Source organism: Bacteroides fluxus YIT 12057, from assembly GCF_000195635.1.
In the GTDB taxonomy this organism is placed as follows: Bacteria; Bacteroidota; Bacteroidia; order Bacteroidales; family Bacteroidaceae; genus Bacteroides; species Bacteroides fluxus.
This window is the reverse complement of sequence record NZ_GL882633.1, coordinates 115343-156123: the sequence shown is the minus strand read 5'-3', so window position 1 is coordinate 156123 and position 40781 is coordinate 115343. Positions and strand designations below refer to the sequence as shown.

Annotated in this window: 28 protein-coding genes (1 of these 28 cut by a window edge); 12 read left to right on the top strand and 16 right to left on the bottom strand. The window is 47.8% G+C overall.

The window, feature by feature from the left end; translation table 11 throughout:
* Nucleotides 1-60: 60 nt before the first annotated feature.
* The 6 genes from HMPREF9446_RS09280 to HMPREF9446_RS09255 all read left to right on the top strand — a co-directional run bounded on the left by HMPREF9446_RS09280 (nt 61) and on the right by HMPREF9446_RS09255 (nt 11612).
* Nucleotides 61-5970, top strand: coding sequence for an alpha-2-macroglobulin family protein (locus HMPREF9446_RS09280; RefSeq protein WP_009125354.1), 5910 nt, complete (start codon nt 61-63; stop codon nt 5968-5970).
* A gap of 285 nt (nt 5971-6255) precedes the next feature.
* A complete protein-coding gene (locus HMPREF9446_RS09275) occupies nt 6256-7329 on the top strand; it encodes a DUF1573 domain-containing protein (protein WP_009125353.1) in 1074 nt (357 codons plus the stop codon).
* Nucleotides 7330-7355: 26 nt separating this feature from the next.
* Complete coding sequence (gene meaB / locus HMPREF9446_RS09270; protein WP_009125352.1) at nt 7356-8453, top strand: methylmalonyl Co-A mutase-associated GTPase MeaB; 1098 nt, start codon at nt 7356-7358, stop codon at nt 8451-8453.
* 22 nt (nt 8454-8475) lie between these two features.
* Nucleotides 8476-9321, top strand: a complete 846-nt coding sequence (locus HMPREF9446_RS09265) for an AAA family ATPase (RefSeq protein ID WP_009125351.1) — start codon at nt 8476-8478, stop codon at nt 9319-9321.
* Between the two features lie 10 nt (nt 9322-9331).
* Nucleotides 9332-10339: a DUF4435 domain-containing protein gene (locus HMPREF9446_RS09260; protein ID WP_009125350.1), complete on the top strand. Its 1008-nt coding sequence runs from the start codon at nt 9332-9334 to the stop codon at nt 10337-10339.
* A gap of 19 nt (nt 10340-10358) precedes the next feature.
* Nucleotides 10359-11612 (top strand): mechanosensitive ion channel family protein, encoded by a 1254-nt coding sequence (locus tag HMPREF9446_RS09255; protein WP_039968928.1) that lies wholly within the window; start codon nt 10359-10361, stop codon nt 11610-11612.
* A 198-nt stretch (nt 11613-11810) separates the two neighbouring features.
* On the opposite strand, the gene HMPREF9446_RS09250 is transcribed toward HMPREF9446_RS09255, so the two are convergent.
* Together HMPREF9446_RS09250 and HMPREF9446_RS09245 are read right to left on the bottom strand one after the other, a co-directional pair.
* On the bottom strand, nt 11811-12977 hold the full coding sequence (locus tag HMPREF9446_RS09250; RefSeq protein ID WP_009125348.1) for a hypothetical protein: 1167 nt from the start codon (nt 12975-12977) through the stop codon (nt 11811-11813).
* Nucleotides 12978-13069: 92 nt separating this feature from the next.
* Entirely contained in the window at nt 13070-15775 is a 2706-nt protein-coding gene (locus HMPREF9446_RS09245; RefSeq protein ID WP_009125347.1) for a TonB-dependent receptor, read from the bottom strand.
* 215 nt (nt 15776-15990) lie between these two features.
* On the opposite strand from HMPREF9446_RS09245, the gene HMPREF9446_RS09240 reads away from it, so the two are divergent.
* Nucleotides 15991-18774, top strand: a complete 2784-nt coding sequence (locus HMPREF9446_RS09240; protein ID WP_039968891.1) for a sensor histidine kinase — start codon at nt 15991-15993, stop codon at nt 18772-18774.
* A gap of 186 nt (nt 18775-18960) precedes the next feature.
* On the opposite strand, the gene HMPREF9446_RS09235 is transcribed toward HMPREF9446_RS09240, so the two are convergent.
* The 14 genes from HMPREF9446_RS09235 to dxs form a co-directional block, all read right to left on the bottom strand.
* The gene (locus HMPREF9446_RS09235) at nt 18961-20400 is read right to left on the bottom strand and encodes an NADH-quinone oxidoreductase subunit N (RefSeq protein ID WP_009125343.1); all 1440 of its coding nucleotides are present in this window, start codon (nt 20398-20400) and stop codon (nt 18961-18963) included.
* Between the two features lie 108 nt (nt 20401-20508).
* Nucleotides 20509-21981 carry a complex I subunit 4 family protein gene (locus tag HMPREF9446_RS09230; RefSeq protein WP_009125342.1) on the bottom strand — a complete coding sequence of 491 codons (1473 nt, stop codon included), beginning with the start codon at nt 21979-21981 and terminating at the stop codon, nt 20509-20511.
* 51 nt (nt 21982-22032) lie between these two features.
* On the bottom strand, nt 22033-23931 hold the full coding sequence (gene nuoL, locus HMPREF9446_RS09225) for an NADH-quinone oxidoreductase subunit L (protein ID WP_009125341.1): 1899 nt from the start codon (nt 23929-23931) through the stop codon (nt 22033-22035).
* A gap of 19 nt (nt 23932-23950) precedes the next feature.
* Nucleotides 23951-24259: an NADH-quinone oxidoreductase subunit NuoK gene (gene nuoK, locus HMPREF9446_RS09220; protein ID WP_004289123.1), complete on the bottom strand. Its 309-nt coding sequence runs from the start codon at nt 24257-24259 to the stop codon at nt 23951-23953.
* A 124-nt stretch (nt 24260-24383) separates the two neighbouring features.
* Nucleotides 24384-24896 (bottom strand): NADH-quinone oxidoreductase subunit J family protein, encoded by a 513-nt coding sequence (locus tag HMPREF9446_RS09215; protein WP_009125340.1) that lies wholly within the window; start codon nt 24894-24896, stop codon nt 24384-24386.
* Nucleotides 24897-24926: 30 nt separating this feature from the next.
* A complete protein-coding gene (locus HMPREF9446_RS09210) occupies nt 24927-25367 on the bottom strand; it encodes a 4Fe-4S dicluster domain-containing protein (protein WP_245532263.1) in 441 nt (146 codons plus the stop codon).
* A 205-nt stretch (nt 25368-25572) separates the two neighbouring features.
* Nucleotides 25573-26649: an NADH-quinone oxidoreductase subunit NuoH gene (gene nuoH, locus HMPREF9446_RS09205; protein ID WP_039968889.1), complete on the bottom strand. Its 1077-nt coding sequence runs from the start codon at nt 26647-26649 to the stop codon at nt 25573-25575.
* Between the two features lie 46 nt (nt 26650-26695).
* Nucleotides 26696-28285 carry an NADH-quinone oxidoreductase subunit D gene (locus HMPREF9446_RS09200; protein ID WP_039968923.1) on the bottom strand — a complete coding sequence of 530 codons (1590 nt, stop codon included), beginning with the start codon at nt 28283-28285 and terminating at the stop codon, nt 26696-26698.
* A 22-nt stretch (nt 28286-28307) separates the two neighbouring features.
* Nucleotides 28308-28898 (bottom strand): NADH-quinone oxidoreductase subunit B, encoded by a 591-nt coding sequence (locus tag HMPREF9446_RS09195; RefSeq protein ID WP_009125336.1) that lies wholly within the window; start codon nt 28896-28898, stop codon nt 28308-28310.
* Nucleotides 28889-29239: an NADH-quinone oxidoreductase subunit A gene (locus tag HMPREF9446_RS09190; RefSeq protein ID WP_009125335.1), complete on the bottom strand. Its 351-nt coding sequence runs from the start codon at nt 29237-29239 to the stop codon at nt 28889-28891. Before HMPREF9446_RS09190 ends, HMPREF9446_RS09195 begins: the two co-directional genes overlap by 10 nt.
* A 113-nt stretch (nt 29240-29352) precedes the next feature.
* Nucleotides 29353-29724, bottom strand: a complete 372-nt coding sequence (locus tag HMPREF9446_RS09185) for a hypothetical protein (RefSeq protein WP_009125334.1) — start codon at nt 29722-29724, stop codon at nt 29353-29355.
* A 102-nt stretch (nt 29725-29826) separates the two neighbouring features.
* On the bottom strand, nt 29827-31278 hold the full coding sequence (locus tag HMPREF9446_RS09180; RefSeq protein ID WP_009125333.1) for a TrkH family potassium uptake protein: 1452 nt from the start codon (nt 31276-31278) through the stop codon (nt 29827-29829).
* Nucleotides 31279-31283: 5 nt separating this feature from the next.
* Nucleotides 31284-32624, bottom strand: coding sequence for a Trk system potassium transporter TrkA (trkA, locus tag HMPREF9446_RS09175; protein ID WP_039968921.1), 1341 nt, complete (start codon nt 32622-32624; stop codon nt 31284-31286).
* Nucleotides 32625-32634: 10 nt separating this feature from the next.
* Nucleotides 32635-34542, bottom strand: a complete 1908-nt coding sequence (gene dxs, locus HMPREF9446_RS09170; RefSeq protein WP_009125331.1) for a 1-deoxy-D-xylulose-5-phosphate synthase — start codon at nt 34540-34542, stop codon at nt 32635-32637.
* 52 nt (nt 34543-34594) lie between these two features.
* On the opposite strand from dxs, the gene HMPREF9446_RS18695 reads away from it, so the two are divergent.
* The 5 genes from HMPREF9446_RS18695 to HMPREF9446_RS09150 form a co-directional block, all read left to right on the top strand.
* Entirely contained in the window at nt 34595-34882 is a 288-nt protein-coding gene (locus HMPREF9446_RS18695) for a hypothetical protein (protein ID WP_009125330.1), read from the top strand.
* A 915-nt stretch (nt 34883-35797) separates the two neighbouring features.
* Complete coding sequence (locus HMPREF9446_RS18690) at nt 35798-36004, top strand: hypothetical protein (RefSeq protein WP_009125326.1); 207 nt, start codon at nt 35798-35800, stop codon at nt 36002-36004.
* Nucleotides 36005-36043: 39 nt separating this feature from the next.
* Complete coding sequence (locus HMPREF9446_RS09160; protein ID WP_216593944.1) at nt 36044-37300, top strand: radical SAM/SPASM domain-containing protein; 1257 nt, start codon at nt 36044-36046, stop codon at nt 37298-37300.
* 38 nt (nt 37301-37338) lie between these two features.
* Nucleotides 37339-40218, top strand: coding sequence for a conserved domain protein (locus tag HMPREF9446_RS09155; protein WP_009125324.1), 2880 nt, complete (start codon nt 37339-37341; stop codon nt 40216-40218).
* 22 nt (nt 40219-40240) lie between these two features.
* Nucleotides 40241-40781: the 5' portion of a glycosyltransferase family protein gene (locus HMPREF9446_RS09150; protein ID WP_009125323.1), read on the top strand. It continues 803 nt past the right edge of the window; the window shows 541 of its 1344 coding nt (coding positions 1-541); its start codon is at nt 40241-40243; the stop codon falls past the right edge of the window.

Sequence of the window (40781 nt, the reverse complement as noted above, 5' to 3'; positions counted from 1 at the left end):
ATCAACTTAAATTAATTCCGCCAACGGGTTATTAATACAAAGACTAACAAGCGAATAATTATGAAGAAAGTTCGAAGATTTTGTGGTATGCTGTTGCTGCTGGTTGTTTTTGGACTGCCGGTATTGCATGCGCAAACGTATGACAGATTATGGAAACAGGTAGAGCAGGCTCAGAAAAAAAGCTTGCCACAGACGGTGATAAAGCTGGCCGATGAAATTTATCGGAAAGGTGAAAGGGAACAGAATGCTCCTCAAATGTTGAAGGCTTATCTGTGCCGGGAAACTTATCAGCAAAAGTTGGCTCCGGACAGTCTCTATTCCAATCTGGCAAATATGGAACGTTGGGTTTTGGCAGAGAAGGATCCTGTGAACAAGGCTATTCTGCACTCTTTACTGGCACGTGAGTATGCCGATTTGATGCAGGCTAACCGGCGCGCTTTGTCTTCACGTACCTTACTGGATGTTGATGAGGCTCCCGGAGATATTCGGGAGTGGAGTATCGGCCAGTTTGTAGATAGGATTGACGAACATGCCCGTGCCTCTTTGCAGGACTCGGTTCGTTTGCTTGAAATCTCTTCTGAAAAGTATATACCTTTTGTGGTGTTGGAAGAAGGGAGCCGTTTTTATCGGCACGATCTGTATCATCTGCTGGCAAGCCGTGCCGTATCGACTTATGGGCTTTTGGCGAATTTTGACGTGGATTCTCTGATACATAATCGTATAAACAGTATCTACGGGAACATGATCAATGCTTACCGGCATCGGGCAGGTTCGGAAGACGCTGTTTTGCTCTGTTCTTTGGACTTTTGGGACTGGAAGATTTCCGGTGGTCTCGGCAGTGAACCTTATCAGACTTTAAGAATGAGGAGAGACTTGATAAATAAAGAGTATCTCCGGGCATTGGACAATTTGATTGATGAGTTTGGTGAGCGTGATGTTTGTGCGGAAGCTTATATAAAGAAAGCTTCTTATTTACGTACAGGAATAGAGGGACGTAGCATTGCCGAGGCATTGAAGGTATGCGATGAGGGATTGAAACGTTATCCTTCCTATAGACGTGTCAATGAACTGAAGAATATACGTGAACAGATTTTGCAGCCCGAACTCGTCGTGACTACCCGTGGAGGCGGATATCCCGGTGACTCGGTCAATCTGAATGTACACTTCGGCAATCTGTCCGGGTTTACTCTGAACCTGTATGCCACTAATTTGAGTGAAGTGCCCTGGATGGATCATGGCATCAACAAGGACACCTATAAAAAATATGCCCGGAAGAAGCTGTCTTCCAGTCATTTTGACTTGAAGCCGTTGCCCGGCAGGGGGAAATTGCCGGAGGACGTGCCCTATCTTTCTACAGATACGGTCTTTAAATTTAAAATGCCCCAAGAAACGGGAGTCTATATTCTTCAGGTTGTGTCTGACGGAGGCACGGTCCGTACGGAAGACAAGTTTTTGGTATCTACCCGTTTCAAGGTACTGACACTGAATCTGGGAGACGGACGTATGGAAGTAACCGCATTGGATGCCCATGACGGACAGCCGGTTGCCGACGCACAGGTCAGTTTCTATTCCTCCTATAATGAACAGGGCCGGAAGTTGGTGGAAAAGGTGGTGACTGATGCCGGTGGAAAGGCTGTCTTGACTTGGAAGGATGGAATCCGCAGCTATGTGGCTCGCAAGGGAGATGATACAGCGATGATGCCGCAGACTGTTTATATGAATCGCCCCTACAACGATAATATGGATACCGGCTGGAAGCAAGTGGCTCTATTGACGGACCGTTCGCTTTATCGTCCCGGCCAGACTGTTTATGTAAAAGGAATTGCCTATAAGCAAAATAAGGATAGTGCCTGTGTGCTGGAAGGGGTTGACTATGAACTGGTCCTTTGGGATGTAAATCGTAAGAAACTTGCTTCCCAAAAGGTGAGAACCAATGATTTCGGCTCTTTTAGTACTGAGTTTGTACTTCCGTCCGCTTGTCTGAACGGAATGTTCAGCATACAGACCGGAGACCCTCAATCTACCGTGTCTTTCAGGGTGGAAGAGTATAAACGTCCTACTTTTGAAATAAACTTTACCCCGGTTGCGGAGGCTTACCGGCTGGGCGATAAAGTAATGTTGAAAGGAAACGTCAAGGCATTTAACGGTATGACAGTGCAAGAGGTGCCGTTGGCTTATACCGTGACTCGCCGGAGTCCGAGAATGGGTTATTGGGGGGATGCTGACAAACCGTTGCTGGCAGATACCTTGCAGCTGGATGCCGACGGTGATTTTGCCATTCCGCTGACTTTGGATGCACCCGCCGGAGAGAATGCAGGCCGGTTGGGCAATGTCTATACTTATCATGTGGAAGCTGTGGTGACGGATGAGGCCGGTGAAACACAGACTGCTTCTTATAATTTGTTGGCAGGGCCTAAAGCCTATTCATTGGATGTACGTCTGCCTCAATATATTTGCAAGGAAGACAGCCTGTCCTTTGTGTGGGGGGTAAATAATATAATGGGCGTTCCCCAGGATATAAAAGGTTCTTACCGTATTTATCCGGCTGAAAACAGATCTGGATTCAGAAATGTAAAAGCAGGCAAAAAAGCGGAACAGGCTGTTCTGACGGGAGATTTTATCGCGAATCAACGTCAGGATTTCCCGGTTTGGAGCAAGCTGCCTTCGGGAAGCTATAGCCTGGAACTTTCCGTTCGTGACAGTTTAGGGCACGAAGAGGATAATGGGGAATATGGCGGTGACCGTTTCATGCTGTTCTCAAAAAATGATGTACGTCCGGCTGCATTTACGGAGCTGTTCTATTATAAGGAGAACGAAGAGTTTGATGCCCGTCATCCTGCCGCTTTCCTGCTGGGTACCTCTTATCAGGAAGCGTATGTGCTTATGGATGTATTTTGTGACAGAAAACGTATTGAGAGCCGTGTCTTGCACTTGAACGATACAATTGTCCGCATGGAATTTCCTTATAAGGAGATGTATGGAGAAGGAATCACTGTTCTTTTCAATTTTGTGAAAGGCGGGGAAATGTACAGCCATCAGGTGTATCTGAAGAAGCGGCAGCCCGAGCGCACCCTTGACATGAAGTGGGAGGTATTCCGTGACCGTTTGCGTCCCGGACAGAAAGAGGAGTGGAAGCTTGTCATAAAGACGCCCCAGGGCTTGCCTGCCACTGCCGAGATGTTGGCAACTATGTATGACGCTTCTTTGGATAAAATCTATAGTCGCGACCAGTTGCTGAAGGTCTTTTATCCGAGTTATTTATATGGGGCTTTCCGTAATGCAAGCCATTACGACACCAATTTTTTCTCAGTCTATTTTCCGTTGAAGGCTTGGAAAGTACCTGCTTGGCAGTTTGACCATTTCTGTTCTCCTTACATGGATGATGTGTTGCGGATAGTGATGGTTGAAGATAACGCTTCTTTGGAGGAGACTGTAGTAGTAGGGTATGGAAATGTGCGGACAAAGTCTGCGACCGGAAGATTGAATGCGCATAGCCTGAATAGTGCTGCGGCGAAAGTGGAGATGAAATTTGTTCCTGCTGCCGAATCCGGGGAGCGGCTTGCAACGGCTGAGGATATCGGAGTCAGTGATGTTGTTTTTGAAGAAGAATTCATCCCTGTGGGTGCACAGACTTTGCAACCTGCGGTAGATCTTCGCACCAATTTTGCAGAAACGGCTTTCTTCTATCCGCAGCTCCGTACCAATGAACAGGGAGAAATCGCTTTCTCCTTTGTGATGCCGCAAAGCTTGACCCGTTGGAACTTCCGGGGATACTCACATACCAAGAATATGATGACGGGAATGCTCGATGCGTCTGCCGTTACCGCCAAGGAGTTTATGCTTACGCCGAATATGCCTCGTTTTGTCCGTGTAGGCGACAAGACACAGATAGCCGCTTCTGTAGCCAATCTGACCGGTAAGGCGGTAAAGGGAACAGTGACATTTACTCTTTTCGACCCGATGACGGAAAAGGTTGTTGCTACCCAACGCCGGAAATTCTCGGTGGAAGAGGGAAAAACATCTGCTGTTGACTTCCATTTTGAGGTGACAGGCCGTTATGATTTACTAGGGGTTCGTATGGTTGCCGATGGTGGGGCGTTCAGTGATGGCGAACAACATCTGTTGCCTGTATTGAGCAATAAAGAGTATATAACAGAAACGCTTGCGATGCCTGTTCGTGGAGAAGAAACACGTACATTCTCATTGGATAGCCTGTTCAATCATAATGCCCGTACGGCGACCGAACGTCGTTTGACGGTAGAGTTTACCGGAAATCCTGCCTGGTATGCCGTGCAAGCTTTACCGGTGCTGAGCTTGCCATCCACAGAGAATGCTATATCCTGGGCTACTGCTTATTATGCCAATAGTCTGGCCGGATTTATAGCCAACAGCCAGCCGCGTATCAAGGCAGTGTTCGATCGTTGGAAACTGGCAGGTGGAACTAAAAATACTTTCCTCAGCCGGTTGGAGAAGAACCAGGACGTGAAGAATATCTTGCTCGCCGAATCACCTTGGCTGCTTGAAGCTACTACCGAGGCGGAACAACAGGCACGTATCGCCACTTTATTTGATGTTAACCAAATGAATGGCCGTAATCTCTCAGCCTTCACCAAGTTGAAAGAATTGCAGGGTGAAGATGGTGGATGGAGTTGGTACAAAGGCATGTCCGGCAGTCAATATATCACCGGTTATGTCACCGGATTATTAGTACGTCTTCCTTTAATGACGAAAGAACCACTTCCTTCAGAAGTAGTTGAAATGAAACAGAAAGCTTTTGCTTTTCTGCATAAGCAGGCTTTGGAGGAATACCGTATGATTCGTAAGGCGGAAAAGAACGGTGCTAAGATCACTACTATTTCCGATGCTACCATGAATTACCTTTATCTGGTAGCCCTCGGTAACGAAAAGGTACCTGCTGCAAACGAAGCTGCTTACCGCTACTTCCTTTCTATGGTGAATCGTAATCTTGAAAACGGAACAATGGTACGCAAGGCACAGTCTGCTGTCATCTTGTTGAAAGCCGGACGTACCGGCCAAGCGAACGAGTTCTTGGCGTCCATCAAGGAACACTTGGTGCGGACGGATGAAATGGGAGCTTATTTTGCTTTCCATGCCAATCCGTATGCTTGGGGAATGTTGCCCATACCTGCTCATGTAGAAGTGATGGAAGCCCTGCTTATGGCAGGTGGTAATGAAGCTTTGGTAGAAGAGATGAAACTTTGGCTGTTGAAACAAAAGCAGACTGTCGGCTGGAATTCTCCGGTGGCTACCGCTGATGCCGTTTATGCTTTGCTTTGCCAGGGCGGCAACTTGTTGGAGAACGGTGGAGATGTACGTATTGTTTTGGGCGGTAAAGTTCTGGAGACGTTTTCTCCGGCAAAAACCACTGTTCCCGGATTGGGATACGTAAAGGAGACCTTTACGCAAGGCAGCCCCGAGTTGGAAGCCAACTCCGTTACTGTTGAGAAACGGGATGCGGGCATTGCCTGGGGAGCTGTTTACGCTCAGTATCTTTCCCCGATATCTGATGTGAAACAACAGGGGGGCGAATTGAATGTTAAAAAAGAGTTATATGTAGAACATATTGCAGCCGATGGCAAGAAGTCCTTGCGACCAATTACTGATGTTGCTCAATTATCCGTTGGTGATAAAGTTGTTTCACGCCTGACCATCAGCTTGGACCGGGCTATGGACTTCATCCAATTGAAAGACCAGCGTGGTGCTTGTTTCGAACCGGTAGGAGCACTTTCCGGTTATCGATGGAATAATGGTTTCGGCTATTATGTGGAAGTAGAAGATGCTGCCACCAACTTTTTCTTCGATCATTTGGGTAAGGGGGTCTATGTGCTGGAACATAGTTACCGCATAGCGCGTGGTGGAACCTACGAAACCGGCCTGGCTACCATCCAGTGTGCCTATGCTCCGGAATATGCTTCACACTCAACTGGTGGAACTGTAGTTATAAAATAACAGGGAAACTTTAAAATAGTGATCAGTGTTTAGTGATAAGTGATTTGATAGGAATAAGCAAATCACTTATCACTATTTATTTTAGGTACTCTCAACGAAAACTCCTATTTTTGTGCAGCTAATTAAAGACAGCGTATAAAGGAAAGAAGCTCCTCACTGCCTAAAAATAGAAATGATGAAGACTGAAGAAATAAAAGACTTGTTCAAAAAGTTTGAGGGCATGTGCTTCTAACGAGATATGCTTGTAAGTCGTGGTATTAAGAAAAAACTTTGATAATAAGATAGATGAAGCGAATACTTATAACATTATTTTCAATAACCGCGTTAGTGGGTACAGCCGTGGCTCAGCCCCGTTTTACCTCCAATACCGAAATGCATAGTTTCGGTCAGATAGAATGGAAGCATCCGGTGACGGCGCAATATACCGTTACGAATACGGGTGACCAGCCTTTGGTGCTCACTGAGGTAGATCCGGATTGTGCCTGTTCTGTGGCTCAATGGACCAAGACTCCCATTGCTCCGGGGGCTAAAGGCACTGTCAGTGTGACGTTCGATGCAGAGGCTTTGGGGCATTTCCAGAAATCCGTTGCGATATATACCAATGCGCAGCCCCATTTGGTGTATCTGAAATTCAATGGAGAGGTTGTGCGGGAAATCAAGGATTTTACCAAGACCCATCCGTACCTCATCGGGCAGATCCGTATTGACAGGAACAGTCTTGACTTTCCCGATGTGCAGCATGGGGAGAAACCGGTGCTTCACATGGGGGTAGTAAATCTCTCCGAACGCCCGTACGAACCTGTCTTGATGCATTTGCCCCCTTATCTCCGGATGGAAGCGAAGCCCCATGTATTGCAGAAAGGAGAAAAAGGCATGATTACCTTGACGTTGGATTCTGAGAAACTGGCTGACCTTGGACTGACGCAAACTTCTGTCTATCTGGCACGTTTTGCCGGTGACAAGGTAGGAGATGAAAATGAGATCCCGGTTTCCGCTATCCTTTTACCGGACTTCTCCGGCATGACTGATACGGAAAAGGCAAATGCGCCGGCAATCAGCCTTTCTGCCAAGGATATTGACATGAGTCCTGTTTTGGCCAAGAAGTCAAAGGCCCGCCAGGATATCATTTTAACCAATACCGGGCGTGCGCCGTTACAGATAAGCAAACTGCAGGTATTCCATCCGGCGGTAGGTGTCAGTCTGAAGAAGAGTCTGTTGCAACCGGGTGAAAGCACCCGCCTGCGTGTGACGGTGGTGAAAAGGAATATCGGTAAGAAACGCCGTCATTTGCGTCTGCTGATGATAACGAACGATCCGATGCAACCGAAGGTAGAAATCAATATTAAGGCGAAACAATAAGAAATCCATCAATCAGAAATCTTATCATGGAACATCCCGAGAATAGTGAAGCATACAAGGGCTTGGTTGTCAATGCAGGTGTTGAGCAACCGTCATCTGTCAATCCTTATTTGAAGCGGAAACCAAAGAAACGTCAACTTTCCGTTGCAGAATATGTGGAAGGTATTGTGAAGGGCGATGTTACGATACTGAGCCAGGCCGTAACATTGGTGGAAAGCGTGAAACAGGAACATCAGGCGATAGCGCAGGAGGTGATAGAGAAGTGTTTGCCTTATTCGGGAAATTCTGTCCGTATAGGCATCAGCGGTGTGCCCGGTGCCGGTAAGAGTACTTCTATCGATGTATTCGGGCTGCACATCCTTGAAAAATATGCCGGAAAATTGGCGGTCCTTGCCATCGACCCCAGCAGCGAACGGAGCAAAGGTAGCATTTTGGGTGACAAGACACGTATGGAACAGTTGTCCGTGCATCCCAAATCATTTATCCGTCCCAGTCCGTCGGCGGGTTCATTGGGCGGTGTAGCCCGTAAGACCCGGGAAACGATTGTACTTTGTGAAGCCGCCGGTTTTGACAAGATATTCGTGGAAACGGTCGGGGTGGGACAGAGTGAAACAGCCGTGCATTCTATGGTGGATTTCTTCCTGTTGATCCAGCTGGCTGGTACGGGGGATGAGCTGCAAGGCATCAAACGCGGCATCATGGAGATGGCGGACGGTATTGTTATCAATAAGGCGGACGGGGATAATCTGGAGCGTGCCAAGCTGGCGGCAGCGCAATTCCGCAATGCCCTGCACCTTTTCCCTGCTCCGGAAAGCGGCTGGACGCCTCAGGTGCTTACTTACTCCGGATTTTATAATTTAGGGGTGAAGGAAGTCTGGGACATGGTATATCAATATATTGATTTTGTTAAAGACAACGGTTATTTTGAATACCGTCGTAATGAGCAAAGCAAATATTGGATGTATGAGACCATCAACGAACAGCTTCGCGACAGTTTTTATCATAACCCCAAGATTGAAGCGATGCTGGCGGACAAGGAAAAACAGGTGTTGCAGGGGAATCTGACTTCTTTCGTGGCGGCCAAGAATCTGCTTGATGCCTATTTTTCCGAACTGAAGAAATAAACTCCATTAAACGTAAGAAATCATGGAAGTACAGGCCAACTATATCAAACGTATCGTCATACACGGACTGTGGCACCGATACGATATCGCATGGGATTTGCGTCCCGACGTCAACATTCTTTCCGGAATCAACGGAGTGGGAAAGACCACTATCCTGAACCGTTCGGTCAACTATCTGGAACAGACTTCCGGAGAAGTGAAAAGTGATGAAAAGAACGGGGTGCATGTCTTTTTTGATAATCCGGAGGCTACTTTCATACCGTACGATGTCATTCGTAGCTATGACCGTCCGCTCATTATGGGGGATTTTACGGCCCGTATGGCCGATCCGGAAGTGAAGTCGGAACTGGACTGGCAGATTTATCTGCTGCAGCGCCGTTATCTGGACTATCAGGTCAATGTAGGCAACAAGATGATTGACTTGCTGGGCGGTGATGAAGAACAGCGTGGCTTGGCTCCTGCCCTGTCTATACCCAAACGGAAATTCCAGGATATGATGGACGACCTGTTCAGCTATACCCGCAAGAAGATTGACCGCAAGAGCAATGACATCATCTTTTATCAAGACGGTGAACGCCTTTCTCCTTATAAACTTTCATCCGGTGAGAAGCAGATGCTTGTAATCCTGCTGACTGTCCTGGTGCGGGACGGGGACCATTGCGTGCTCTTCATGGACGAACCCGAGGCGTCGTTGCACATAGAATGGCAGCAGAAGCTTATCGGCATGATACGCAATCTGAACCCTAATGTACAGCTGATTCTTACAACGCATTCTCCGGCGGTCATTATGGAAGGCTGGCTGGATGCCGTGACGGAAGTTAGCGATATTTCAACCGGTATAGACGATAGTGGCAAGACGGTAAAGTGACAAGGTGAACATGGCGACTTCTTTAAGACATAATTTGACCTCGGCCTATCTGGACGCTGCCCGCAAGCTTTCGCCGAAGAAAACTCGCAGGCGTATTGTGGCGTATGTGGAAAGTTATGACGATATAGCTTTCTGGCGGACATTGCTGTCGGAGTTTGAAAATGACGAACGTTATTTTCAAGTGATGCTTCCTTCGGCCACTTCGTTGGCAAAAGGAAAGAAGATGGTGCTGATGAACACCTTGAATACGGCTGAACTGGGGCGCAGCCTGATTGCCTGTGTAGATAGTGATTATGATTTCCTGTTGCAGGGGGCCACCAATGTGTCGCGCAAGATCAACCGGAATCCTTATATTTTCCAGACTTACGGATACGCCATAGAGAACTTCCATTGTTTTGCGGACAGCCTGCGTGAGGTCTGTGTGCAGGCTACGCTGAACGACCGGTTTATACTGGACTTTCCGGCATTCTTGAAACGCTATTCGCAGATAGCTTACCCGTTGTTCTTATGGAATGTCTGGTTTTATCGCCAACATGACACACATACTTTCCCCATGTACGATTTTAATGCTTGCGTACGTCTGCAGGAAGTCAATATCCGTCATCCTTATAGCAGCCTGGATGCAATGCAGCGCACGGTATCGGCGAAACTTTCTGAACTGGAAACCCGTTTCCCGAAGTACATAGAGCATGTCGACCGTTTGGGAGAAGAACTGCAACGCCTGGGATTGACTCCCGATACCGCTTATCTTTACATCCAAGGACACCATATCATGGATTGTGTGGTCTTGAAGCTACTCATACCGGTGTGTACCGTCCTGCGCCGCGAACGGGAACAGGAAATCAAACGGTTGGCGGAGCATAACGAACAGTTCCGTAATGAACTGACCGGTTATGAGAACAGCCAGGCCAATGTGGAGTTGATGCTGAAGAAAAACAGCGGCTATAAAAACCTTTATCTTTATCAGTGGTTGAAAGAAGATATCCGGGAATTCCTGGAACGGGAGAAACTTGAATGAAGAAAAAAATATCGGTTTTATGGATATACTGAAGAATATAGATGAACTTTTGATCTCTTTGGGAGTGGCTCCCTCTCTGGCGGATGTGCTGGACCAGTTTATTGCCTTTGCCTTGGTACTCGTCATTGCTTTTGTGGCCGATGCGGTATGCAGGCACATCCTGATGAAGGCGGTGGCTCATCTTGTCAGGAAGACAAAGGCGACTTGGGACGACATTGTTTTCGACCACAAGGTAATGGTGCATCTCAGCCGTATGGTGGCTCCGGTCATTATTTATATTTTTGTTCCGGTGGCATTTGCAGAGACAAGCTCATCTACTTTGGGATTTATCCAGCGTGTTTGTCTGATATATATACTTATTGTATTTCTAAGCTTCATCAACTCTTTTCTGAAAGCGGTCTATGTTGTCTATAGCGAGAAAGAGCAGCTTCGTGACCGTCCGTTGAAAGGCATGCTGCAAACCGTGCAGGTTATCCTGTGGTTTGTCGGGGCCATTGTTGTCGTCAGTATTCTCATCGACAAGTCGCCCCTCTCCTTGTTGGCGGGGTTGGGAGCTTCGGCGGCCATTCTGATGCTGGTATTCAAGGACAGTATTATGGGGTTCGTATCGGGCGTGCAGCTTTCTGCCAACGATATGCTGAAAGTGGGCGACTGGATTGCGATGCCCAAATATGGCGCGGACGGTACAGTCATCGAAGTCACCTTGAATACCGTTAAAGTGCGTAATTGGGATCATACAATCACAACGATTCCTCCTTACCTGCTTGTCAGCGATTCTTTCCAGAACTGGCGCGGCATGCGTGAGAGCGGGGGACGGCGTGTAAAGCGTTCCATCAATATCGATATGACGAGCGTCAAGTTCTGCACTCCGGAAATGTTGGCAAAATACCGTAAGATTCGTCTTTTGAAGGAGTATGTGGAACATACGGAGCAGGTCATTGAGGAATATAATGCCGAGAACCATATTGACAACTCCATTCTTGTCAATGGCCGTCGCCAGACGAATTTAGGCGTTTTCCGTGCCTACCTCACGGCTTATCTGAAGAGCCTTCCCGATGTGAACCAGGAACTTACCTGCATGGTACGCCAGTTGCAGCCCACCGACCATGGTATTCCTATGGAGCTTTATTTCTTCTGTGCCCTTAAAGACTGGGTGCCGTATGAAGGGGTACAAGCCGATGTCTTCGACCACGTACTGGCCATTATTCCGGAATTTGACTTGCAGGTATTCCAGTCTCCGTCAGGCAGGGATTTCCAAAGGGCTTTCTCTTGACGTTCAATGCTCATGTTACATATAGAGAACTTTCAAGGAAGCTACTGGAAAAGCTTTCTGAGGTAGGACTAAAAGCTTGCAGAGTTAGGAGAAAACTCTGTTCGCAGCTTGCGAACGGATATTCACAGGCTGCGAACATGTATTCAAAGCTTGCGAACGGATATCCGCAAGCTTTGAATAAAGTTTTTCCACTCAGTTTTATTTTACCCAATTACCGCTCATCCAGTCACATTCTGCCTTGATGGCTTCGAAAGAATCGTATGCCAGACTGGTGTCAACGGTATTTCCTGCGGCTACGAATGCCTCGTGGGTGTAGATACCCTTTTCACTCTTCAGCTTGGAGTCAACAGTCATGTTCTTCAACTTGGATGTACCTGCCAGCAGGGCATTCTCGGTCTCTTCACTTTCCAGAGTAACCGCATTTCCCTTGCCGCAAACCTTGGCACCGTCAATGGTTACCTGGGTACCGCGGCGCAGGCGGATTCCCCGTTTGTTTTCTGTGGAACCGTTGCCTACGAAGATGAGGTTTTTCAAGGTAGGATGGGCTATAGGCGTGGCGGTGAAGTCGTTTTCATAGTTGTCCGCTTCGATGAGGCAGTCGCAGTCATAGCCTAGCGTGGCCTTCGGTTCTTGGTAAGCCACCAGGTTGGTGCCTGTTCCTCTCCAGCCTTCGGTCCAGTCGTAAGAGTCGTCGCTGCAACTTACCACTACCATGTTGCTGATATTGACCGTACCGCCGAAGAACTCGAAACCGTCGTCTGAACCTTTATATGCTTCGCAGTGGTCAACTGTAGTACCGTTACCCACCCCGTAGAAAGTGATGCCGTTGGCCTCTTTCTCCGGATTGAATGCGTAGCCGCTGTATTCGACGCGGACATAACGTAATGTTCCGGAATTGTCGGCATCATCGTTGCCGCCGTATGCGGCGTCACCAATCTCGGAGACTCCCGATCCTACGTTGGTCTGTGCCTTGCCGCAGATATGGATACCGCCCCATGCACCCGGCTCTTTCAGGTCGCTGGTCATGACGATGGGTTTGTCTGCCGTACCTACTGCATTGATTTTACCGCCTTGTTTCACAAGGATATAATCTACGATGTCGTCATCACCGATGGCAGTGATGGTTACACCCTCTTCGATGATCAGCGTTGCACCGTTCTCTACGATGTACTCGCCGCTCAGTTTATAGGAATTGCCGGCTTTCAAGGTTACATCCGAGGTGATGGTGCCTTTCAGTGTAGCGCCGTTTTCAATTCCGTTGCCATTCTCTCCTCCGGTTCCGTTGTTGTCGTCGCTGCATGAAGTGAAGAAAGACATTCCGGCTGCCAGAGCCAGTGAACACAATTTCCAGTTTAAAGATTTCATAATTCAATTTGTTTATTGGTTAGTGATTATAGCTTCACTCCGGTTCCTTTCCCAAAGGGGGGAGAGGAGTAAAGTTTTGTTTGTTTATTTTTTTAGAAGTTGTAGCTTGCGCCTATTTCAAAGTTCGCGCCTTTCTTGTAGCGTTCCACTTCGACGGTCTGCCCTGTCTTCGGCACTTCTTGCTTGAAGACGACCGCGCGGTTCAGCAGGTCGTTCACCTGAAACTTCATGCTGAAATGCTTGTTGAAGTTGTAACCGGCGTTGAAGTTCAGTGTGTGTACGGCTTGCTGCTTCACGTCTCCCAGGCCGGATATTCCTACGGAATGGATGCGGCTGCCTTGCAGGTTGTAGAGCAGGGCGAGGTTCAGCTGGCGTATCTCGCCGAAACGGGGAGAGTAGGTAAGGTCGGCGTTCACGAGGATGGGCGACGCTCCTTGCAGGGAACGTTCCTTGTTGGTATAGGCTCCACTTTCGGGCAGCTTCACGTTGGTGTACATGTAGCTGACGTTGGCGCCCAGACGCAGGTCGCGTACCAGTTCTTTGCGGATTTCTACCTCCACGCCGCCTGCCATACCGTTGTCGGCGTTGTTGAAAGAGTGTATCGTGCTGCCTCCGTTGAGCATTTGGGTACGCTCGATGGGCTTGTCCAGGTATTTGAAGTAACCGGTGACGGAGAGCATGTCGCCGTTTTTCTTGAAGAGCTCATACCGCAGGTCGAAGTTAAAGTTGTAGCCGTTCTCCAATTCCGCATTACCGCGAATCTGTGCCGACCCGTAGGATTCCTGGTAAAGGAACGGTGCCATTTCGATGAAGGACGGACGGGTGACGGTACGTGAGACGGAAAATCGGAGGCTGTTTTCCTCGTTTACTGCATACTTCAGGTTCAGGGTGGGGAAGAAGTCGTTCTTGTCCAGATTACGGCGTTTGGAATACTTTTCGCCTCCGTCTGTGGCATACTTCACCCACTGTTTGCTGATTTCATACCTCACGCCTAAGTTCACCAATATGGACTCGGTGGGGTAGAAATCGGTCAGCAGATAGCCGGCATAAATGTCGTTGCCTGCTTGATAGGTCTCGTAAGGGTACATATAGCGTCCTACGGTGATGCTGCCGTTGGCTATGTTTTCCTGGTTCAGAAAGCCGTCCGTATCATATATGTTGTCGATGGTGGGCTTCAGTTTCCGTACATCGTAGTAGAATCGCGTGCCGGCATAGTCACGGTTCTTGTCCTTGTAGTTGAAACCGGCTTTGATGAAGTTCCGTTCGTTCCATTTCCATTTCAGCCCGAAGCCGGCGTTCCATTCTTCCTCGTCCAGCTCGCCGAAGTAGCGTGCGGTCTCTTGTTGGTTCAAGGTGAAGAGGCTGAGGCCTCCCTGACTGTTCTTGATGTACATCACTTGGCGTCGGTCCGGTTCTTCGCTGCTTGTCTTGCCGTAGGAAGCTCCCCAGGTCAGTTCCCATTGTTCCTGCCCGCCGAAATTGTGCTGGCCGTTCAGCTGATGGTTCCAAAGGGTATATATATGGGTGGCATTGTTGCTGCCGGTCAGTTCGTAGCCTTCGGAGTCTTTGCCTTCCCGGCGCTGATAGGTATCACTGGCGTTGCGGGCGTAGAAGAAGGTGTAGCCTATGCGGTCATGTTTGCGTAACGTGTAGCCCAGATAGCCCAGCGCGGCAAGCTTCAGCTCGTCTGTATAGCTGTCGTAGCCGAAACTGTCCAAAGCGTTTCCGCTGGCTTCCAGAGTCTTGTAGAATGCATCGTTCATGGTTTGATGTCCGTTTGAGGCACTGATGGAGGCCAGCACGCTTAGTGTCTGGTTGCCGATGCCGAAATTCTTGCCGATACCGATGTTTCCGCCCAGTTCGGGCAGGGACGTTTTCTTGCTGACGGCAAAGGAAGTGTTGAATATGTTTTTGGTCTTTACATACTCGTTGAATTCGGTGCGGCTCATATCCAGTGCCGCACGGTCTATGGAAGGGGTGTTGAACAGCGAGCCGTCTCTGTCCATCCGGTAGCATTCCTTGCCCAGTGTGTTGAACTTGCCGCCTGTGTTGAAGCTGAGGTTGAAGAAATCACTGGTGACGTTTTCCTTGGTGTTGATGTCGATGTGTGCGCCGGAATAGTCGGCGAAGGATCCCGCGTCATATACCTTGCTCACGGTAATGTTCTGTACGGTGCTGGACGGGAAGAGGTCGAGCGGAATCAGTTTGTTGTCCGGATTCGGCGAGGCGATGGGCAGTCCGTTCAAGGTGGTCGCGCTGTAACGGTCTCCGAGTCCCCGTACAATCAGTTGCCCGGCATTGGCGATGGAAATGCCCGTGATTTTCTTCACTCCCTCTTCTACATTGCCGATGCCCTTGATTCCCATTTCTTTGGAACCTAAGTTCTCGATGGCGAGCGTTGCCTTCTGCCGTTCCATCTGCAAGGCGCGCTCACCTTCCAGATTCTTCTTGGCTGTGACTTGCACTTCGCTCAAGGTCTGCGCGTCACTGTCCATCTCAAAATCCAGCAGAGTTTCACCGTTTACTTTTACGGCATTCCGGGTGATGTCCTTGTAACCGATATATTTCACGGTCAGCGTGTAGGTCCCGTTGGGTATTTCCAGTATGTAGTTTCCGTCTATGTCGGCCACGGCGCCTCTGGAGGTTCCGGATATCTGTATGGTGGCCCCGGTCAGCGGTTCCTTGGTTTGTTTGTCGGTGACAGCCCCTTTTATGTTGTCTGCCATGGCAGGCATGGCGGAGATTGCCAACAGTAAAATAAGAAAGAAAATTTTTCCCGAATTCAGTTTCATGTTCATCTTTTATACGTTCTTTAATCCGCTGCAAAGATGAGGCTAAAATATTACGGGGAGGATACGCAGGCTATACGTTTCATTTTCAAACACGTTACGATTTCATTACGCTCTTTTGCCTTTTTTCTATCTTTTGCTTTCAAATAAAGATAAATATATATCTGAGGGTTGTTTGTTGGAGTTTTATGCTTATTTTTGTACAATTGATAAAACGAATATGTATGAATACCGAATATGGTGATGAGAAAGAGCGTTTTCGCCGTTTGTCTATGCTTGGCCAGATAGGGTGGTGGGAAGCCGACTTTTCTTCCAGGCAATATTTATGTTCGGAATATATATGTAAGCTTCTGGGGTTGGAAAGCGATACTGTAAGTTTTGCCGATTTCAAGCAGAGGATACATGAAGATTATCGTGTGCACATCAGCCGCAGGTTTTTGGCCTTAGAGGAACTGGATGTTTGTGAACAGGTTTTTCCCGTTTCCGTAAAGGATGAGATGGTGTGGGTGCGTTCCCGCATGGGATACAAGGAACGTACACCGGATGGAGGCCTGAAAGTTTTTGGAGTGCTCCAGTGCCTGGAAGAAGGGCCGGACATCAAGAAAGAGGGCCGGATCATGCACCGGATCAACAATCTGCTGTACAGGCAGAATTCCATATCCCAGTCATTGTTCCATTTCTTGAAGGACGATGAGGTAGATCCCGGCATTTATGAGATATTGAATGATATCCTTGAATATTTCAAGGGGGGACGTGTCTATATCTTTAAATATACAGAAGAATTCCGGAGCCAGAGTTGTATTTATGAAGTGGTTTCCGAGGGGGCAGTCCCGATCATGGACACGATGCGGGATATTCCGACAGAGCGTCTTCCCTGGTGGACTTCACAGATACGGTCACAGAAGCCCATCATCCTGGAGTCGTACAGGCAGTTGCCGGAAGCGGCCGAGAGTGAATGTGCCCTGTTGGTGAAGCAAAATGTAACGTCACTGATGGCGCTTCCTTTGGTTGCGAACGAGCAGGTATGGGGATATATGGGGGTTGATTTGCTGGAACGGCAAATCAGCTGGTCTAACGAGGACTATCAATGGTTCAGCTCTCTGGCTAATATCATCAGTATCTGTATCGAGTTGCGGAGGGTGAAGGACCATGTGGCCCGCGACTGTAGTTTCCGTAACGATTTGTTCCGCTACATGCCTTTGGGATATGTCCGTATGTCCGTTATATGTGATAAGGACGGAAAGCCTGTTGATTACACCTTGACGGATATCAATGAAGTCTTTGCGGAGTTGTTCGGTATCTCCGTGTCTGATTATATTCATAGAAAGGCTTCCGATATTTATAGTGATGTGACTCCGAAGCTGGATTTCCTGACCGATATTCTGCAGTCTGATGTACATGAGGAACTGGATATGTGTTTCGGGCGTACGGAAAAGATGTGTCATGTGGTAATGTATTCTCCTCAGAAGAATGAGGTCGTTGCCCTGTTTTTGGATACAACAGACACTATACAGGCTCATCAGGCATTGGATCATAGTGAGAAATTGTTCCGCAGTATATTTGCCAATATTCCGGCCGGCGTAGAGATATATGATCAAGAAGGGTGTCTGGTGGATGTTAACAATAAGGACATGGAAATATTCGGGATCAAGGACAAGGCGGATATAATAGGTATCAATCTGTTTTCGAATCCCAATTTCTCTGCTGCGTTTATAGAACAGATAAAAACGAAAGATGAGGTGGATTTCCGTCTGGACTACTCCTTCGAGACTATCCGGGGCTATTACCCTACAGACAAAACGGAGGTCATCAATCTATATACCAAGATAAGTAAGGTTTACGACAGTAAGGGGGTGTTCACCGGTTATGTGATGATTAATATCGACAACACGGAACGTATTGACACCTTGAGCCGTATTTGTGATTTTGAGAATTTCTTCTTGCTTATATCGGACTATGCCAAAGTGGGTTATGCCAAACTGAATCTGCTGGACCGGAAGGGATATGCCATCAAGCAGTGGTATAAGAATATGGGTGAAGACGAGAATGCTCCTTTGACGGATGTCGTCGGGGTTTATGAAAGGATGCATCCGGAGGACAGGACACGGATGCTGGACTTCTTTCAAAAAGCGTGCACCGGCGAGGCAAAGGATTTTAGAGGAGAGCTGCGTGTTTTGCGGGAGGATGAGAAGAATAAGTGGAACTGGATACGTACCAATGTCGTGGTCAACCAATATCAGCCGGAAAATGGGCAGATTGAGTTGATCGGCGTCAATTATGATATCACGGAATTGAAGGAAACGGAAGCCATGTTGATTGAGGCTAAGGAGAAAGCCGAGGCGGCAGACCGTTTGAAATCTGCTTTTCTTGCCAATATGAGCCATGAGATCCGTACTCCCTTGAATGCCATTGTTGGTTTTTCCAGCTTGTTGGGGGAGACGGAAAACGTTGAGGAAAGGAAACAGTATATAGCGATTGTGGAGGAGAACAATGACTTGTTGCTACAGTTGATTTCGGACATCCTTGACTTGTCCAAAATAGAGGCCGGGACATTCGACTTTACCAAACGTGCATTGGATGTGAATCTTTTATGTGAGGATATTGTACGTACTATGCGCATGAAAGTCAAACCGGGAGTCGAGCTCCTTTTCGACTCTCATTTGCCGGAGTGCCAGATAGTGAGCGACCGCAACCGTCTGAACCAGGTTCTTGCCAACTTTGTCAACAACGCCGTCAAGTTTACTTCTGCCGGCAGTATCCGGGTGGGGTATGAACCCTTGGACGAAAACCGTCTGCGCTTCTATGTGGCTGATACAGGCATCGGCATCGAGCCGGAAAAGCAGGTGCAAGTGTTTGATCGTTTTGTGAAGCTGGATACTTTTGTACCCGGGACGGGCTTGGGACTTTCCATCAGCAAGAGTATCATTGAGCAACTGGGAGGGACTATCGGAGTTGACAGCAAGGTGGGTGAGGGTTCTTGTTTCTGGTTTACCTTGCCGATAGGATAATCTTTTTTATGACAAAGGGAGGTGTGTCAAAACTGATAAAAGAACACAAATTACACAAATTACGCAACCCCTGCTTTTTAATGACTACTGATAATCAACGATTATCAGATTCGCTTTTTTGCGTAATTTGTGTAATTTGTGTTCTTTTATCAGTTTTGACACACCTCCTTTTATAAAGGCTGATTGTTATAGTCCGAATGAGAATTTGTCAATGGACTGATATACTGCGCTGGCGATACTCAGTGCCAGGATGCCCAGTGTACATATAGCCAGGCTGGCGCGGGTATAATTGTCGCTGCGGAATGCCGCGATAGGCTCATCGCTCTTGTTGATGTACATTGCCTTCACTATTCTCAGGTAATAGTAAAGTGAAATGATTGTATTGAGCAGGGCTATAAACACCAGCAGGTGGAAGCCGCTCCGGAACGCCGCCGCAAAGATGAAGAACTTGGAGAAGAAACCTGCGAACGGCGGAATGCCGGCCAGGGAGAACAGCGCCAGTGTCATCAGGAAAGCCAGCTTCGGATTGGTGCCGTACAGCCCGTTATAATCTTCCAGTGTATATTTGTGTGCACGGAGCGCCACGATGGTGATGACGGTAAATACTGCCAGGTTGGCAAACATATATATCAGTACATAGTACACCAGTGACGTCATGCCTTGCGATGTTCCGCTGATGATGCCCAACATGATATATCCGGCTTGGGAGATACTTGAGAAAGCCATCAGTCGTTTTAAATTCTGCTGGCGGAGTGCGAAAAGGTTGGCCAATGTGATAGAGGCGATAGTAACCCAGTAGAGCACTTCCTGCCATTGTGCAACCATCGGTGCGAATACTTTGATGAGGATGGCCATCAGCACGAAAGCGGCAGAACCTTTGGAGATGACGCTCAGATAAGCGGTAACCGTACTTGGCGCGCCTTCGTAAACGTCGGCCGTCCAAAGATGGAACGGTACCAGTGAGATTTTAAATCCCATGCCGGAGAAGAAGAATACGAATGCCATGATCTGTAGAGGATTACCATCGAGATGGGCCGGGATATCCGCGAAATAGAGAGTACCTACCGAGCCATAGATCAAGGAGATGCCATACAGTAACAGCCCGCTTGAGAAAAGCGCGGTGAGAATGTATTTGGCGCCTGCCTCGGCGGAATGGTGACGGTACTTGTCGAAGGCAACCAAGGCTGCCATAGGAATACTTGCTGTTTCCAGACCGATGAAGAACATCAGGAAGTGTCCGGACGATATCATGAAATACATGCCCAGCAGGGTAGAAAGTGTCAGCACGTAAAACTCACCTTGCTTGATGGCTGTGTCGGGACGGCGCATCCATTCGTGTGCCATCAGGAACACAATCAGTGTACCGATACTCAGGATGGACTTCACGATACTTTGTATCGGCTGGTTGTGATACATGCCGCCAAAAGCATCGGCCACAGGTCCGGGCACAATCGTGATAAGCGTATGTATGGCGAGCAGAACAACGGGGAGCATGGTATTCAGCATCGGCTTGCCGCTGTTCTTGTGTGCATCCGGACTCATGAAGAGGTCGGCTATGAAGAGGATGACGATGACCAGTACCAGCGACAACTCTTCTTTCAACAGGAGAAATTGGGAATAATCCATGTTAGAAATTTATGATTTATAATTTATGATTTATGTTTATGATTTGAGATTGAAGATTTGAAATTTAAGATTTATGATTTACGCGCATGTATCAGCAAATCATAAATCTTAAATCATGAATCTTGAAACACTGTCTCCAATCATTTCGCTTATCCACCACGGTGCCATACCGAGGGCGGCTACGCAGGCTATAAGGATAATGACAGCTGTACGTTCGTCCCAAGTGGCATCGGTCAAAGCGAGGTGATGCTTGTTGGTACAAGTACCGTACAGGATCTTGCCTACCAGTCTTAAGATATAGACTGCCGTAATCACAATGGATGTACAGGCGATGACCGTCCAGACACGGTGGAATGTGTCGGGGTGCTGGAAAGACCCTGTGAAGATGGTCATCTCGGCAACGAAGCCGCTGAGTCCCGGCAAGCCTAAGTTGGCAAGACCGGCAATCACATAACAGACTGCCAGGAAAGGCATGACCTTCATCAGTCCGCTGAGTTCACGGACGTCACGTGTGTGGGTACGTCCGTAAATCATACCGATAAGGGCGAAGAACAGGGCTGTCATCAGTCCGTGTGAGAGCATCTGCAATACGGCACCTGTACAGGCTGTCTGGTTCATCATCAGAATGGCGAAAAGCACCAAGCCGCAATGGGAGACGGAAGAGTAGGCGTTGATGTATTTCAAGTCCGTTTGTACACAAGCGGAGAATGCGCCGTAGACAACGGATATACCGGTAAGGACCAGGAATATCCAACCCAATTCCTGTGCGGCTTCGGGCATCAGGTACATGGCGATGCGGAAGCATCCGTAACCTCCTAATTTCATCAATACACCGGCATGGAGCATGGATACGGCAGTAGGCGCGGAGGCGTGACCGTCGGGACTCCATGTATGAAACGGGAACAGGGCACCCAATACGCCGAAACCAAGGAAGGTCAGCGGGAACCAGATGCGTTGTTGTTCGACAGGTATATTGTGCAACTGGGCTATTTCCAGCAGGTTCATGGTAGTGGCGCCGGAACCATAGTAGATGCCTAAGATACCGATCAGCAGGAAGGCAGAACCACCCATCAGCATTAAAGTCAGTTTCATGGCGGAATATTCCTTGCGTCCCGAACCCCATACACCGATTAGCAGGTACATCGGGATAAGGGCCACTTCATAGAACATGAACATGGTGAACAGGTCTGTTGAGATAAAGAAGCCGAATACACCGATGGAAAGGAAGGTGAACCAGAGGAAATATTCTTTAGTCAGCGGTTGCAGGCGCCAGGAAGCGAAGGTACCGGTAAAGACTATGATGGCCGAAAGCAACAGCATGGCTACCGAGATACCGTCCACACCTACGGAGTAGTGAATGTTGAGGGCAGGATACCAGGGAATATCGGCACGGAACAGCATTTCATCCGTAGCGCCGGCCTGACGGGCATTGAGGTACATCACGGTCAATGCTATCGAAAGAACCAGCAAAGCCGATGCACCGGTTACCATCACCGCGCGTATTTGTGCGATGTTGCGGCTGAGCCAGAGACCCAGCAACATCAGCAAGGGGATGAGTACAAATAATGATAAAAAGTTCATCTTTATATTTACGATTTAACGATTTACAATTTATGATTGAAAGATCTCGGGTTATAGTAACAACAGCAGTATCAATGCGAGGGTACCCAACAGGAATACAAATGTATATTGCTGGATACGTCCGCTTTGCAGGCCGCGTATCTCGTCACTGGTGGCTTCGGCACTCCAGGCAAGGAAATTGAAGAAACCATCAACCACATGGCGGTCCCACCACGCAATAGGGCGGCAGATGCAGGCGAAGATGATGCGGTGAGTAATGAACTGATAGACTTCATCCATATAGAAACGGTGATAAGCGGCTGTCCACAAACCTTTAAAGCGGCGGGCAAGTGCGTTGGCGACAGGTTGCTTGCTGCCTGCATAGATATAGGTCGCCATCGCGATGGCGGCAATGGCGACGGCGATACTTGTGCCTGCCACTGCCCAATCGAGATGAATATTGTATTCCGTACCGTTGGAACTGATGAAATGCCCGAAAGGAAGGACGGTTTGCCAACCTCCTACCACTGTTATCGCTGCGAGGAACATCAAGGGGATGGTCATCGTCAACGGGCTTTCATGCGGTGTATGTCCGGCATGGAGTTCTTTGTTTTCCGTTCCCCAGAAGATGCCGTAATAAAGGCGGAACATGTAGAATGCTGTCATTCCTGCGATGACGGTCATGATCCATCCCATGACAGGGCTGAACTGGAAACAGGCTGTCAGTATCTCGTCTTTGGAGAAGAATCCGGAGAACGGGGGGATACCGGCGATGGCCAGACAGGCTATCAGGAATGTGATATGCGTGATAGGCATATACTTTCTCAGTCCGCCCATAGCAGACATCTCGTTGCTGTGAACCGCATGGATAATGCTGCCGGCGCCGAGGAAGAGCAATGCCTTGAACATGGCATGAGTGAACAGATGGTACATCCCTGCCATATAACCCAACCCGCCATGATGGGGATCGGACGATGTGCATACGCCCAACGCCACAATCATGAAGCCGATTTGTGAGATGGTGGAAAATGCGAGTACACGTTTGATGTCGCTTTGCACACAGGCAACGCTGGCGGCATAGAAAGCGGTAAAGGCGCCTACGTATGCTATGATATGCAGTACATCCGGGGCGTATGCTATGAACAAGGGGAACATGCGCGCTACCAGGTAAACACCTGCGACCACCATCGTTGCGGCATGAATCAAGGCGCTGACCGGAGTAGGTCCTTCCATGGCATCCGGCAACCAGATGTGCAGCGGGAACATGGCGCTTTTTCCGGCGCCACCGATAAACATCAGTCCCAAGGCTAATGGAAGCATGGCAGCACCGCCTTTAACCAATGCCATTTCGTTGGGATGGAAAGTATAGGTTCCGGCATAATAACCGTAAACGAGAATACCTATCAAGAATCCCAGGTCGGCAAAGCGGGTGACGATGAATGCTTTCTTGCTGGCGGCAATGGCGGCCGGTTTGGTATAGTAGAAACCGATCAGCAGATAAGAAGACACGCCTACCAATTCCCAGAAGAGGTACATCTGGAAAATGTTCGTGGCTACTACCAGTCCCAGCATGGACATGGTGAACAAGGAAAGGAAAGCATAGTATCTCTGGAAACCGCGTTCGCCTTTCATATAGCCGAAAGAATAGATATGTACCATGAATGAAACGGTACTTATGACAATCAGCATCATGACTGAAATCGGGTCGAGCAGAATGCCCATGTCGATACTGAGTGACGGTGTGAACGGCAGCCATGTGAAATTGTAGGGCATCAGTGTGGCATATGTACCGTCAGCCAGTCGGGGAGCGCTGAAGTACAGTCCTGCAGTGAGGTAGGAAAGTACTGCTACCGCACCCAACACCACGGTGCCGATCAGCCCGGCAGTGCGGTGTGACATCCATTTGCCTCCCAGTCCTAAGGTAAGGAAGGAGAGGAAAGGAAGGAGAAGGATTAGAATTGTATATTCCATTTCTTTAAATTATTAGGTTTTACCATTTCAGTTCGTCCAGTTTGTTTACTTGGATACTGCGGATATTACGGTAGATGTTGATCATGATGGCAATAGCTACTGCCGTTTCTGCCGCCGAGATGGCGATGGAAAACAGGGAGAAGAAATATCCCTCCAGTCCTCCGGGGAACAGAAAACGGTTGAATACCGCGAAGTTGATATCCGTGGCGTTCAGAATCAGCTCGATGCTGATAAGTATCGCCAGTGTGTTGCGTCGGGTGAAGAACCCGTAAATACCGGCGAAGAACATGATAGCCGAAACTATCAGATAATATTCCATGTGGATCATAAGAATTATGATTTATGATTTATAATTTATGATTTAGAATGTGCACTGATGATTTATGAATTGTGATTTGTGATTTACAACCTATTGCGCGGCTTATAAATCATAAATCATAAAATCATCAATCTTACCGTTTCCGGGCGATAAGCAAGCCACCCACGATACATGCCAGCAACAGGATGCTGACTGCTTCGAAGGGCAGCAGGTATCCATATTTGTCACCACTCAGCATGTGATGGCCGATGGTCTTGATGTTGACCTCCAGAGGTTCCACATCGGTAGTGGCGATGAACTTATGGTTCAGGGTAATGAACAATACTATGACGGCACCTCCTATGGTAGTTCCCAATCCGGCAAGGAACTTGCTGCGTTTCAGTTTGCCTGCGATGTCACCTTCACCACTGGTAAGCAGGATGGAGAAGACATATAGCACAACAATACCGCCGGCATAGACCATAATCTGGACGGAACCGAGGAAGGTATAGCCCAGCAGGAAGTAGATGCCGGCTGTTCCGAAAAGTACGAACAGCAGGTAAGTAGCCGAGCGTACCATACGGTGGGTGGTTACCGTCAGGATGGAAAATACGGTAATAAAAGCCGCAAGGAAGTAGAATACTACTGTTTCAAGATTTATTTCCATGTTGTCTAATTACAAGTTATTAATTACAAATTACTTTGTCATCTCTTCTTTGGGAGTGGCAGGTTTCTTTTTTTCTTCCACGTGACTGCCCGGACGGTTCAGTGTCAGCACTAATTTGCTCCGGTCAAATACGGCATGCTCAAAGTCCTGGTCGAACATGATGGCATCGTGCGGACAGGCGTTCACGCAAAGCTGGCAGAACATGCATGAACCGAGGTCGTATTCATATTTTGCCAGGATTTTCTTTTTCTTGCCTTCTTCCGTTTCAATCATTTCGCTTGTCACTTTGATTGTGTCATTGGGACAAGCCGTCTGGCACAGGCCGCAGGCTACACAATGGTGCTCGTTGTTGGCGTTATGGGGCATGGTCAGCGTGCCGCGGAAACGGTCGGAGAGTTTCAGGGTCGCGCGGTTTTCCGGATACTGTTCGGTAGTCTTTTTACGGCAGAATACGGTCATGGTCGTTTTCATACCCGTCAACAAAGAGGTGATGCCGCGGAAAAGCTTGACGAAGTAAAGTCTCTCCCCCGGCCTCTCCCCTGTAGGGAGGGAAGACGGGTTGCCTTTATCTATATATCTATCATCTACTTTCATATATTCTTTTATATTATCTCTTTTATACTTCAATACTATCTCCTTCCCCTCCCTGCGGGGGAGGGGATAGAGGGGAGCGGCTTTAAAAGTGCAAGTCGAATACTACAATTAATACCATCAGAATCAAGTTCACCATGGAGATGGGAACCAGATATTTCCACTCTAAGTTCAAGATCTGGTCGATACGCAGGCGCGGGAAAGTCCATTTGATCCACATCAGCAGGAAGACTACGAAAAAGGCTTTTCCGAAAAACCAGACAAAACCGGGAATGTAGTCCATCAAGGCATTGAAGCCGTCCAACCCTGCAATATGAAGCGGCATCCAGCCTCCCAGGAAGATGGTGGCGGCTACGGAAGCCACGATGAACAGGTTCAAGTATTCGGCGAGGTAGAAGAAACCGAATCCCATACCGGAATATTCCGTATGATAACCGGCTGTCAGCTCACTCTCCGCTTCGGGCAAGTCGAAAGGACCACGGTTGGTCTCCGCATTGCCGGCGATGAGGTAGATGATAAAGGCAATCAGTGCGGGAATATGTCCTTTGAAGATGAACCATCCGTCGGCTTGCCCTTCCACGATTTCGGAGAACTGCATGGTACCCATCAGAACTACCATTGTCAATATGCTCAATCCGCAGGACAATTCATAACTGATGATTTGCGCGCCGCTTCGCATGGCTCCGATCAAAGAGAATTTGTTGTTGGAGCTCCAGCCCGCCAGCAGGATACCTACTACGCCGATACTCGAAGCGGCCAGCAGGAAGAATACGCCCACGTTGAAGTCCAGTACCTCCAGCCCTTTATTGATGGGCAGGCAGGCGAATGTCAGGAATGAAGCGATGATTACCATGAACGGGGCCAAGTTGTAAAGGAGCCGGTCAGAAAACTTCAAGTCGATGATTTCCTTTGTCAACATCTTGATGACGTCGCAGGGCACTTGGAGCAATCCCCATTTTCCCACACGCATCGGGCCGAGGCGACATTGGAAAAAGGCGCATATTTTACGCTCCATGTATATCAGGATGATGGCAAGTATGGCATACATCAGAATGATACATATGCCAATCACCACACATTCAAGGAATATAGCCAGACCTTCCGGCATCAGGGAAGTCAGCGTCTGGTGAATCCAGTTGGTTACTATACTAAAGTCAAACACGGTGTTTTGAATTTTGAATTATGAATTTAGAATTTATAATTATCTCTCATCTGTCAATATCCGGTACTACATAATCCAATGTTCCGCCGATGGCGATAAGGTCGGCTATCTTAGCTCCGCGGCAAATGGTATTTACGGTTGATACCAATGGCAGTCCCGTACTGCGGAAATGCAGGCGGTAGGGCATCTTGTCGCCGTGGCTTTCAAGGAAAACGCCGAACTCGCCGCGACTGCCTTCCACGGCTGCATAGTAGGTGCCTTCCGGCACACGGATAATCGGTTTCATCTTCTCCTGATAAGCACCTTCCGGGATGTTGTCAATCAATTGCTCGATAATTTTCAGACTTTCCAGTATTTCATCCATACGGATAAGGTAGCGTGCCCATGAATCACCTTCGGTGCGGATAATTTCCTTGAATTCCACCTTATTATATACAGCATACGGCATTCGTTTGCGCACGTCGCAGGCCCAGCCGCTGGCACGTCCGGTACCTCCGGTGGCTCCGAAGGCGATGGCGTCTTCCCGTGAGAGTACACCCACTCCTTTCAGACGTTGCTGCGCAATGATATTTCCGGTGAATACGTCATGGTATTCGTGCAGGATACCACGGAGATAGGGGATGAACTCTTTCACCTTTTTTACGAAACCGGGCGCAATGTCTGCCTGTACGCCGCCGATGGTGTTATAGTTCATGATGAGGCGTCCGCCGCAGGTTTCCTCGAAGATGTCGAGTATTTTCTCACGGTCACGGAAACCGTAGAAAAAGGCGGTCAGCGCGCCCAAGTCCATGGCAAGGCAGGAATAGAACAGCAGGTGAGAATCTATCCGTTGCAGTTCATCCATGATGGTACGTATATACTGCACACGTTCGCTCACTTCTACACCCATTGCCTTCTCGATGCACATACACAAGGCATGGCGGTTCTGGTGTGCGCCCAGATAGTCCAGACGGTCGGTCAGGGCTAAAGTCTGCGGGTAAGTCAGGCTTTCGCACATCTTTTCGATGCCCCGGTGGATATAGCCGCAGTTGGCATCGATCTTGTCGATAATCTCACCCTCCAATGATACACGGAAGCGCATGACTCCGTGTGTGGCGGGGTGCTGGGGGCCTATGTTCACTACATATTCTTCATCTCCGAACAGTTGCAGCTCTTTATTCTTGACGGTGCCGTCCGGGTTCAGTTCCAGTTCAGTGGTGGTGTCAATCGTCTCTTCGTTGTCCATACGCAGCGGATTATCCTTTTCGGGATCGTTGTCCTTACGCATGGGGTAGCCTACCCAGTCATTGCGCAGGTAGAGGCGGCGCATATCGGGGTGGCCGATGAAAACAATGCCGTAGAAGTCATATACTTCGCGTTCGTTGAAATCAGCGGCTTTCCATATGTCACTGACAGAGGGGAGCTCGGGGCGTTCCCGGTTCAGGGTAGCGGTGCGTATTGCCATACGTTCACCGGTGACGGTTGACTCTAAAAGATAGACCACACCGAGTCCGCGAGGCGTGTCCGGCGCGTCTTTTTCATCAGGCACTCCCCAATCCATACCGCTGAGGCACTCCAGGAAGTCCATCTGTTTCTCTTTCCGCAGACGCAGCATTTCGTCGTGCAGGGCTGACGGCTCTATGTACTTTATTTCCATATTGGGATTAGTCATAACTAAATTACTCTTCTTTCGGCTTTTCTTTTTGTCTGTTCACTCCACCGAAATAATTCTCGATTTTCACTTTGCGTTGCAGTTGCATCATTCCGTAGTAGAATGCCTCCGGACGTGGAGGGCAGCCGGGGATATAGACGTCTACCGGTAGAATCTTGTCCACACCGTTCACTACGTGGTAGGACTTCTTGAAAGGTCCTCCGCTGACTGCACAACCTCCTACGGCTATCACATATTTCGGATCCGCCATCTGGTCGTAAAGGCGTTTCAGTACCGGGGCCATCTTGTTCGTGATGGTTCCGCAGACCATAATCATATCTGCCTGGCGAGGACTGGCACGGGCTACTTCAAACCCGAAGCGCGCCATGTCATAGCGGGCTGCACCGAGGGCCATGAATTCGATACCGCAACAGCTGGTTGCAAAGGTAAGGGGCCACAATGAATTGCTGCGTCCCCAGTTGACGAAATCGTCCAGTACGCCGAGAGCCACATTGGCACCTCCTGCGTTAAGTTCCCGGACCAGTTTCTCCAACGTTTCGTTGTCGGTAAACTCCTCATAAGGGATAGATTTTATTTTCGGTTTCTTCGTTATTTCCATTCCAAAGCTCCTTTCCTCCAGGCGTATGCAAGGCCCAGAACCAATATAATCAGGAAAAATAAAACACTGAAAAGTCCTGCCACTCCTAATTCACGGGTGATGACTGCCCATGGAAACAGGAATACCGTTTCCACTTCGAACATCAGGAACAAGATGGCAAACAGGTAGTATCCTACCCGGAACTGCATCCATGATTTGCCGCGGGTAGGAATACCACATTCGTACGGTTCCATCTTCTGCGGATTGTACGAACGGGGAGCTATCGCATTTGAAAGCGCGATGACGATACCCACGAAAGCGATTGCCGTCAACAGGACGACCACTAACAAAGTAAAGTTCATAAACCTGATAAGATTTTAGATATTAATATAGATACATCGCGTCGGATGACAAAACCTCTGATTTGTTGTCCGGCGGGGCTTGCAAGCAAGCTAATGCGCTTGTCTGCCTTTTATTAAATGATTATCTTTCTTAGCCCGAATATATAATAATTGGTATCGGGCACCGGATGGGGAGATAAGTACAACAAGCGGTCGCACTCCGGCGAATGGGCATGTAGCTGCATTCTGAACAAGTTTGTACGCAACAAGATACTTTTGTTGCCGGGCACTTGTGTACTGTCCACGTGCTCCATGTAGAGGGAGACAGTGTAGAAATGATCGTAGAAGTTTTGAACGGCTTGCTGTGTGGCAGGAGCTTGTGACAGAAAACAACATTCGGTTGGGTTACTGGCAGGAGTGCATAAAAAGTCCGCGGCTTTCGTTGCACCGTTGTGCAGTAAGGCTGCGAGTATGATGATTATACTAAGTTTTATGCATTGCTTCATACCACAATTCTCTCTTTTCAAGCCGCAAAGATATAATAAGTATCTCTCATTTTGCTATCTCCGCATAACAAAAAAAGCTATTTTTACACTTTTTATCCTAAATCAATTCCGTTTCCAGAATGCAGGGGTAAACAATAATAGTACGGTGAACAATTCCAAACGTCCCAATAGCATAAGAAACGCCAACAGCCATTTGGCTATATCGGGCAAGGCGTTCCAGGAGTAAGCGGGGCCGCATTCACCCAGTCCGGGGCCCATATTGCCAATACTGGAAATGACGCAACCCACGGCCTCTTCGGCGCCGATTCCCATGGCCATCATCAACAATACACTGATTATGATTATAATCAGATAGAGGAAACAGAAAGCAAGGACTGTCGATACGATGGACGGAGGGATTACCTGTTTGTTGATCCTTACCGGCAACACGGCATTGGGATGGATTATATGTTTGAATTCATTGCGGGAAACTTTTGAGAGTATCACCATGCGGATGCATTTCAGTCCGCCCGTCGTACTGCCTGCGCAGGCTCCCATCACCATGATGATGGTAAGCAGCCCCCAAAGGACAGGAGGCCACGTCATATAGTCGTCCGTGGCAAAACCGGTTGAGGTTTGCAGGGAAATCACTTGGAACAGAGATTTACGGAAGGATTCTTCTACCCCCATCGGGCTGGTATAGTAAAGCACCACAGCTATGACGGCGGTAAAGGAGACCACTGACCAGAAGTACCATTTCAATTCCGCGTTACCGATGAATTTCTTGAATTTCCGGTTGACGAACAGTAGCAGCAAGGTAAAGTTGATGCCGGAGACAAACATGAAGGTGGAGATGACATATTCTATATAAGGTGAGTTGTAGTAGGCTACACTGGCTTGCTTGGTTGAGAATCCGCCGGTTCCCGTGGTGGCAAAGGCATGGCAGATACTGTCGAACCAGTTCATTCCTCCCAACATCAGCAATGCGACGAGAATCCCGGTGATTCCTGCATAGATGCTCCATATCCATTTGGCGGTGATGCCGATGCGCGGGTGCACCTTATCGTGGGTAGGGCCGCTGGCTTCTGCGGCGAAAACCTGTAAGCCGCTGACACCGAAGATAGGCAGTACGGCAATTGTAAACATGATGATACCCAGGCCGCCGATCCATTGCGTCATGCTACGCCAGAACAAGATACCGTGTGGCAGCGACTCTATGTCATCCAGAATGGTGGCGCCTGTACTGCTGAAACCGGACATTGTTTCGAAGAAAGCATTGGTGATATCGGGTATATAGCCGCCGATATAGAATGGAAGCATGCCGAAGAGCGAGAATGCCACCCATGCAAAGCTGACCAGGACATATCCGTCACGACGTGTCAGCTGGTGTTCGCCTTCCCTTCCGAGGGCGGCAAGCAGCAAACCGGCTCCTGCTGTGATGGCTCCCGCCTTCCAGAAGGCTGCCAGGTCACCTTCTCCGTAATAATAGGATACGCCGGAGCAGCAGAGGAACATCACAGTCTCCAGCAGCAGCAATATACCGATAATACGTATGATTGTCTTAAAGTTGATCACGGCCTTTAATTAAAGTACTTTTCTATTTTCTTAATCATCATGTTCAGGCAGAATACAACCACATGGTCACCGGGCTGTATCAGTGTGTTACCCATTACCACCACACCTTCACCCTGGCGGATGAGTCCTCCGATGGTAGTCCCCTTGGGCAGCCCGAGGTCCTTTACCGGATGTCTGGTGATTTTAGAACCGGCTTTTACCGTAAACTCCGCTACATCCGCATTGGCGAATGTCAGGCATTTCACGTTGCTGACGTCCGCATCGAGCATCATCTGGTAAATGTGGCTGGCGGAAATCATCTTCTTATTGATGACGGTACCGATATCCAGGCTTTCTGCCATACCTATATAATCAATGTTTTCTACTTCTGCTACCGTTTTTCTGACTCCCATGCGTTTGGCGGCGAGGCAGGCCAGAATGTTGGTTTCCGAGTTTCCGGTAAGGGCGACAAATGCTTCCGTGTTTTTTAATCCTTCTTCTACAAGCAAGTCCATGTCACGTCCGTCACCATTGATAATCATGGTCTTGTCATCCAGGATTTCTGTCAGCCGGTTGCAGCGCGCCAAGTCGTTGTCTATGATTTTCACCTGCATATAGTCCGGCACATACTGCGCGGTTCGTACGGCAATACGGCTTCCGCCCATAATCATGACATTGCGTACGTCGGGATAATCTTCTTTACCGGCTATCTTGCGGATATAGGGGATGTATTTCCGGGTAGTGGTGAAATAAACGATATCATGCAGCTTGATGACATCGTCGCCCCGCGGAATCAGTGTCTCGTTGTTCCGTTTGATGGCTACTACGTGGTAGGGCAGTTCCGGACCGCCTAACTGATGGAGGGGGATATTCAGAATCTCGGCTTTCTCGCGCATTTTGGTACCTATCAGTATCAAGGCGCCCCCGCAGAATTCCCACCACTGGCGTACCCAACTCATACGGATGGAAGATACGATCTCTTTGGCGGCAAGCATCTCCGGATAAATCAGCGAATCTACACCTAATTTCTGAAAGAATTCCTTGTTCTTTGGAAGCAAGTATTCGTAGTTGTCGATGCGGGCAACCGTCTTTTGTGTGCCGAGGTTGGTGGCCAGCATGCATGCGGTCATGTTCCGGCTTTCGTCGGGAGTGACGGCGATGAGCAGGTCTGCCTCACCTGCTCCCACTTCCTTTAATCCTTTTATGGAGGTGGGGGAGGCTGTGACCGTCATTAAATCGAAGTTGGAACTCAAGGTACTCAACCTCTCTTCGTTGTCGTCCATCAGAATGATGTCCTGTTTTTCGCGAGACAATAGCTTGGCTAAGTGTGTGCCTACTGCGCCGGCACCTGCAATGATTATCTTCACTTTGTTTAATTCATAATTCAAAATTTATAATTGATTGGCAGATCCCTTCTTCATCCATTCCACACAAGTGATACAACTCCTGTATGGTTCCATGTTCTATAAACGTGTCGGGTACGCCGATACGCCGTATGTGCGGGGCATATCCGTTGTCTGCCATAAATTCCAGTACGGCACTGCCCATGCCGCCCTTCCGGATACCGTCTTCGACGGTGACGATGCGTTGGAATTTGCGTCCCACTTCATGCAGCAGTTCTTCGTCCAGCGGTTTCAGGAAACGCAGGTCGTAGTGGGCGATGGAAATTCCTTTTTCTTTTTCGGCCTGTTCAATGGCCTTTGCCGCGATATTTCCTATCGGGCCAAGGGTCAGCACGGCGATATCCTTTCCGTCTTTCAGCTTCCGGCCCTTGCCTACCGGGATTTCTTCCAACGGACATTTCCAGTCCAGCAATACACCGCGGCCACGAGGATAGCGGATGACGAACGGGCCTTTGTCCGGCAGTTGTGCCGTGTACATCAGCCGGCGCAACTCATGCTCATTCATCGGGGAAGACAGGGTAAGGTTGGGTATCGGACGGAAATAGGCCAAGTCGAAGACACCGTGATGGGTAGGGCCGTCTTCACCGACCAGTCCGGCACGGTCGAGGCAGAGCACTACAGGAAGCCGGAGGATGGCGATGTCGTGGATCACATTGTCGTACGCCCGTTGCATGAAGGAAGAATAAATGTTGCAGAAAGGCTGCATTCCTTCCTTGGCCATGCCGCCGGAGAAAGTAGCTGCATGTCCTTCGGCTATACCCACGTCAAAGGCACGGCCGGGCATGGCTTCCATCATTTTGTTCATGGAGCATCCTGTAGGCATGGCGGGTGTGACACCGATGATTCTTGGGTTTTGTTCAGCCAGCTCAATGAGCGTTTCTCCGAATACGTCCTGGAAGAGGGGAGGCAGGTTGCTGGTATCTGCCTTGATGCGTTTTCCGGTTTCCGGATTGAACTTGCCCGGTGCATGCCAGATGCCGGGTTCTTTTTCGGCGGGCTCAAATCCTTTTCCTTTGACAGTATGCAGATGCAGGATCTTGGGACCTTCCATGTCCTTGATATCCCGGAGGATACGGGCTATATTCTTCACGTCGTGTCCGTCAACGGGACCGAAGTAACGGATATTCATCCCTTCGAATATATTTTGCTGTTGGGCTGCCATGGACTTCAGGCTATTGGCAAAGCGGATAAGAGCCTTGCGGCGGTCTTCGTTCAGGACACCCATCTTGAACAGTAGTTTGGAGGTTTTGAAGCGCAACTGGTTATAGCGGTTGCTTGTAGTCAGATTGAACAAATACTGTTTCATGCCGCCCACGCTGCGGTCTATTGCCATGTCATTGTCATTCAAGATAATGAGCAGGTTGTTGGCTGTAGAGGAGGCATTGTTCAATCCTTCGAATGCCAGTCCGCCACTCATGCTTCCGTCTCCTATGATGGCAACCACATGCCGGTCTTTTTCCCCTTTCCGGGCTGCGGCTACTGCCATGCCGAGGGCTGCCGAAATGGAGTTTGAGGCATGTCCGCAGGTAAAGGTGTCGTACTCGCTTTCCTCCGGTGAAGGAAAGGGGCGGATACCTTTGAATTTACGGTTGGTGGAGAATGCTTCGCGGCGTCCGGTCAATATTTTATGGCCGTACGCCTGGTGTCCTACGTCCCAGACGATACGGTCGTAAGGGGTGTTGTAAACATAATGCAGTGCCACGGTCAGTTCTACCGTACCCAGGCTGGCGGCAAAATGTCCGGGATTGCAAGAAACTTCTTTAATGATGTCTTGCCGCAGTTCTTTGCAGATTTCGGGAAGTTGCTCCACGCTCAGCCGGCGCAAATCTTCGGGAAGTGAAATGGAATTTAGCAAGTTATATGTTGTTGGTTCTGTTCTCATCGTTCATTATGAAGATTACAAAATGCAAAAATAACAAAAGAAAACGGATGTCATGGAGTTTTCCGGAAAAAAGTTGGCGGGTAGCTGCCCGATTGCCGTGTTTAGAACGCCAATTCGGTTGCTTCTCTTTCATTCTACCTATGTTGTAATTTTAGATGTGTTTGTAGTTTTCTGTAAATCAGCGAGTAATTTTGCCAGCCTATTGCCTGTCCCTTGGCAAGCTTTTGCCAAAGCGGTGGCAAAGTTTTGCCAAAGCGATGGCAAAGTTTTGCCAATTGTGTGGCAAAAGCTTGCCGATAAGGAGGCAAGGTCTTGTCAATGTATGCCTGTGACTATTTAAAGAGTAAAATAGGATATTGTACTGACTTGCAGATTTCGGGAAGTTGCTCCACGCTCTATTGGCGCAAATCTTCGGGAAGTGAAATAGAATTTAGCAAGTTGTATGTCGTTGGTTCTGTTTTCATCGTTCATTATGAAGATTACACAATGCAAAAATATCAAAAGAAAACGGATGGATGGCTCTTTGGGGAAGAAAAAATAGGGAAAGTCCTATTAAACTGATTTATTGCAGTTGTCAAATTTCTGCTTTGTGGATGTTAAGGAGAAAGATGTGACTATTTATTCTTTCCACAGTGAAGAAGAGAATAGATATTAGGTAACCGACCGTTTAATCTTGTCCGTTGTACTGGATAAACTTCCCAAGGTAGGGGGATGACACGCATTTGTAAGTTGTACCATGCTTATATACGTAGTTGCGATGATTCACAACAGACACTTTTATATAAAACACTTTGATGATAATTGGAAAGTAAAATATTTTTATAGATGCAGCTGCCAGTTGTTTGATCATGTGATTGTGCAATTTTATAATTTTTTGAAGTTTCCCAATCTTATATTATAGAGGACTTGATGTATAGTTTTGATACGTTCATGGTATAATATATGTTTATTGGATAGATATTGCTGGTTATAGGTGCTAAATGAAGTCTTTTGAAAAAAAAGTTGTTGTAGATAAAAAAATGGTTTGACAGCATGGGTATTTGAAATAAATTTATATATTTGCGGTGTTGATTCTATTTTATTTAAAAAAAATAAAAGACGAATGCTTGGACTAGCAGACTTGTTGTTATCTTGTTCTTTCCTGCTGATAAATTTTATGTTTGTGACTGTGAGAAACCTTTTGTGAGATACTTATGTCGTTGGTGTATATCGTTTTATGGCAATTTTGCAACAAAATATTTAAATCTAATTTATTATGGAAAAATTTAAATTTGTTGAACTTCCGAAAGAAGAAGTATTGAGTGAGGTGGAACTGTCTTTTATAGAGGGAGCTGCTAATTGTACGAATTATGTGGTGTGTATAGGAGACGGAAAACAAAGTAATTGTGGTCAATATGATGATGGACAATGTTCGGGTGGAGGTTGTTCCCCTGGACTTTTTTGTAGTAGCTATTCATTTTAAAAGTTGTAATATCGTATGATTTGGTCACGATATAACATCTTGTTTGAGAGAGAGGGAATTTATTTGTTTTATAATTCCCTCTCTAACGCTTTTGCCGAATTGTCCAAAGAAACATTTTATTTATTGGCTGACTGTAAAGCGGGAGAAATATTCTCGACAGAGGATGAGACTCTTATGAGTAACTTGAAAAGAATGAGGGCTGTGGTGGATGATGATGTAGAGGAATTTTTGAAAGTTAAGTATCATGTTATGACTCGTAGATTTGACAATCATTTTTTAAGCCTTACCATCAACCCTACTCTCGGATGTAATTTTGCTTGTCCCTATTGTTTTGAAGGAGAGCATAATAATATTTTTATGACGGATGAAGTGGAGGATGGGATAATTGACTTTGTTAAAAGAAAAACTGATGCTAAAAGAATAGATGTCACCTGGTTTGGGGGAGAACCGTTATTGGCCTTTCAAAGAATAGTGTCGTTGACCCGCAAAATGCAATCATTGGGATTGGCATATAGCGCAGGTATGATTACCAATGGTTATCTCTTGAACGAGTCTGTTATTTCTCAATTGAAGTTATTAGACATTAAGAAAATTCAGATTACGGTTGATGGATTACAGGAGGAACATGATAAACGTCGTTTTTTAAAAGGCGGATATCCTACTTTTGAACGGATTGTAGAGAATATTGATTTGTTGAATAAATTAGTACCAGATATACATGTTAATATCCGTGTTAATATTGATAATAGTAATATGGATGATTTTATTTATGTATTCGACTTTTTCTATCAAAAACACTATGCAAATATAAATGTAACGCCGGCTTTTGTAGAAGATCAGGCGGGCGATAATAGCTGTGCTTTTAATAGTAGGGAGAAGTTTACCTTTCTTGTTAACTTGTTCCGGAAACATGGAATGGAATTCAAGAACTTTTATCCCTCTTATAAGTTCTCGGAATGTTCTATTCGTAATTCAAATGTTGCGGTGATCGGTCCGAAAGGAGAAATATACAAATGTTGGAACGATGTAGGCAAGCAAGACCGCATAGTGGGTGACATTTGGGGAAAAGTTTCAAATAGACGGCTGTTATTGCAATATTTGGCAGGTGCAGACCCTTACGATGATATGCAATGTCGGGAATGTGTGTTGCTGCCGGTTTGTTCGGGAGGCTGTCCTTACCTAAGACTTATGCAACAGGCCAAAAAAACAGACCGAAGAGAGGTGTGCCCATTGATGAAACTGGATGTAGAAACGCATTTGTGGTTGCACTATCTGACTAAAAAACACAAGAAGTAATGCCGTAATAAACTGATAAATCTAAATACTTGAAAAATATGTTGCGAAGAATACTTGGAATTACTTTTGTTTGTTGGCTCTGTTTGTCCGTTTCGGCCCAGACTAAAGGTAAGTTTGAAATAGAAGGATATGTGTACGAGAATCTGGGGAAGACTCCTTTGCAGGGTGCAATGGTGAGGCTCATTGGCGCGAAAGGAGCGGTGATAGACTCGATGAAGACTACAGGGAGGATTCAGACCGGAAGTGTAGTCAGGAATCTCTCAAGATACATATTTTATGTACCCCGCAACGTGGAGACAAACTATATCATCGAAGCTGATGCCAACGGGTATGACCCCGGATATATGGAGGTGAAGATTAAAGACTTGGGGAGCAGGGAAAAAAAGAGGGAACTGCCGGTTATCTACTTGACACGTGCCAGACAGTTGCAGGAGGTGACCGTTACTGCCTCCAAAGTGAAGTTTTACCACAAACTCGATACGTTGATATACGATGCCAGCGCCTTCCAATTGGCGGAAGGCTCCATGTTGGATGTTTTGGTAGCTCAGCTTCCCGGGGTGGAAGTGAAAGACAACGGACAGATATTCGTCAATGGCAAATTTGTGGAGAGCCTGTTGCTGAATGGACGCGATTTTTTCGGCAAGGACAACCAGCTGATGTTGGACAACCTTGGTGCATACGCCGTGAAAGACATTTCCGTTTATGAACGTGCCGGCAAGCAGAGTGAGTTCTACGGCAGGGATATGGGTGATAAGGACTTCGTGATGGATGTGCGCCTCAAGAAGGAATATCAGCACGGCTGGATGGTGAACCTTGAAGGTGGAGGCGGAACGGAAGAACGCTATATGGGGCGTGCTTTCGGACTATACTTCACCCCCTATTCGCAAGTTGCTTTTTTCGGCGGCATTAATAACGTGAACGACCAACGCAAGCCGGGGCAGAACACGACATGGACACCCGAGAGTGTGCCGAAGGGTGATCAAAAGGTACGTCAGACGGGAATCGACTATAATGTCAGTTTCAATAAAAGCAAAACCCAACTGCAAGGTAATGCAACTTTCGTCCAAATGACAGACAATAGTGTCGTTGGTACGGAGAGAACCAACTTGTTGCCATCGGGCAATACATATGATTATCAGTACAACCGTGCCCGGAGGCGTACCACAGAGTTCAAGCAATTCAACTTGTTTAGCACACAAGGGAAGTACATCTGGAGTCAGCTTAATGAGAGAGTCAACTATACCAAATACGAGAACAGCAGCAGCTATTCGGCGGCTACGTTCGATGAGGAGAAGCAGGCGATGAATCGGGAAATCATTGACGACATCTATTCGGAGGCATACGTGGATCAACGTGACGGATTGATGAACCGGTCGCTGCAAAACAATATACAGGATGGACATCGGTTGGATGCGTTCCTTCAGTACAGCAACAGCTTCAAATTCAAGAAAAACTCCGACGGGTTGAATTATAGTTTCGGAGGACAATACATTGAGGAAAAATCTGACCTCTTCAAGGATTATACCATCAATTACGGTGACGAATCCACTGCGGCTTACAAACAGAACGAATACTACAACCAACCGAATAAAAGCTATGTGCTGAAGGCTAATGTGGGTTACATGTACAGGCTTGATGAAAGTGATTATATTCAGCCCGAATATTATTTTACACACCAGGTTCGTGACAAGGACTCACACCGCTATCTGCTCGACCGGTTGGAAGAGGAAGGTATATTTGGTTCACTCCCGGCCGGCTATCAGTCCGTGTTAGACCTTGACAACAGTTTTACTTCGCGTTATCGGGATAATACACATCAGTTGTCGGTGCGTATGAGCCATTGGACAAAACGTTTCTCTTTCACCGTAACCCCTAGGGTCTATATCTTTGACCAGTCGTTAGACTATAGGCGTGGCGGCAAACGTCATCGTGTCAACCGCAACACTGCTTCGTTCGCTTTGGCCTCATGGACGGAAATGATGTATAGGTTTGCTTTCAAGGACGATCCTTTTATGGGATCGCAAGCCACGCAAAGTCTCAAACTGAGCTACCTGATAACTCCCCGCACGCCCGATTTGGCTCACTTGGTGCCCGTCAAGGATGCCATCGACCCGTTGAACATTTACGAAGGTGTGGAAAGCTTGGACAACGAGCGTCTCCATAACATAGAGCTGATTTGGGCAATGCAATCACGCAATGCGTTCAATAATACGCTAATGTTGGGTTATCGCATAACCGAGAGCATGCTGACACGCGGATATAGCTACGATTCCAAGACTGGCGTGCGCACCATCCGCTCTTATAATACCAACGGTAACTGGAACCGTTTCATCAACAACACGCTTTCGTGGCAGTTCGGCGGCAAGAAGCAGTTCGTGCTAAGCTCTATCTCCCGTGCCGAGCAGTCGCACATGAGCGATATGATTGGTGTCGATGTGACGAAGCCTGTGAAATCCACCGTGAAGAACTGGTTCTTGACGGAGAATCTGAAACTGGACTGGCAGTTGGGAAAACAAAAAATAGGGTTGCGTGCCGATGTCATTTGGCGTGATACCCGCAGTACTCGCGAGGACTTCACACCATTTCAAGCTGCCACACTTAATTACGGCGTGACCGGCGTGTTCAAGCTGCCTGCCAACTTCGGTCTTTCCACCGACCTCACTTGCTACACGCGGCGCGGCTATGCCGACAATGCCCTTAATACCACTGATGTAGTGTGGAATGCCCGCCTCAGTTACACGGCGTTCAAGGGCCGCTGGGTGTTTATGCTCGATGGCTTCGATATCCTTAACCGGTTGAGCAACGTGACGTATGGCGTCAATGCGCAGGCGCGTACGGTGACCTATACCAATGTGTTGCCCCGATATGCCATGCTGCACGTACAATATAAGTTCAACATCCGGCCGAAGAAACGTTGACGGATAAAAAGGGTAAAGGAAGATGGAAGACGGGTGGTTGTTGCAGTTCCATGAGGATTTAGAGACTTGTGTGACTCGTGTTGTAAGTGAGATGCGGGTAGCATGGCCTTGTGGCTGTAAAATGGGTAATGTAGATGCGTCTTCCGTCATTCTCCGGTATCTGTGGCAGAAATATCTCTGTAAGCGTCCGGCTGTCCCCGATGCGGACACTTGTAGGTGTGCCATAAAGGAGGTGGAAACATCGTTGTTGCCACTTATAATGTTCAAGGCTAATCTGGTAGAGGAGCAGGACAATGGTAATCGGGAGTGGTATGAATGCTTGAAGGGGCAGGAAAACAAAGTGCTAGTATTTGCCACTTCACCACGCATACTCGATTATTTGAGGCCGCTGATAAAAGCACTGGAAGAGGATTTTGTGTTGCTTTCCACGACGCCTGTTCCTGATGATTTTGGGATTCCATCACATGGTACCGTGATACGGCTGCGCATGCTCAAGGCTAAGTTCTTCCGCAATGCAGAGATGGAGCAGACCTTGCCATGGTTTTATAACTTTGCCAATGCTA

What these genes read in the sequence shown, in the direction of transcription:
- HMPREF9446_RS09190 (WP_009125335.1), bottom strand. Translation starts at nt 29,239, where the DNA reads ATGAACTTTACTTTGTTAGTGGTCGTCCTGTTGACGGCAATCGCTTTC.
- HMPREF9446_RS09185 (WP_009125334.1), bottom strand. Translation starts at nt 29,724, where the DNA reads ATGAAGCAATGCATAAAACTTAGTATAATCATCATACTCGCAGCCTTA.
- dxs (WP_009125331.1), bottom strand. Translation starts at nt 34,542, where the DNA reads ATGAGAACAGAACCAACAACATATAACTTGCTAAATTCCATTTCACTT.
- meaB (WP_009125352.1), top strand. Translation starts at nt 7,356, where the DNA reads ATGGAACATCCCGAGAATAGTGAAGCATACAAGGGCTTGGTTGTCAAT.
- HMPREF9446_RS09280 (WP_009125354.1), top strand. Translation starts at nt 61, where the DNA reads ATGAAGAAAGTTCGAAGATTTTGTGGTATGCTGTTGCTGCTGGTTGTT.
- HMPREF9446_RS09195 (WP_009125336.1), bottom strand. Translation starts at nt 28,898, where the DNA reads ATGGAAATAACGAAGAAACCGAAAATAAAATCTATCCCTTATGAGGAG.
- HMPREF9446_RS09210 (WP_245532263.1), bottom strand. Translation starts at nt 25,367, where the DNA reads ATGAAAACGACCATGACCGTATTCTGCCGTAAAAAGACTACCGAACAG.
- HMPREF9446_RS09155 (WP_009125324.1), top strand. Translation starts at nt 37,339, where the DNA reads ATGTTGCGAAGAATACTTGGAATTACTTTTGTTTGTTGGCTCTGTTTG.
- HMPREF9446_RS09255 (WP_039968928.1), top strand. Translation starts at nt 10,359, where the DNA reads ATGGATATACTGAAGAATATAGATGAACTTTTGATCTCTTTGGGAGTG.
- HMPREF9446_RS09200 (WP_039968923.1), bottom strand. Translation starts at nt 28,285, where the DNA reads ATGGAAATAAAGTACATAGAGCCGTCAGCCCTGCACGACGAAATGCTG.
- HMPREF9446_RS09245 (WP_009125347.1), bottom strand. Translation starts at nt 15,775, where the DNA reads ATGAACATGAAACTGAATTCGGGAAAAATTTTCTTTCTTATTTTACTG.
- HMPREF9446_RS09215 (WP_009125340.1), bottom strand. Translation starts at nt 24,896, where the DNA reads ATGGAAATAAATCTTGAAACAGTAGTATTCTACTTCCTTGCGGCTTTT.
- HMPREF9446_RS09235 (WP_009125343.1), bottom strand. Translation starts at nt 20,400, where the DNA reads ATGGATTATTCCCAATTTCTCCTGTTGAAAGAAGAGTTGTCGCTGGTA.
- HMPREF9446_RS18695 (WP_009125330.1), top strand. Translation starts at nt 34,595, where the DNA reads ATGGAGTTTTCCGGAAAAAAGTTGGCGGGTAGCTGCCCGATTGCCGTG.
- nuoK (WP_004289123.1), bottom strand. Translation starts at nt 24,259, where the DNA reads ATGATCCACATGGAATATTATCTGATAGTTTCGGCTATCATGTTCTTC.
- HMPREF9446_RS09230 (WP_009125342.1), bottom strand. Translation starts at nt 21,981, where the DNA reads ATGAACTTTTTATCATTATTTGTACTCATCCCCTTGCTGATGTTGCTG.
- HMPREF9446_RS18690 (WP_009125326.1), top strand. Translation starts at nt 35,798, where the DNA reads ATGGAAAAATTTAAATTTGTTGAACTTCCGAAAGAAGAAGTATTGAGT.
- HMPREF9446_RS09275 (WP_009125353.1), top strand. Translation starts at nt 6,256, where the DNA reads ATGAAGCGAATACTTATAACATTATTTTCAATAACCGCGTTAGTGGGT.
- HMPREF9446_RS09240 (WP_039968891.1), top strand. Translation starts at nt 15,991, where the DNA reads ATGAATACCGAATATGGTGATGAGAAAGAGCGTTTTCGCCGTTTGTCT.
- HMPREF9446_RS09250 (WP_009125348.1), bottom strand. Translation starts at nt 12,977, where the DNA reads ATGAAATCTTTAAACTGGAAATTGTGTTCACTGGCTCTGGCAGCCGGA.
- HMPREF9446_RS09265 (WP_009125351.1), top strand. Translation starts at nt 8,476, where the DNA reads ATGGAAGTACAGGCCAACTATATCAAACGTATCGTCATACACGGACTG.
- HMPREF9446_RS09260 (WP_009125350.1), top strand. Translation starts at nt 9,332, where the DNA reads ATGGCGACTTCTTTAAGACATAATTTGACCTCGGCCTATCTGGACGCT.
- nuoL (WP_009125341.1), bottom strand. Translation starts at nt 23,931, where the DNA reads ATGGAATATACAATTCTAATCCTTCTCCTTCCTTTCCTCTCCTTCCTT.